The 54,829-nt window shown below is 69.2% G+C and carries 60 protein-coding genes (2 of these 60 running past the window's edge); 34 read left to right on the forward strand and 26 right to left on the reverse strand.

Annotation, left to right across the window (positions count from 1 at the left end; genetic code table 11):
• A protein-coding gene (locus J2853_RS10570; RefSeq protein WP_307556833.1) for a phosphatase PAP2 family protein crosses the window boundary here: on the reverse strand, positions 1–4 show its beginning. Its footprint begins 578 nt before the window's first position; 4 of the gene's 582 nt are visible here — the first part of the coding sequence; its start codon is at positions 2–4; its stop codon lies beyond the left edge, outside the window.
• A 182-nt stretch (positions 5–186) separates the two neighbouring features.
• On the opposite strand from J2853_RS10570, the gene J2853_RS10575 reads away from it, so the two are divergent.
• Positions 187–558: a nuclear transport factor 2 family protein gene (locus J2853_RS10575; protein ID WP_307556835.1), complete on the forward strand. Its 372-nt coding sequence runs from the start codon at positions 187–189 to the stop codon at positions 556–558.
• Between the two features lie 202 nt (positions 559–760).
• On the opposite strand, the gene J2853_RS10580 is transcribed toward J2853_RS10575, so the two are convergent.
• Positions 761–1,777 carry a TetR/AcrR family transcriptional regulator gene (locus J2853_RS10580; RefSeq protein WP_307556837.1) on the reverse strand — a complete coding sequence of 339 codons (1,017 nt, stop codon included), beginning with the start codon at positions 1,775–1,777 and terminating at the stop codon, positions 761–763.
• 59 nt (positions 1,778–1,836) lie between these two features.
• On the opposite strand from J2853_RS10580, the gene J2853_RS10585 reads away from it, so the two are divergent.
• The 3 genes from J2853_RS10585 to J2853_RS10595 are packed head-to-tail and all read left to right on the forward strand — an operon-like array spanning position 1,837 to position 4,144.
• Entirely contained in the window at positions 1,837–2,781 is a 945-nt protein-coding gene (locus tag J2853_RS10585) for an ATP-binding cassette domain-containing protein (RefSeq protein ID WP_307556838.1), read from the forward strand.
• Complete coding sequence (locus J2853_RS10590; protein WP_307556839.1) at positions 2,778–3,596, forward strand: ABC transporter permease; 819 nt, start codon at positions 2,778–2,780, stop codon at positions 3,594–3,596. Before J2853_RS10585 ends, J2853_RS10590 begins: the two co-directional genes overlap by 4 nt.
• Positions 3,593–4,144 carry a DUF1707 SHOCT-like domain-containing protein gene (locus tag J2853_RS10595; RefSeq protein ID WP_307556840.1) on the forward strand — a complete coding sequence of 184 codons (552 nt, stop codon included), beginning with the start codon at positions 3,593–3,595 and terminating at the stop codon, positions 4,142–4,144. The genes J2853_RS10590 and J2853_RS10595 overlap by 4 nt, the downstream gene beginning before the upstream one ends.
• Positions 4,145–4,499: 355 nt before the next feature.
• Here the strand turns inward: J2853_RS10595 and J2853_RS10600 are convergent, their stop codons facing one another.
• Entirely contained in the window at positions 4,500–5,258 is a 759-nt protein-coding gene (locus J2853_RS10600; RefSeq protein ID WP_307556841.1) for a CPBP family intramembrane glutamic endopeptidase, read from the reverse strand.
• An 88-nt stretch (positions 5,259–5,346) separates the two neighbouring features.
• Between J2853_RS10600 and J2853_RS10605 the strand changes: the two genes are divergently transcribed.
• Together J2853_RS10605 and J2853_RS10610 are read left to right on the forward strand one after the other, a co-directional pair.
• Entirely contained in the window at positions 5,347–5,955 is a 609-nt protein-coding gene (locus J2853_RS10605; RefSeq protein WP_307556842.1) for a TetR/AcrR family transcriptional regulator, read from the forward strand.
• An 11-nt stretch (positions 5,956–5,966) separates the two neighbouring features.
• Positions 5,967–6,176: a hypothetical protein gene (locus J2853_RS10610; protein ID WP_307556843.1), complete on the forward strand. Its 210-nt coding sequence runs from the start codon at positions 5,967–5,969 to the stop codon at positions 6,174–6,176.
• Here the strand turns inward: J2853_RS10610 and J2853_RS10615 are convergent.
• Positions 6,157–6,822, reverse strand: coding sequence for a DUF4097 family beta strand repeat-containing protein (locus J2853_RS10615; protein ID WP_307556845.1), 666 nt, complete (start codon positions 6,820–6,822; stop codon positions 6,157–6,159). The genes J2853_RS10610 and J2853_RS10615 overlap by 20 nt on opposite strands.
• A gap of 239 nt (positions 6,823–7,061) precedes the next feature.
• Between J2853_RS10615 and J2853_RS47800 the strand changes: the two genes are divergently transcribed.
• A complete protein-coding gene (locus J2853_RS47800) occupies positions 7,062–7,817 on the forward strand; it encodes a helix-turn-helix domain-containing protein (protein WP_370879220.1) in 756 nt (251 codons plus the stop codon).
• 180 nt (positions 7,818–7,997) lie between these two features.
• The gene (locus tag J2853_RS10630; RefSeq protein ID WP_307556847.1) at positions 7,998–8,612 is read left to right on the forward strand and encodes an MBL fold metallo-hydrolase; all 615 of its coding nucleotides are present in this window, start codon (positions 7,998–8,000) and stop codon (positions 8,610–8,612) included.
• Between the two features lie 181 nt (positions 8,613–8,793).
• On the opposite strand, the gene J2853_RS10635 is transcribed toward J2853_RS10630, so the two are convergent.
• A complete protein-coding gene (locus tag J2853_RS10635) occupies positions 8,794–9,708 on the reverse strand; it encodes an LLM class flavin-dependent oxidoreductase (protein WP_307556849.1) in 915 nt (304 codons plus the stop codon).
• 476 nt (positions 9,709–10,184) lie between these two features.
• A complete protein-coding gene (locus J2853_RS10640; protein WP_307556851.1) occupies positions 10,185–10,667 on the reverse strand; it encodes a MarR family winged helix-turn-helix transcriptional regulator in 483 nt (160 codons plus the stop codon).
• A 266-nt stretch (positions 10,668–10,933) separates the two neighbouring features.
• On the opposite strand from J2853_RS10640, the gene J2853_RS10645 reads away from it, so the two are divergent.
• Positions 10,934–11,689, forward strand: a complete 756-nt coding sequence (locus J2853_RS10645) for a GNAT family N-acetyltransferase (RefSeq protein ID WP_307556853.1) — start codon at positions 10,934–10,936, stop codon at positions 11,687–11,689.
• A gap of 181 nt (positions 11,690–11,870) precedes the next feature.
• Entirely contained in the window at positions 11,871–12,152 is a 282-nt protein-coding gene (locus tag J2853_RS10650) for a DUF8825 domain-containing protein (protein ID WP_307556855.1), read from the forward strand.
• A gap of 87 nt (positions 12,153–12,239) precedes the next feature.
• Here J2853_RS10650 and J2853_RS10655 read toward each other — a convergent pair whose 3' ends face one another.
• Complete coding sequence (locus tag J2853_RS10655; protein ID WP_307556857.1) at positions 12,240–13,391, reverse strand: epoxide hydrolase family protein; 1,152 nt, start codon at positions 13,389–13,391, stop codon at positions 12,240–12,242.
• Positions 13,392–13,520: 129 nt separating this feature from the next.
• On the opposite strand from J2853_RS10655, the gene J2853_RS10660 reads away from it, so the two are divergent.
• On the forward strand, positions 13,521–14,618 hold the full coding sequence (locus J2853_RS10660) for an IS630 family transposase (RefSeq protein ID WP_307554255.1): 1,098 nt from the start codon (positions 13,521–13,523) through the stop codon (positions 14,616–14,618).
• A 32-nt stretch (positions 14,619–14,650) separates the two neighbouring features.
• Entirely contained in the window at positions 14,651–15,601 is a 951-nt protein-coding gene (locus J2853_RS10665; RefSeq protein ID WP_307556858.1) for a helix-turn-helix transcriptional regulator, read from the forward strand.
• Positions 15,602–15,629: 28 nt separating this feature from the next.
• On the opposite strand, the gene J2853_RS10670 is transcribed toward J2853_RS10665, so the two are convergent.
• Genes J2853_RS10670 through J2853_RS10680 form a run of 3 tightly spaced genes read right to left on the reverse strand, consistent with a single transcriptional unit; the run spans position 15,630 to position 17,483 of the window.
• Complete coding sequence (locus tag J2853_RS10670) at positions 15,630–16,400, reverse strand: class I SAM-dependent methyltransferase (protein ID WP_307556860.1); 771 nt, start codon at positions 16,398–16,400, stop codon at positions 15,630–15,632.
• A 55-nt stretch (positions 16,401–16,455) separates the two neighbouring features.
• Complete coding sequence (locus J2853_RS10675) at positions 16,456–16,626, reverse strand: hypothetical protein (protein WP_307556862.1); 171 nt, start codon at positions 16,624–16,626, stop codon at positions 16,456–16,458.
• A gap of 2 nt (positions 16,627–16,628) precedes the next feature.
• Positions 16,629–17,483, reverse strand: coding sequence for an NmrA family NAD(P)-binding protein (locus J2853_RS10680; protein ID WP_307556864.1), 855 nt, complete (start codon positions 17,481–17,483; stop codon positions 16,629–16,631).
• Between the two features lie 111 nt (positions 17,484–17,594).
• Here J2853_RS10680 and J2853_RS10685 point away from each other — a divergent pair, with 111 nt between their 5' ends.
• Positions 17,595–18,533: an AraC family transcriptional regulator gene (locus tag J2853_RS10685; protein ID WP_307556865.1), complete on the forward strand. Its 939-nt coding sequence runs from the start codon at positions 17,595–17,597 to the stop codon at positions 18,531–18,533.
• 209 nt (positions 18,534–18,742) lie between these two features.
• Here the strand turns inward: J2853_RS10685 and J2853_RS10690 are convergent, their stop codons facing one another.
• Entirely contained in the window at positions 18,743–19,717 is a 975-nt protein-coding gene (locus J2853_RS10690) for a helix-turn-helix transcriptional regulator (protein WP_307556866.1), read from the reverse strand.
• A gap of 138 nt (positions 19,718–19,855) precedes the next feature.
• Here J2853_RS10690 and J2853_RS10695 point away from each other — a divergent pair, with 138 nt between their 5' ends.
• Positions 19,856–20,251, forward strand: a complete 396-nt coding sequence (locus J2853_RS10695; protein ID WP_307568644.1) for a RidA family protein — start codon at positions 19,856–19,858, stop codon at positions 20,249–20,251.
• Positions 20,252–20,842: 591 nt separating this feature from the next.
• Here J2853_RS10695 and J2853_RS10700 read toward each other — a convergent pair.
• Positions 20,843–21,205, reverse strand: coding sequence for an ArsR/SmtB family transcription factor (locus J2853_RS10700; RefSeq protein ID WP_307556868.1), 363 nt, complete (start codon positions 21,203–21,205; stop codon positions 20,843–20,845).
• A gap of 193 nt (positions 21,206–21,398) precedes the next feature.
• Here J2853_RS10700 and J2853_RS10705 point away from each other — a divergent pair, with 193 nt between their 5' ends.
• The 4 genes from J2853_RS10705 (at position 21,399) to J2853_RS10720 (ending at position 24,406) form a co-directional block, all read left to right on the forward strand.
• On the forward strand, positions 21,399–22,082 hold the full coding sequence (locus tag J2853_RS10705) for a DsbA family protein (protein ID WP_307556870.1): 684 nt from the start codon (positions 21,399–21,401) through the stop codon (positions 22,080–22,082).
• A 55-nt stretch (positions 22,083–22,137) separates the two neighbouring features.
• A complete protein-coding gene (locus J2853_RS10710) occupies positions 22,138–22,752 on the forward strand; it encodes a vitamin K epoxide reductase family protein (protein WP_307556871.1) in 615 nt (204 codons plus the stop codon).
• Positions 22,753–22,968: 216 nt separating this feature from the next.
• Entirely contained in the window at positions 22,969–23,097 is a 129-nt protein-coding gene (locus tag J2853_RS10715) for a hypothetical protein (protein WP_307556873.1), read from the forward strand.
• A gap of 1 nt (position 23,098) precedes the next feature.
• A complete protein-coding gene (locus J2853_RS10720) occupies positions 23,099–24,406 on the forward strand; it encodes a YibE/F family protein (protein WP_307556875.1) in 1,308 nt (435 codons plus the stop codon).
• A 127-nt stretch (positions 24,407–24,533) separates the two neighbouring features.
• Here J2853_RS10720 and J2853_RS10725 read toward each other — a convergent pair whose 3' ends face one another.
• The 3 genes from J2853_RS10725 to J2853_RS10735 are packed head-to-tail and all read right to left on the reverse strand — an operon-like array spanning position 24,534 to position 27,609.
• Positions 24,534–26,333: an FtsX-like permease family protein gene (locus tag J2853_RS10725; RefSeq protein WP_307556877.1), complete on the reverse strand. Its 1,800-nt coding sequence runs from the start codon at positions 26,331–26,333 to the stop codon at positions 24,534–24,536.
• A gap of 5 nt (positions 26,334–26,338) precedes the next feature.
• Positions 26,339–27,079, reverse strand: coding sequence for an ABC transporter ATP-binding protein (locus J2853_RS10730; protein WP_307556879.1), 741 nt, complete (start codon positions 27,077–27,079; stop codon positions 26,339–26,341).
• Positions 27,076–27,609, reverse strand: a complete 534-nt coding sequence (locus tag J2853_RS10735; RefSeq protein WP_307556881.1) for a PadR family transcriptional regulator — start codon at positions 27,607–27,609, stop codon at positions 27,076–27,078. Before J2853_RS10735 ends, J2853_RS10730 begins: the two co-directional genes overlap by 4 nt.
• Before the next feature lie 349 nt (positions 27,610–27,958).
• Between J2853_RS10735 and J2853_RS10740 the strand changes: the two genes are divergently transcribed.
• From J2853_RS10740 to J2853_RS10750, 3 genes are all read left to right on the forward strand, one after another.
• On the forward strand, positions 27,959–29,071 hold the full coding sequence (locus tag J2853_RS10740) for an ABC transporter substrate-binding protein (protein ID WP_307556882.1): 1,113 nt from the start codon (positions 27,959–27,961) through the stop codon (positions 29,069–29,071).
• A gap of 106 nt (positions 29,072–29,177) precedes the next feature.
• Positions 29,178–29,336 carry a hypothetical protein gene (locus J2853_RS10745; protein ID WP_307556884.1) on the forward strand — a complete coding sequence of 53 codons (159 nt, stop codon included), beginning with the start codon at positions 29,178–29,180 and terminating at the stop codon, positions 29,334–29,336.
• A 45-nt stretch (positions 29,337–29,381) separates the two neighbouring features.
• Positions 29,382–30,410, forward strand: a complete 1,029-nt coding sequence (locus J2853_RS10750; protein WP_307556886.1) for an iron-containing redox enzyme family protein — start codon at positions 29,382–29,384, stop codon at positions 30,408–30,410.
• Positions 30,411–30,599: 189 nt separating this feature from the next.
• Here J2853_RS10750 and J2853_RS10755 read toward each other — a convergent pair whose 3' ends face one another.
• From J2853_RS10755 to J2853_RS10765, 3 genes are all read right to left on the reverse strand, one after another.
• Entirely contained in the window at positions 30,600–32,897 is a 2,298-nt protein-coding gene (locus tag J2853_RS10755) for a catalase (protein ID WP_370879523.1), read from the reverse strand.
• Between the two features lie 413 nt (positions 32,898–33,310).
• On the reverse strand, positions 33,311–33,586 hold the full coding sequence (locus J2853_RS10760; RefSeq protein ID WP_307556890.1) for a DUF2795 domain-containing protein: 276 nt from the start codon (positions 33,584–33,586) through the stop codon (positions 33,311–33,313).
• Between the two features lie 420 nt (positions 33,587–34,006).
• Complete coding sequence (locus tag J2853_RS10765; RefSeq protein ID WP_307556891.1) at positions 34,007–34,876, reverse strand: helix-turn-helix domain-containing protein; 870 nt, start codon at positions 34,874–34,876, stop codon at positions 34,007–34,009.
• 104 nt (positions 34,877–34,980) lie between these two features.
• On the opposite strand from J2853_RS10765, the gene J2853_RS10770 reads away from it, so the two are divergent.
• The 7 genes from J2853_RS10770 to J2853_RS10800 all read left to right on the forward strand — a co-directional run bounded on the left by J2853_RS10770 (position 34,981) and on the right by J2853_RS10800 (position 42,462).
• On the forward strand, positions 34,981–35,871 hold the full coding sequence (locus tag J2853_RS10770; RefSeq protein ID WP_307556893.1) for an SDR family oxidoreductase: 891 nt from the start codon (positions 34,981–34,983) through the stop codon (positions 35,869–35,871).
• Positions 35,872–36,000: 129 nt separating this feature from the next.
• Complete coding sequence (locus tag J2853_RS10775) at positions 36,001–36,993, forward strand: LysR family transcriptional regulator (RefSeq protein ID WP_307556895.1); 993 nt, start codon at positions 36,001–36,003, stop codon at positions 36,991–36,993.
• Positions 36,994–37,317: 324 nt separating this feature from the next.
• Complete coding sequence (locus J2853_RS10780; RefSeq protein ID WP_307556897.1) at positions 37,318–38,256, forward strand: aminoglycoside phosphotransferase family protein; 939 nt, start codon at positions 37,318–37,320, stop codon at positions 38,254–38,256.
• A 214-nt stretch (positions 38,257–38,470) separates the two neighbouring features.
• Positions 38,471–39,181, forward strand: coding sequence for a VOC family protein (locus J2853_RS10785; protein ID WP_307568646.1), 711 nt, complete (start codon positions 38,471–38,473; stop codon positions 39,179–39,181).
• A gap of 155 nt (positions 39,182–39,336) precedes the next feature.
• The gene (locus J2853_RS10790; protein ID WP_307556899.1) at positions 39,337–39,771 is read left to right on the forward strand and encodes a hypothetical protein; all 435 of its coding nucleotides are present in this window, start codon (positions 39,337–39,339) and stop codon (positions 39,769–39,771) included.
• A gap of 532 nt (positions 39,772–40,303) precedes the next feature.
• On the forward strand, positions 40,304–41,128 hold the full coding sequence (locus J2853_RS10795; protein ID WP_307556901.1) for an enoyl-CoA hydratase/isomerase family protein: 825 nt from the start codon (positions 40,304–40,306) through the stop codon (positions 41,126–41,128).
• 2 nt (positions 41,129–41,130) lie between these two features.
• The gene (locus J2853_RS10800) at positions 41,131–42,462 is read left to right on the forward strand and encodes a CaiB/BaiF CoA transferase family protein (RefSeq protein ID WP_307556903.1); all 1,332 of its coding nucleotides are present in this window, start codon (positions 41,131–41,133) and stop codon (positions 42,460–42,462) included.
• A gap of 47 nt (positions 42,463–42,509) precedes the next feature.
• Here the strand turns inward: J2853_RS10800 and J2853_RS10805 are convergent, their stop codons facing one another.
• The 3 genes from J2853_RS10805 to J2853_RS10815 form a co-directional block, all read right to left on the reverse strand.
• Positions 42,510–43,370, reverse strand: coding sequence for a hypothetical protein (locus J2853_RS10805; RefSeq protein WP_307556905.1), 861 nt, complete (start codon positions 43,368–43,370; stop codon positions 42,510–42,512).
• A 343-nt stretch (positions 43,371–43,713) separates the two neighbouring features.
• Entirely contained in the window at positions 43,714–44,673 is a 960-nt protein-coding gene (locus J2853_RS10810; RefSeq protein ID WP_307556907.1) for an alpha/beta hydrolase, read from the reverse strand.
• Positions 44,674–44,779: 106 nt separating this feature from the next.
• Positions 44,780–45,763, reverse strand: a complete 984-nt coding sequence (locus tag J2853_RS10815; protein WP_307556909.1) for an NADP-dependent oxidoreductase — start codon at positions 45,761–45,763, stop codon at positions 44,780–44,782.
• A 56-nt stretch (positions 45,764–45,819) separates the two neighbouring features.
• Here J2853_RS10815 and J2853_RS10820 point away from each other — a divergent pair, with 56 nt between their 5' ends.
• A complete protein-coding gene (locus tag J2853_RS10820; protein ID WP_307556910.1) occupies positions 45,820–46,779 on the forward strand; it encodes an ArsR/SmtB family transcription factor in 960 nt (319 codons plus the stop codon).
• Between the two features lie 211 nt (positions 46,780–46,990).
• Here J2853_RS10820 and J2853_RS10825 read toward each other — a convergent pair whose 3' ends face one another.
• On the reverse strand, positions 46,991–47,365 hold the full coding sequence (locus J2853_RS10825; protein WP_307556912.1) for a MerR family transcriptional regulator: 375 nt from the start codon (positions 47,363–47,365) through the stop codon (positions 46,991–46,993).
• Between the two features lie 45 nt (positions 47,366–47,410).
• Between J2853_RS10825 and J2853_RS10830 the strand changes: the two genes are divergently transcribed.
• Positions 47,411–48,292 (forward strand): NAD(P)H-binding protein, encoded by an 882-nt coding sequence (locus J2853_RS10830; protein ID WP_307556913.1) that lies wholly within the window; start codon positions 47,411–47,413, stop codon positions 48,290–48,292.
• Positions 48,293–48,501: 209 nt separating this feature from the next.
• Here J2853_RS10830 and J2853_RS10835 read toward each other — a convergent pair whose 3' ends face one another.
• Both J2853_RS10835 and J2853_RS10840 read right to left on the reverse strand, forming a co-directional pair.
• Entirely contained in the window at positions 48,502–49,134 is a 633-nt protein-coding gene (locus J2853_RS10835) for a response regulator (RefSeq protein WP_307556915.1), read from the reverse strand.
• Positions 49,131–49,952 (reverse strand): sensor histidine kinase, encoded by an 822-nt coding sequence (locus J2853_RS10840; protein ID WP_307556917.1) that lies wholly within the window; start codon positions 49,950–49,952, stop codon positions 49,131–49,133. Before J2853_RS10840 ends, J2853_RS10835 begins: the two co-directional genes overlap by 4 nt.
• Positions 49,953–50,241: 289 nt before the next feature.
• Here J2853_RS10840 and J2853_RS10845 point away from each other — a divergent pair, with 289 nt between their 5' ends.
• The gene (locus J2853_RS10845; RefSeq protein ID WP_307556919.1) at positions 50,242–51,048 is read left to right on the forward strand and encodes an endonuclease/exonuclease/phosphatase family protein; all 807 of its coding nucleotides are present in this window, start codon (positions 50,242–50,244) and stop codon (positions 51,046–51,048) included.
• Positions 51,049–51,213: 165 nt separating this feature from the next.
• Here J2853_RS10845 and J2853_RS10850 read toward each other — a convergent pair whose 3' ends face one another.
• Positions 51,214–51,525, reverse strand: a complete 312-nt coding sequence (locus J2853_RS10850) for a putative quinol monooxygenase (protein WP_307556921.1) — start codon at positions 51,523–51,525, stop codon at positions 51,214–51,216.
• Between the two features lie 102 nt (positions 51,526–51,627).
• On the opposite strand from J2853_RS10850, the gene J2853_RS10855 reads away from it, so the two are divergent.
• Entirely contained in the window at positions 51,628–51,978 is a 351-nt protein-coding gene (locus tag J2853_RS10855; RefSeq protein ID WP_307556923.1) for an ArsR/SmtB family transcription factor, read from the forward strand.
• A 234-nt stretch (positions 51,979–52,212) separates the two neighbouring features.
• On the opposite strand, the gene J2853_RS10860 is transcribed toward J2853_RS10855, so the two are convergent.
• Positions 52,213–52,800: a maleylpyruvate isomerase family mycothiol-dependent enzyme gene (locus J2853_RS10860; protein WP_307556925.1), complete on the reverse strand. Its 588-nt coding sequence runs from the start codon at positions 52,798–52,800 to the stop codon at positions 52,213–52,215.
• A gap of 17 nt (positions 52,801–52,817) precedes the next feature.
• Between J2853_RS10860 and J2853_RS10865 the strand changes: the two genes are divergently transcribed.
• Together J2853_RS10865 and J2853_RS10870 are read left to right on the forward strand one after the other, a co-directional pair.
• Entirely contained in the window at positions 52,818–53,519 is a 702-nt protein-coding gene (locus J2853_RS10865) for a 2-phosphosulfolactate phosphatase (RefSeq protein ID WP_307556927.1), read from the forward strand.
• A 236-nt stretch (positions 53,520–53,755) separates the two neighbouring features.
• Positions 53,756–54,829, forward strand: partial view of an alpha/beta fold hydrolase gene (locus J2853_RS10870; protein ID WP_307556928.1) — the 5' portion only. The gene runs 372 nt beyond the window's last position; 1,074 of the gene's 1,446 nt are visible here — the first part of the coding sequence; its start codon is at positions 53,756–53,758; its stop codon lies off the right edge, out of view.

Below are 54,829 nucleotides of genomic sequence, written 5' to 3' on the forward strand. Positions count from 1 at the left end.
TCATCCACTTTCCCGTTCCGCTCATACGACCTGGTGCGGCCATGATGGCAGGAATCGCCCCGCACATGATCATCATTGATGAAACCGGCCCTGGCGAGGGCGAGGGTCGACGAATCCGACCGTTGGTGATCAGTCCGGGCTGGATATTCACTGGGCCCAACCGGTGCGTGTTCGTAGGATCGGCGCATGACGGACGAGAATGAGTGGGCAGGGGCAGTACAGGCGGCTATCGATGGCGAATTGCGGCTCCTCGATCCTGAGGTGCGTGCTTCTCCGGCCCTTGTCCGGGAGCTTCTGGATCCGGAGTTCACAGAGATCGGAGCGTCTGGACGCTGGTGGGACGTGGAGTCGATCATCACGATGATGAGCGCGGAAACCGTGGCTTCGAAGTCACCGGTCAAGGTCAGCGAGATGTCCGGGGTCGAGTTGGCGCGGGGGATCGTTCACCTGACCTACTTTTCCGACTGGCAGGGGCGCCGGGCACGGCGGAGCTCCTTGTGGCGACTGACGGAGACGGGCTGGCGCGTGTACTTCCATCAGGGCACTCTGGCCGACTGAGTGCCGGGCACTCAAGGGCGTCATAATGGAGCCGAGTCGCCGTCGCTGCGGCGGACGCCGAGCCGGGCGGATTCGACCCGGCCGCCGCCGGTGTGACAGGTGGTTGAAGTTCCGTGTCACATCACCTCAGACCCGCGGCAACCACGAACGGTAACCGCCGTCGCGCAAAGCTGCTTCGGGAGAACGCGGCCTTCCCTGTTGATCATCCTGAGGATCCAGCCCTTTTTCGAGTGCGGTAAGCGATCTGCTGGCATGCCCGTGAGCAGTATCGGCGGGGCCGTCCGGTGACGGTTTCGGGGGTGGCGTCGCCGCACACGGCGCACCTGGGGGCCGGGGTGAGATCGTCCGTAGTTTCGTCACAGGCGGGCGTCTCGCTGGTCGCCGTGGCGGGTGTTTCGTCACAAGGGGCGCTGGGCGGGCCGGGCTGCGCGAGCGGGGGCCGGTCGCGCCGGATGGCCTCTGCCGGAGGCTCGACCGGCCGCGGGAGGGCCGCGGCGATGAAGGCGAGGACGCGCTCCAGCCCGTACCGGAACTGGTCGTCGCGGCTCAGGCGCGGCTGGCGCGACTCCATCACGATCTTGGTGAAGATCGGGTACTCCCCGCTGTCCACCAGCTGGTGGACGCGCGGGGAGCTCCGTGCCATCCACTCCGACTCGCTGAGCCCGCTGCGGCGGGCCTCCTCGGCCCAGCTGATCTCCTCGCGGACGGCGCTTTCGACGTAGTTGTTCAGCATCGCCATGAGGCCGAGGTTCTGATCGATGGAGACGTGGGCGTCGAGCGTTCCCATCCCTCGTTCGATCAACCGCAGCTGGTTGGGGCCGAAGCTGGGGATCGACCGCTGCACGGTGGCGATCCACGGGTGCCGCAGCCACATGGCCCGCAGCCCGTGGGCGTAGCGCGTCAGGTCCGCGCGCCAGTCGCCGGAGGGCATGCCCTCGACGTCGATCTCGCCCATCAGGCGGTCGGCCACGAGTTCGATGAGGTCGTCGCGGCTGGGGACGTACCGATAGAGCGACATCGCGCCCGCGCCGATCTCGGCGGCGATCCGCCGCATTGTGGCGGCCTCCAGCCCCTCGGCGTCGGCGATCCGGATCGCCGCCTCGGTGATCTGTGCGCTGCTGTAGGCCGGCTTCGGCCCGTAGGCCGGGCGCTCGGGCCGCATCCAGATGTTCACGTACTCGGTGTCGGCCACCGGTTTCACCTCCTCGGTTGCGTACATGGTACCCAGTCATTTAGTCTGCCGTCACAATCGCGTACAAGGTACCCAATGGAGGGATCATGGCGGATCCGATCGTGGTCGCCGAGGGGCTGCACAAGTCCTTCGGCGACACCCGTGCACTACGCGGCCTGGACCTGAGCGTCCTGGCGGGAACGGTCTGCGGCGTGCTGGGGCCGAACGGCGCGGGAAAGACGACCGCGGTGCGCATCCTGGCGACCCTGTCCGAGCCCGATGCCGGGCACGCCCGAATCGCCGGATACGACGTCGTCCGCGAGGCCGCCCAGGTGCGGGCCAGGATCGGGCTCGCGGGTCAGTACGCCGCCGTGGACGAAAAGCTGACCGGCCGCGGCAACCTGCGCATGTTCGGGCGCCTCTACCACCTGTCCCGGCGCGAGGCGCACCGGCGGGCCGACGAACTGCTCGAACGCTTCGGCCTGACGGACGCCGCCGACCGCCAGGTCACCGGCTACTCCGGCGGCATGCGGCGTCGCCTCGACCTGATCACCTGCCTCATCCTGCGCCCCGAGGTGCTCTTCCTGGATGAGCCGACCACCGGCCTGGATCCGCGCAGCCGGGGCGAGATCTGGGACGGCATCCGCGAGCTGGTGGCCGACGGCACCACGGTGCTGCTCACCACGCAGTACCTGGACGAGGCCGACCACCTGGCCGACGACATCGCCGTCATCGACCACGGGCAGGTGATCGCCACGGGCACTCCCGACGAGCTGAAGGCCACGGTCGGAAACCGCCTCGACGTCACCCTCGAAGACCCCGCCGCGCTGCGCCCGGCGGCGGTCGTCCTGACCACCCTGGCCGGCGCCGATCCCACGGCGACCGACGCCAACCGGCTCACCGTCGCCCTGCCCGCCGCCGGCCTCCGGCTCGCCGACATCGTGCGCGAACTCGACCGTGCCGGGGTCGCCGCCGCCGACGTGAGCCTGCGCCGCCCCACCCTCGACGAGGTGTTCCTGCGCCTCACCGACCGGAAGGAGAACGTCCGATGACCGCCCTCACCTCGCCACTGGGCCGCCTGCGCTGGACGCTCACCGACGGGCTGACCCTGGTCGGTCGCGAGCTGGGACGGCTGCGGCAAGAGCCCGGGCAGATTGTCGCAGCGCTGGTCTTCCCGGTCATCATGGTGGTGCTGTTCGGGTACGTCCTCGGCAGTGCGATCGTCGTGCCGGGCGGCGGCGACTACCGCGAGTACCTCATGCCCGGCCTGTTCGCGATGGTGATCTTCACGGCCGTGCAGGGGGTCATGGGACGGATGGCCGCCGACGCCTCCCGCGGCGTGATGGATCGCTTCCGCTCCATGCCGATGGCGCGGCTGGCGGTGCCGTTCGGGCAGACCGGCGCCGACTCCCTGGTCGGCGTGCCGCTGCTGACCGCCATGGTCGCCACAGGCCTGCTGGTGGGCTGGCAGCCGCACCGCGGCCTGATCCCCACAGCGGGGGCGTTCCTGCTGATAATGCTGCTGCGGTACGCGCTGAGCTGGGTGGGCGTCTACCTGGGCCTGGTGGTGAAGGACGAGCAGAGCGCCGCCCAGTTGGTGCCGTTGTTCCTGCCGATCACGATGCTGTCCAACGCGTTCGTCCCGACCGGCGGCATGCCCGGCTGGCTGCGGTTCATCGCCGACTGGAACCCGATCAGCGCGCTCACCGCCGCCTCCCGGCAACTGTTCGGCAACCCGGGAGCCCCGTCCGGAGACGCGGCCTGGCCGCTCGCGCACCCGGTTGCCGCCGTCCTGCTCTGGTCAGCCGCACTGCTGGTCGTGTTCGTCCCGCTGTCGCTGCGCGCCAACATGCGCAGGGGACGGTGAACACCCGGGCCGGCGGGCCTGAAAACCCGCCGCCCCGGGTCAACGAACGCGACCGCGACACGGCCGTGACGCGCCTGCAGGAGGCATACGCCGAAGGGCGCATCTCACATCAGGTGATGGACCGACGCCTCCACCAGGTGCTCACCGCCACGACGCACAGCGAACTCGTACAGGCTCTGGCCTCCCTCCCGGGCGAGAACGCGGACACCATCTCGACGATCGCCGCCGTCAGCGGACGGATCCGGCGCCGCGGCGCCTGGCGGGTCCCGCGGATCCTCAAGGTCGAATCCGCACTCGGGCGGGTGCACCTGGACCTATCCCGGGCGGTCATCGAGCACCCGGTCATCGACATCGAGATGCGACTCGGCACCGGCCGGGCCAGTATCACGGTTCCTCGCGACGCGATCGTCGACATCGAGCATCTGCACACCGGGTGGAAGGACACGTTCTACAAGCCCCGGCGGCGCTCCCACCCCGGCGGCCCGACGATCCGCATCTCCGGGACCATGGGAATGGGACGGTTGAGGATCCGCCACGCGTGGCGTTGAGACCCCGGTGGCGAGTCCCGCCTCATCGGGCGATCCGCGCTCGATGAGGCAGGGGCGACGCGCACGAGCGCAGCCTCAGCCAGAACCTGGCCGAAGCCACACCACCCGGGGCTCGCCCCTGCGAAGGCGGAGCCGGGCGGATCGGCCGGGGATGTCGGTGTCGTTTGCGGGCTACCGGGGTTGGCCGGCGTGGTGGACCCCTGCGCCGGGCGCGACGCGAAGGAGAGAAGTCGCCGACACCGAAATCCGAGCGAAGGAACAAGCGAAGAGAGGTCCCCGCTTCCGGGTGAACTCCGGGCCGCGACGGAGTTCGGCTCACCGGAGGTGTTCCCGTGTGAGGAACCTGAGTGGAGAATCAAGCCAGACCGCAGGCCAGCAGGAAGATCGCGGTCCCGTGGGCGAGGGCCGCGGCGATGACCCCGTGGCGTAGCCTCAGGAAGGCGCAGATCAATCCCTCGAACAGGGTGAAGACCAGCAGCGGCCAGCCGACACCGGTCACCGTGGAGGCCAGGAAGACGTGACAGGTGGCGAACAGCACCGCCGACAACAGTGCCGCCCGCCGGGGGCCGTTGTGCTCTTCCAGACGGCCCTGCAGGAAACCGCGAAACAGTACCTCTTCGGCCAGGTTGCCGGCCAGGCAGAAGAACAGCAGCACCGGCAGTAGACCGAGGGCGACCGCTCCGCCGCGCTCGGGCAGTGGCGTGAACTGCGACAGCAGCAGCACCGGGGCGGCAGCCAGCACGCCGCCGCCGACGCCGAGCCCCACCGTGGCGATTCCGAAGCGGCCCCAGCGCACCAGCGCACGAAGGCCGCGATCCAGGCGCAGCACGAGCGCGGTCAGCGCTACCGTGCTCACGCCGAACACCAGCAAGATCCCCGAATGGTCGGTGAAGCGCAGCCACGGCACCATGCCGGCGGCCCCGAAGCGCCAGAAGCCCAGGGGTGTCATCGCGTCGCGGATCAGCACGAACCCGAAGACGAGCACCATGATCCGCAGCAGGGGGTCGCCTTCGGTGCGCGTTAAGGCGAAACAGGCTCCGATCAGCAGGAGGCCGGGCAGGACCCGGCCGGCGTAGGTCAGGAGTTCGGGCAGCACGAAGAGGTCTCCGTTCAAGGGGGGGAGAGGGGAGGGGACACGAACCGGCGCCTGTCGTTCCATAATGCGAGTTGTTCTCAGTTTTTGGTACTCGCATTGGAGGCCCGTGCTCACACCCCGTAAACACCCCCGTCAGCAGCGCTCACGCGAGACCGTGGAGGCGATCCTGCAAGCGGCTGCTCAGCTTTTCCAGCGGTACGGTTACGCCGACACCACCACCAACAAGATCGCCGAACGGGCAGGGGTGTCCATCGGCTCCCTCTATCAGTACTTTCCCAACAAGGACGCGCTGCTGGTCGCGCTGGCCGAGCATCACCTGAGCCAGGCCGCCGAGCAGGTCGCCCTGGTCTTCACCCGCGCCGCCGACGACCACCCGACGCTGCACCAGTTGCTGACCGACCTGGTGCGGTGCGTGGCAGCCCTGCACACCGATCGGCCCGGCCTGCACCGGCTGCTGTTCGATCTGGCACCTCGCACCCCCGATCTGGTCGCCCGCTTCCGCCACGCCGAACAGCAGATCGCTCACGCCCTCGCCCGCGAGTTGCACCGGCTCGACGCCGGCGCTCCCGACCCGGAGACGACCGCGCTGCTGGCCGTCCAAGGTATCGAGGCCCACATCCACGGCGCCCTGCTCGACCCCCCGGCGGAAAGCGGCGCCACCGACCGCATCCAGGCGGTCATCCACCTGTGGCATCGGGCCCTGGCCCGGCGGTAGTCCCGGAGGGGGTGATCGTCCTCAACGACCTGCTCCAGCGCGGCGTCGCCGTCACGGTGCCGGAGGGCATCGCGGCCGGCGAGCGCGCCGAGCGTTCCCCGATCCTGGATCTGACTCTCGCCCTGTCGGAGGACCGGCGCCGCGACATCGTCCGCAAGACCAAGAACGGCCTGGACGCCGCCCGCCGCCGAGGCCACCGTTTCAGAGGCTGCGGGCGGTGATGTCGCCGCTGGAGGCGGTGGCGCGGATGTCCAGGACGGCGGTGCCGTCGTTCTTCAGGGCGTTGGTGATCCGGCCGTAGGAGGTGCCGGCGTCCAGGGAGGCCGAGACCCCGGCGGCGGCGCCGACCGAGATGTCACCGGACTGGGTGCGCAGCACCACCGTGCCGCCCATGGCCTCGGTGATGCGGATGTCGCCCCGTGCGGTGCTGATGTCCGCGGGGCCGCCCAGCCGGCCGACCTCGACGTCGCCGTCGAACGCGGTGAGGCGGAGGGCGGCGGCCTCGTCGATTTTGATCTGGCGGTAGGCGCCGTCGAAGGTGACGTCGCCGAGGCGGCCGACGCCGCGCAGTTCGGAGCCGGCGGTGGTGGCCTTGATGTGGGAGCCGGTGGGCAGTTTGACGGTGACCTCGATGGATCCGGAGGGGCCGAAGAGCTGGTGGCCGGACTGGGGGGTGTGGATGTGCAGGACGCCGTCGGTGTAGACGACCGTGGTCTGTTCGGCGGCCTTGACGTCGCGGTTCTTGGTGGGGTTGGTGGGCCGGATCTCGACGGTGGTGTCGGCCCGGTCGGCGGCGATGAGCTGGATGCGTCCGGCGGGGATGTCCAGGACGGTGGTGATCGGGGCGGGGGTGGTGAAGGTCTGCATGGGGTGCTCCTTGCGCTGTGCCGTGTTGTTTCTGACATCGCAAACGCTACGTTGCTTTTCCTGGTGAGACAACAGGTTCGTTGCGCTTAACTGGCATAAATGCAGGTAGAGTCGAGAAAATCGTTGCGGAGACTGTGAAAATTAATGCAATAATGATCACTCATTCGTTGCGTTGTGTTGTAGGTGAACGCTAGGCTGGAACCGTCAGGGACCACCCAGAGGGCAGCAAGGAGACCATGATGGCCGGAGGCAGGCTCACCCAGCAGGACCGCCAGCAGATCGCGCTGGGACTGGCCGACGGCCTCCCCTACGCCGAGATCGCCCGGCGTCTCGACCGCCCCACCTCCACGATCACCCGTGAGGTGATGCGCAACGGCGGCCCCACCGCCTACCGCGCCGAGTTGGCCCACCGTGCCACCGAACGCCGCGCCCACCGGCGCAGGTCCGCCTCCTCCCGGGGGCCGGAGTCGGTCCCCCAGCCTCACGGACGCGACGCCGAGGCCGTGGCCGAGTACGAGGAGACGCTCACCACCGTCTTCATGGCCTCGGGCACGCCCAAGATGATGTCCCGGGTGCTGTCCTGCCTGTGCACCACCGACACGGGCAGCCTCACCGCGTCCGAACTCGCCCAGCGCCTCCAGGTCAGCCCGGCGACCATCTCCAAAGCGATCACGTTCCTCGAAAGCCAGGGCCTCATCCGCCGCGAACGCGACGAACGCCGCCGCGAGCGCTACGTCGTCGACGACGACGTCTGGTACCAATCAATGATGGCCAGCGTCCGCGGCACCGCCCAGGTCGCCGAGACCGCACGGCAGGGCGTCGGCATCCTCGGCTCCGGCACCCCGGCCGCCACCCGCCTCGAAAACATCGCCCGCTTCCTCGACTTCGTCTCCGAGAGCCTGGCCCGCGCCGCGGACCAGGCCCGCGAAGTCCTCCATACGAAGGTCGAAGCGACTCCGGGCGGCACTGCCCGGCCAGGTTCGGATCGCGGATAGACAGCCGCCTCGACGGTCACAGCCATGAGACGAAGCCGGCCGTGTCCTTTCCGGACGGCACTGCCCGGCCACGTTCGGATCGCGGATAACAGCCGTCTTGATGGTCACAGCCATGATCTGGCCGAACGGCCGCTTCCCTGAGGGAAGCGGCCGTTCGAGGTCGGTCGATAAGGTGATCCAGTGATATTGACGAATTTCGGGCACGCCTGTGTGCGCGTGCAGGACGGCGATCGGATGCTGGTGATCGATCCGGGCACCTTCTCCGAGGCGGAGGCCGCGCTGTCCGGCGCCACGGCCGTGCTCGTCTCGCACGAGCACGCCGACCACATCGACGTCGAGGCGCTCAAGGCGGCCCTGGCGGGCAACCCCACGCTGACCGTCCACACCCATGCGGCGTTGGCCGCGGAACTCGGCGAGGGAGCGGTCGCGGTCGCCGCGGGCGAGACCTTCACCGCCGCCGGCTTCACCGTGAAGGCCGTCGGTGGCGAACACGCCGAGGTCATCGACGGCCTGCCCGGCTGCCCGAATCTCGGGTTCCTCGTGGATGGCCTCTACCATCCGGGGGATTCCTTCTTCGTGCCCTCCGAAGAGGTCGACACCCTGCTGGTTCCGGCGTCCGGGCCTTGGGTGAAGATCGGTGAGGCCATCACTTTCGTCCGAGGCGTCCGGCCTGCGCGGGCGTTCCCGATCCACGACGTCCAGCTCAGCAAGATTGGTCTGGAGTACTTCGACGCGTGGCTCGAAGAGGAGACCGACTACGCCCGAATCCCGGCAGGCGCATCCGTCGATCTTTAGGCTGCCCGTTCCAGGTGGTCGGCCGGCGCACGGGTCACGGTGGCCGGGCGTTCGAGTTGACCAGGTGAGACACGACGCCGACGATGACAAGATCGCTAGCACGCGGCGTGTGGTCGGCTGCTCAGCCGGTGGAATGCCATTCGCGTACGGTGCGGCGGTATGGCGTGAGCCGGAGTGCGGCTCAGCCGTTTTCCTTCGCGATCACTTCGCGTACGGCCGGGGCGATTTCTCTGGCCCAGCGGCCGAGGGAGACGTCGTCGTGCGCGGCGTGGCCGGGCGGGAAGAGGATGAAGCCCGACGCGCCGTGCTCCAGCACGGCCGCGGTCAATTCCTCGGCCCACTGGCCGACGGAGCCACCGATCCAGCGACCGTCGCGGTCACGCGTGGCGGGTAGCGGCCGGTCGGTGACGCGTCCGGGGAAGTTGAAGACCGTACGGATCTCGCGCGGATCGCGGCCCAGGGCCGCCGCCGCTTCGTCGATGACCGGCCGCGACTTCCGGTATCGCTCGCTGAGCCAATCCGCCGCGTGGCCGGGAATCCAGCCGTCGGCCACCCGGCCGGTGGCGGCCAGGGATTTCGGGCCGACCGATCCGGTCCACACGGAAGGCGCGGCCACCGGAGCCGGCTCGATCTGTTCCACCCGGTAGTGGCGGCCCTGGTAGCTGACCGGTGGACCGCCACCCGACAGCATCTTGACCAGGACGATCGCCTCCTCGAAGGCGTCCACGGCATCACCCGGTGACAGCCGCGGCACTCCCATGTCGGAGATCCGATCCCACAGCCCGCCCGCACCCATGCCGAGCACGATGCGACCGCCAGACAGCGCCGACAGCGACGTCACCGTTCGCGCCAGCATGGGAGCGGGCCGGGTCGGCAGGTTGGTGACGTTGGCGAAGCCGGAGATGTGCTGCGTACGTCCGAGGATGAATCCGATGGAGGCGTAGGCGTCCAGGCGCCCGCCGATGTAGGGGTGGTCCGACAACGAGAAGATGTCAAGCCCGTCACGGTCAGCCTGCTGAGCCATGCGCAGCAGCTCCGGCACCTCGTCGATGCCGGTATGCACGCCGAACCCGAAGACGACTCCTTGTGCAGACAATGTTCTGCCTTTCATTCGAGAGGCTACTTCACCATTTGGCCAACTGTGGGCTATATGTCCACGAAGGCGTGGCGGCACGGCGACTTCGGCGACAACCCGGCGTGATCACCGGTGCGCTGACGTTCGGCGCTGGGGCGTGATCACCGGGCGTACGCTTCGGGCGCAGGCCCGGCCCCGTTCGGGGCGGGCGGCGGGAACGGCTCGTCCAGCTTGGCCGGCGTGCCGTCGTCGAGCGTGACGGACAGCGCGAGGCGATCCCGTCGAGTTGACGAACGCGTCCTGGGGATCGATGAGGATGACGCCGGCCTCGGCGTCCGGTGCCCTGGCAACAGTCGAACCCCCGTAATCCTCACCGATGACCGCAACTGTACGACTCATGATTCACGCCCCACGGACAAAGAGTTGAGTTCGTACTACGAACTATATTGGTTCGTGATGCGAACTGCAATCTTGTCTTCGGGTGCGACAGGGCGGTCTTAGCGTTTGTGGTCGGCGGGGGCTCCTTCGTCGGGTTCCAGGAAGACCACGGGAACCTCGTTGTCCAGCACGACGCGGCCGAGCAGGCCGGCGAGCGTGTCGTGTTCGGCGGCGGCGAGTCCCGCGGTCAGCTTCTCGATCCGCCGGCACGTCTCGGCATAGAACTCTCCCGCGAGCCTGCCGCCCTGCCGGGTGAGCGCGACCCGCACCGCACGCATGTCCTGTGGGTCAGGTTCGCGCCGGACCATGCCGTTGCGCTCGGTGCGGTCCACCAGGCCGGTAAGGCTCGACTTGGCCAGCCCCAACATCGCGCCCAATTCGCTCATGCCGTACGGCTGGACCATCAGGACGCACAGCAACTGTCCCTGCTGCGAGGTGAGGCCGTACTCCCGGGCGGACTCGGCGTACACGGCATTCACCAAGAACGTGGACCGGACCAGCGCGGCCACAACCCCGATCTGGCCATCGTCTTTTTTACCCACTCGGCCAGGGTAACATTTCAAGAGCCTTGCAATTCGTAGGACGAACTACCTGTCGTTCTGCACAATGCGCGCCTCCGGCATCGCGGTCACCCTGGTCGTCCACGAACCAAACGGCTCAGCCGAGGCCTCGTCCCGGCCGAGCTCGCCGAACAGCCCCGCGCCTACGACATCGGCCTGGCATTCCTCACCGGCATGGCGCTTCGGGTGAGACCGACGATGGCCAGGACGCCGTCGGGACGCACCGGCCGCCTCAATAGGGTTGTTCTATGACCGCTGAACCAGCACACGTCGTCCCCGCCACGTGCGTGACCTCGCTTCGCCTGGCCACTCGGAATGCCGCCGCTTTCTGGACCGCTCTCGCGGAGACCCGCGGGCACGGACTGTTCCGTCGCCCCGGGTTCGTCGGCGTGGACGGAAGCGAGCGCAGCGGCCTGCGGATCCTGCTCCTCACCCCGGAGCCGAACGCGGACGATCTTGCCGAGCTGACGGAACTGGCCCGGCGCCGACCGGACGGCAAGGTGGCCATCGAGGACCCGTTCAGCTCGGTCGACGTGAGCGATCTGGACCTGACCCCCCGGCGGCTCCCCGTCATGATCCGCAATCCCGGTCCGGCCCCCGCGGCGTCCACCGTGCAGGTCGATCGCGTGGAACTGGGCGATCAGCTGGAGATCGTGGAACGGATCGTGGTCCACGGATTCCCCCTGCCGAGCTTCCAGCCCTACCACCCGGGTGAGGTGTTCCCCAAGGGCCTGCTGGAACGCCAGGGAGTCGACCTGTTCCTCGCCACACGAGACGGAGCACACGCCGGGGCCTGTATGACGGTCACCGACGATGCGGTCAGCGGGGTCTACTGGTTGACCACCCTGCCCGAACACCGGTCGCGGGGGATCGGACGGGCACTCATGCACGCGGTACTGGGACATCTGAAGGGCCCCGTCACCCTGACCTCCGCGACAGCCGGCAAGCCGCTCTACGACTCCCTCGGATTCGACACCGTCACCCGCGCGACCTGGTGGGGATGACCATCGCCTGTACGACCTGGGGTCGAAGGACAATGACTCGTGGCCGTGGGCCGGTCCGCGCCGCCGTCCGGGAGCCGATGACGGGCACGTGATTAGAGCGGCAGTTCGCGGGCACATGCAGGGCACCGGCCGACCACGGAGGCCCCTCCGGGCGACAGGCCGGAAATCATTGGATTCACACATGTCTGCATACGAATTTCCAGATGGCCTGATAGAGATTCAGCGCGACTACGAGAAAGCCAACGCCCACGTCGAGAAACTGGTCGCCGCCCTCCCGTCGGCACTGGACATCATGACCGGCAAACCGAAGACCACCGACAAGCAGAATGACGAATTACAGAAGGCCCGCGAGGCGCGACTGCAAGCGCAGGAGAAGCGCGACCAGCACCCGTGGCTGCTGGGCGTGGACGACCAGTACGCCGCCAGGATGCAACTGTGGAAGGCCGCGCGCTCCAGCGAGTGAAACCTCCCGCGCCTGGCCTCTCTTCTCGCCGCCGCGCCGGCCAGACCGCGACCGGGCCATGGCGCGTCCCTCCGCGCAGGACCGTGGTCAGCGCAGGTCGCGGAAGAACTCCCGGATGTCGGCCGTCAACAGGGCGGGTTCCTCCAGCGCGGCGAAGTGGCCGCCCCGGTCGACGTCGACCCACCGGGTGATGGTGTTGGCCGCCTCGTCGTAACGACGGATGGCGACGTCGTGCGCGAAGACGATCGACGCGGTGGGCACGCCGGAGTTCGGGTACGTCACGCCCCAGCCGGAGGCTTGCGCGTAGCCGACGTACGCCGCCGAGCCGGCCGTGCCGCTGAGCCAGTAGATCATCACGTTGGTCAGCAGCCGATCCCGGTCGATGATCTTGTCAGGCGGTACGGACCGCGGGTGCGTCCATTCCCGGAACTTGTCCATGATCCAGGCGAGCTGCCCGACCGGAGAGTCGGTCAGGCCGTAGGCCAGAGTCTGTGGCCGGGTCGCCTGGATCGCGATGTATCCGAATTCCTCCTGCTGGAATGCCTCGATTCGGCGGAGCCGGTCGTGTTCGAGCTCCGACAGAGCGGCGAGCTCCTCATCGGGCAGTGGCAGCGGCGGTAGCGTGGCACCGCCGTTGACATGCACGCCCGTGACCCGGTCCGGGGCCACCCGGCCCAGTTGCGGGCCGATCGAGGCGCCGAGGTCGCCACCCTGTGCCCCGTACCGCTCGTAGCCCAGCCGGTCCATCAGCTCGGCCCAGGTACGGGCGATGCGATCGGTGTCCCAGCCGCCGTCGGCGGTCGGCCCGGAGAAGCCGAACCCGGGTAGCGACGGGATGACGACGTGGAACGCGTCGGCCGGGTCGCCGCCGTGTGCCCCCGGGTCGGTCAGCGGCCCGATGAGGTCGAGGAACTCTGCCACCGAGCCGGGCCAGCCGTGTGTCAGTACCAGCGGGAACGCGGTCGGCTCCGGCGAGCGGACGTGCAGGAAGTGGATTCGCTGGTCGTCGATGACGGTGGTGAACTGCGGGAACGCGTTCAGGTGTGTCTCGGCGGCCCGCCAGTCGTAGTCGGTGCGCCAGTAGTCGACCAGCTCGCGCAGCCAGGTCGTCGGGACGCCGGTGTCCCAGTCGTCGCCCGGCAGCGCGACGGGCCAGCGGGTACGGCCGAGCCGTTCGCGCAGGTCGTCGAGTTGTTCTTGCGGGATATCGATGCGGAACGGGGTGATGTCCTCACTCATGGGGCCGACTGTAGGGATCGGAGCGGACAGCTCCTGTCCTAGTGGCCCGTCACGCAACCTTGGACGGGTAATTGATCTCCTGGGGTGAACCCGTCAGGCTGGCTGCTTCCGCAAGATAGGGAGGTGGTCATGGCGCGCCGACCAGAGGTGTTCGTCCGGCCGTTGTCGATGGAGGAAGGCCGCAGACTGCAGCGGATCACGAGGACCGCGAAGGATCCGATCAAGTTGCGGCGGGCGATCGTGGTGATGATGTCCGGCCAGGGCCAGTCGGTGCCGGACATCACCTCGTTGATGCAGGTCGGTGACGACTACGTCCGTGATGTCATCCACGCCTTCAACGAGCGGGGGTTTGACGCGCTGGACCCAAAATGGAGCGGGGGCCGTCCCCCGGCGATCAGTGAGCGGGTGCGTGAGCGCATCTGCCTGATCGCCAAGACGGTCCCCGCTGAGTGGGGCATCGCCGGCATGTCGACCTGGAGCCTGCGCACGCTGGCCGAGCACCTCATCGCCCGAGGGGTGGTGGCGGCGATCAGCCGCGAGCATCTGCGGCGGATCCTGCGCAAGGGCGGGGTGAGCTGGCAGACCACCACGACGTGGAAGGCATCCACCGACCCGCACTTCATCGCCAAGATGCGACGCGTGCTGAAGCTGTATGACAGCCCGCCCGCTGATGGGCGGGTGATCTGCGTCGATGAGCTCGGGCCGCTGAATCTGCTGCCGCGTAAGGGCAAACGGTGGCGACCTCAGGGTTCACCGGCCCGGCTGCGGGCCACCTACCATCGCTACGACGGCGTCATGCAGATGATCGCGGCCCTGGATCTGGCCACCGGCAAGCTGTTTTACCGCATCCGCAAACGCAAACGCTGGCGGGAGTTCTTGTCCTTCCTCAAGACGCTCCGGGCGCGCTGGCCTGGCGAAAAACTGCATGTGATCATGGATAACTACTCGCCGCACAAGCACCGCGAGGTCCGCGCCTGGGCGGCTGCCAACGATGTCGAGCTGGTGTTCCTGCCGACCTATGGCTCGTGGTTGAACTGGATCGAGTCCGAATTCGCCGCCTTGCGCTACTACGCCCTCAATGGCACTGATCACCGCAGCCATGCCGAGCAGAACGCGGCGATCGGCGCCTATGTGCGCTGGCGCAACGCCCAAGCCCGGCCCAAGACGAACTTCGCCGCCAGCTCACCCATCAGAAGCTGGACCAGTTACCCGGCCAAGGTTGCGTGACGGGCCACTAGCTCACCGGCAGGCTTGAGCACATGCTGGAAACCTCGGCGCGGTTGCTGCGCCTGCTGTCCCTGCTGCAGACACCCCGCGACTGGACCGGGGCCGACCTGGCCGAGCGCCTCGAGGTCGACGTGCGGACCGTCCGCCGGGACGTCGACAAGCTGCGGACTCTCGGTTACCCGGTTCACGCCACTCCGGGCGTGCCCGGCTACCGGCTGGGCGCCGGTGCGAAACTTCCGCCGCTGCTCCTGGACGACGACGAGGCGATCGCCGTCGCCATCGGGCTCGGCATCGCCGCGACCGGCACGGTGGCCGGCATCGAGGAGGCATCCGTACGCGCGCTCACCAAGCTCGAGCAGGTCCTTCCGTCGCGGCTGCGCCACCGGGTCACCCTATTGCACTCGGTGACCGTGACCGTCCCCGCCGCCGGTCCGACCGTCGAACCCGAGGTCCTGACCGCCGTCGCCGTGGCCTGCCGTGACCACCAACGGCTCCGCTTCGACTACCGCGGCCACGACGGTAGGGCGTCGGTCCGTACGGCGGAGCCCCACCGCCTCGTGCACACCGGCCGCCGGTGGTACCTGATCGCCTGGGACCTCGAGCGCGCCGGCTGGCGCACGTACCGGGTGGACCGGCTGGCGCCCCGCATCCCGACGGGTCCCCGTTTCACCCCGCGCGAGGCACCCGACATCGACCTCGCCGCGTATCTGTCACACGGCGTCTCGACCGCGGCCTACCGCTACCGGGCGCGCGTCACCGTACACGTCGCGGCCGAGGTGGCGGCTGAGCGGATCCCTCCGACCGTCGGCGTCATCGAGTCCGTCGACCCGCACACCTGCCTCCTGCACACCGGGTCGAACTCCCTCGACGAACTCACGCTCTACCTCGGCCTGTTCGACCTCCCCTTCACCGTTCACGAACCACCCGAACTGATCGCGCACATCCGCGACCTCGCCACCCGCCTCACCGACGCCGTCCGGTGACCCGTCCAGTCAGGAGGTCGTGGCGGATTCAGGCGATCAGCAGGCGAAGACCGAGCTCCGCCTCGTCGAGATCGACGAGGTCCCGGTTGCGTTCGGCCCACCGACCGGACGCGAGGTCGTCTCGGAGGCTGTCCACCGCGCGCTGCTCGGCGTCCGGCCCGACTCTGGCCCAGACCGACACACCGCGGCGGACACTCTCCTCCAGGTAAGCCTCGGGCCGACGCCAGTAGGCCTCGAAGAGGCCGTCGGTGCAGTCCCACGGGATGGGCACCGGTTCCATCCGGGCTCCGATCGCGCCGGCCTGCTCGGTCACCGAAGGCCGGCCGGCAAGGAGGTTCGCGACCTCAGGCAGGTAGTCGCGAGTAAGCCAGAACCGATGACGCCATCCGGCGTCACCGGTGTCGTGCGTGAACACCACCACGCGGCGAGCGACCCGCCGCATCTCACGCAGGCCGGCGATCGGGTCCTGCCAGTGATGAACGGAGGAAACAGCCATCGCGGCATCGAAGGACCGGTCATCGAACGGCAGGCTCTCGGCAGATCCAACCAGGCACGGCGCCGCGTTCGGAAGGCGCTGCGAACGCATGAGCGCCGACGGTTCCACCGCGAGGACGTGACGGTCGGGGGGCTCGTAGGACCCGGTGCCCGCCCCGACGTTCAGTACGGTCCGGGCATCGCCGAGCGCAGCCCAGATCCGCGCGGCGATGCGCGGTTCAGTGCGCCGTGTCACGGTGTAGGTGGCTCCGATGGTGTCGTACAACTGCGCGCCGGACATTGACACTGCCTTTCTGGCTGTCATCCATCGTCCCCGCACAGTGCTCTATGGCCTGGGTAACGTGTCACTACACGGGATGTCACTTGATCGCTATTTCACCATGTTGATTGTCATGTACGACGCCAACGTGAGGCCATCCCACTGCGTTGAAGACCGCGAGCTTCCCGTCGGCGACCCCCTGCAGCTCCTTTTCGATGATCCGGAAGAACGGGTCCAGCGCGGCGAAGTCGGCGATGTCGTCCGTGGTCATGCTCACCCCTCCGCCGGGGCGTTCCAGGCGTGGACGTTGCGCTGGGCGAAGTCGCGGAAGGTGGTCGGCGGCCTGCCGATGACCTTCTCGATGTCGTCGTTGGGGGTGGAGCCGTTGCCGGAGACGATGGCGCCGGTGAGCCACCGCAGCATCACCGCGTAGTCGGCGGGGACGACGCCGGCGGCGACCGCGCCGTTGATCCACGTGTCGCGGTCGATGTCGTGATGCGAGACGGGTCGACCGGACACGGAGGCGATGATGTCGGCGACTTCGCTGACGGTGAGAGCCTGGGGGCCGGTGGGCGCGTACTGTGCGCCGGCGTGGGCGTCGGGATGGAGCAGCGTCTCGACCGCGACCGCCGCGATGTCGGCTGCGTCGACGAAGGTCTCTGTGCCGCCGCCGGTCGGTACCGTGATCGCTCCGTCGATGACCGGTAGGTGTTCGTCGCTGAAGTTCTGCATCACCCACGCGGGGCGCAGGATGGAATGCGTGATCGCCTGCCGGTGGGCGAGGCCGGTCTCGACTGCGGCGATGTCGACCTCCTGCGGCGCCTTGTCGCCGTTATATGTGCTCAGGTAGGTGACGTGACGGACTCCGGTGGCTTCGGCGAGGTCCAGGAAGGCGGCTACCTGGTCGGCGTAGGTGACTCGCATGATCGGTGTCACCAGGTAGACGCGGTCGACGCCGGCGAGCGCGTCGGCGTGGGTGGTCGTATCGTCCCAGTCGAACAGCACATCGCTGCCGTGGCGCGATGCGGTGCGGGCACTGAGTCCTCGTTCGGTGAGCATCTTCGCCACGAGTGAGCCGGTTCTCCCGGTGCCTCCGAGGATGAGCGCGGTCTGCGGTTCATTGAACATGTTTCAATGCTCGGAGAGTCCGGCGAGAGAATCAATGTGCCTCACGCTCATTTGTTTGCGTGAAACGCTTGTCACCTTGACTAGGACGATAGTCTCGCGCAGTCTCGTCTCGTGGACCTGTTGCATGATCATCTCGTGCGAGCGCGTGCCGGCGGCGCCGTTTTCGCCCGGACGGTGGCCGAGCCGCCGTGGGGGCTACGCCTGGCCGGCTCGATCCAGCTCGCCGTACACGCGGTCGTCCGGGGCAGGGGATGGCTGTGGCTCGACGCGCCCGAGAGCGCTGTGGAACTCACACCGGGGAACGTGACGCTCGTTCGTGGTGGGCCTGACCACTACATAGGGCACGAGCCAGGCGCCGACTGCCTCGAACCGGAAGAATTCCGCGCCCGCCACGCGCACGAAGGGCGCGCCGACGCCCCACGGGCGACGGTGTTTCTGTGTGGCGCCTACCAGTTCTCCGGCGACGTCGGCAGCGGGCTGCTCGACGCACTGCCCCAGGTTCTGACTCTCTCGTCGGCGATCGACGATCCCATCCGGGACGTGGTCACGTTACTGTCACGTGAGCTGGCCGAATCGGAACCAGGCCAGCCGACCGTGCTGGACCGGCTGCTCGACGTGCTTCTTGTACTGGCCATCCGCAGCGACTTCCGCCGGAGCCCGACCGCACCGCGCTGGTACCGGGCCTCGGTCGACCCGCGGCTGCACGCCGCGCTGCAGGCCATGCACGAGGACACCGCCCATCCCTGGACCGTCCCCGAGCTCGCCGCGATCAGCGGCCTCTCACGGGCCGCCTTCGCACGGGCCTTCCGGGATGCACTCGGCCAGGCTCCCATGCAGTATCTGACCGACTGGCGGATGACCCTGGCCCGGGATCATCTGCGCGCCGACAAGCTCAGCCTCGCACGTATCGCCGGCGCCGTCGGCTACAGCTCGCCCTACGCGTTCGCGGCGGCTTTCCGCCGCCACCACGGGCAACCGCCGGGCGTCTGGCGCCAACGAGAGGCAATCCGCGCAGACCCGGCCTCCGGCACCGGCCACCTCACCGCCTGACCATCGCCCGGCACGGCTCTTGCCGGCCGTCACCGAACCGGCGAGGAGATCAATTTCCTACCGCTGATTTCTGCACTCAGCCTCCTCGAAGGCCAACCGAGCCGACTCCACCGAACTCGAGGTACGTCAAGAGCTCCACAAAGCCCAGCGCGGTTCGGTATGGAGCGGCCCGAATCGCGTCAGCGGCGACCCGCGGAAGGCGGCACCTCTCAGGATGACACTCCGTAGCGGGCGGCGACCGCGGCGGCGCGGTCGCGCAGGGAGGTGCGCAACCACTGCGGGGCCAGGGCTTCCGCGTTCGTGCTGAGCTGCCACAGCGCCCATTCGGCGTGTCTCGGATCTTGGAAGGTCACCTCCAGCCGCAGCCGGCCCTCCGCGTCGGTTTCTTCGGTGAGGACGGCCAGCGCGGTGCCCACCAGGTCCTCCCGCCGCGCCGGGTCCATCCGTACCAGCACGGGGACCTGGTCGCCGCCGGTCCGGAACCGCGTGCTGCGTTCCTGCCAGGCCCGGTCCAGATCGACCCGGTCCGGTCGCTGTGCGGGTTCGGCGAGTTCCTCGGCGGCCAAGACCCGGGACAGCCGGTAGGTGCGGTCCGCGCCAGACCTCGTGGCCAGCAGGTAGCCGCAGTCGCGTACGGTGACCAGGCCGATCGGGTCCACCGTGCGCCACTTCGGGGTCTGGTCCACGGCCGCGTAGTGGATGCGCAGCTTGTGTCCGGCGAACACCGCGCGCAGGACCTCGGCGACGATGGCGTCAGGCACCTCCTCGGCGACCAGCCGGCGCGAGAGGAGGTCGGTCTTCGGGTCGATGAGCAATCGCCCGGCCGCGCCGGCCGCGGTGTCCCGATAGCTTTCGGGCAGCGCGTCGACCACCTTGAGCATCGCCGAAGCGAGCGCCGAGCCGAGGCCGAATACCTGCGCGCCGCGCCGCGATCCGGCGACCAGCAGGGCAAGGGCCTCGTCGGGGTTCAGTCCGGTGAGCTCGCTCCGGAAACCGGGCAACAACGCGAAACCGCCGTGCCGGCCGCGTTCGGCGTAGACGGGGACACCGGCTGTGGACAGCGCCTCGATGTCGCGCAGCACGGTGCGGGTGGACACCTCCAGCTCGCGGGCCAGCGCCGCCGCCGACAGCCGACCGTGCTGCCGCAGCAGCAGTACCAGCGAGACCAACCGGTCGGCGCGCATCCAAAAACTTTACAGCGAATACACGACACAGGATGTCGTGTATTCGCTGGGAGGCTCATCACCACGACGTCGAGGACGGCGGCTACCGAGCCGATGGACGTACGTGATGCCGACGAATCGAATGGAGCTGGTGTGACGATGGAACGAACGGCGGTCAACCCGTGGGCGTGGTCGGTGGAGATGGGCTACAACCAGGGTGAGCTCGTCTCCGGGCACACCCGGACCCTGTACTGCGCCGGGCAGACCGCGATGAGCGGCGACGGCAAGCTCCAGCATGCCGATGACATGGCGGCGCAGCTGGCGCTGAGCCTCGACAACCTGGAGGCCGTGCTCGGCGAGGCCGGCATGTCCCTCGCGAACCTCGTCCGGCTCAACGTCTACACCACCGACGTCGATCGGCTTTTCCAGGACTACGGCGTGCTGGCGTCACGGTTGGGCGCCGCCGGGGTGGCGCCGTCCACCACGATGCTCGGGGTGACACGGCTGGCGATCCCCGACCTGATGGTCGAGCTTGAGGGGACCGCCGTCGCCTGATGCGACCTCGCCGCCTCCGGCAGGGCCGCCGGAGGCGGCACGAGCAGCGGGCAGGCGGGTGATTTCCGGCGCTCGGGGTGGTGACGATCGGCGTCTGTGGCTTCGGCGGTGAGTCCTTCCCGCAACGACCGCGGCACGTGGACGCCCGCCTGCCGCTCGACGTACGCCGGCGCCGCGGTGTCCGCGGGCCCGAGTACGCCTGGGCGAACTCACGCCGGCTGCGGGCGACCCGGTGGGGTTGAGCGTCCCGTTGCCGAAGCGGCGGATGGTGTGGGGCAGGGGAGTGGAAGGTGATCCGGTGAGGATCCACGTCGCCGAGCCGGCATCGCCTGCGGATCCGCGGGCCCTTGTTGCGGATGGCAAGAGCGCAAGCGGGTTCCCTGCGGATGCGGCTGAACACGATCAGCTTATTAATCTACATTGTAAAGTCGCTCGATTGAATTCAAGATCATTAACAACGGACTGAAGGCCCTCCGGCAGAAACGGAGGGGGCCTGCTGTGGATCTTCGGTGTGAGCTGGTCAAGGCCGGGGTTGGCCAGGTGATGGCCGGGTGGTTGCCGGTGTGGTCGACGTGCGTCAGCGGCGCCTGATCATCTGTGCCCGGCGGTTTCGGTGCCGGCCAGGAGCATTTCCAGCAAGGCGTTCGCGGGGGAGGCGAGCTGGTACATGACCAGCTTGCCGTCCCGCCGCGAGGTCGCCAGGCCGGCGTTGCGCAGGACGCGCAGATGGTGGGAGACGAGGTTCTGGTTGAAGCCGCAGACCCAGGCCAGGTCGCAGACGCACATCTCGCCTCCGGTGGACAGGGCCAGCGTGACGCGCAGCCGGGAGGGGTCGGCGAGGGCTTTGGCGCGTTCGGCCGCCGAGGCCAGGTTCGGCTCGGCGGTCAGACGGACGCGGACCTGTTCGGCGTGGGGAAAGTCGAGGCAGAGAAGGTCGCATTGCTCGTCACTCACCCGGTCACGCTAACAGCCGGCCTTCGGATCGGGGCTCACCGGGTGTGGTGGGGTCGAGCGGCGGATTCGACCCAGATACATATCAACATCCATTAGATTGATCCGGTGTCGGCGGCATCCCCCTGATGTGAGGAGTGTGAGAGTGTCGAAGACACCAGCCCGGGCTCAGGCTCGGCGCGAGAAGCTTGAGGCCATGCGCGCCGAGGAACGGCGCGAGAGCATGCGCAGGAAGAACATCACGATCTCGCTGGCGGTGATCGGCGTGTTCGTGGTCGTGCTGGGCGCGGTGTTCGCGATCAATCGGTTCGGGTCCGGGTCTGATACCGCGGTCGCGGCGGCCGACGGGTCCCGGCTGGTCCGGGCCGACAGCCACCGCGTGCAAACGGCCGCTGACGGCAAGGTGACCTTGGTGGAATTCCTCGACTTCGAATGCGAGGCCTGCCGGGCCGCCTTCCCCATCGTGGAAGAGCTGCGCAAGGAGTACGCCGGGAAGGTGACCTTCGTGGTGCGTTATTTCCCTCTTCCCAGCCACTTCAACGCCGAGCGCGCCGCGCGCGCTGTCGAGGCCGCTGCCGGGCAGGGTAAGTTCGAGGCGATGTATCAGCGGATGTATCAGACCCAGACGGAGTGGGGGGAGAAGCAGGTTCCCGCCGACGACCTCTTCCGGAAGTTCGCTGGGGATCTGGGCCTGGACATGGCCGCCTGGGACAAGGCCTACAGCGACCCGGCCACCCTGACCCGGATCAAGAAGGACGTCGCCGACGGCGAGGCCTTGGGCGTGCAGGGGACACCGACGTTCTTCCTCAACGGCGAGAAGCTCGAACCCGAATCCTCGGATGACATCAAGGCGGCCATCGATGCAGCACTCGCCGGCTGAGGCCGCGGTAGAACCTGCCGGTAGCCGATCCTCCGCGTCGCACGATCTTCCCGGCGTGGCCGAATACTCCGGCGCCGAAGACGGGCCGTTTCGCCGGTCGCTGCCCTGGCTTCTTCTGGTGGGCGGGGCGATCGGGCTGGGTGCGGCGTTCACACTCGCCGTTGAGAAGATCGCGTTGTTGAAGGACCCGTCCTATGTGCCCAGCTGCAGCATCAATCCGGTGCTGTCGTGCGGTTCGGTGATGACCACGCCGCAAGCGGAGGTGTTCGGCTTCCCCAACCCGCTGCTGGGCATCGCGGCCTTCGCCCTCGTCTCCACCGTCGGCGCCGCCCTGCTGGCCGGGGCCCGTCTTGGCCGCTGGTTCTGGCTCGGCCTGCAAGCCGGCGTCACCTTCGGGGTGGTGTTCGTGCATTGGCTGGTCTTCCAAAGCCTGTACGTGATCGGTGCGCTGTGCCCGTACTGCATGCTGGTGTGGACGGTCACCATCCCGATCTTCTTCTACGTCACCTTGCACAACCTGCATCGGCGGCACCTGCCTCTGCCCGCCGGTGGGCGCCGCGTCGCCGAGGTGCTGGTGGGCTATCACACGGTGGTCGTCACGGTCTGGTTCCTGAGCATCGTCGCCGTGATCGGGGTGCGGTTCTGGTCCTACTGGAGCACCCTGCTGTGATGCGCTGACGCCCTGATGCGCGCCTTGCCGGGTTGAGGGGCCGGTGCTCGTCACCGCCACGACCGCGGCGATTCCCGCCTCGCCGCCTCTCGATCGCCAGGGGCGGATCGCCACGCGGGTGCCTCAGGCGCGATCATGTACAACGACCTGCTGGATGCTGTCATGAAGGTGAGCGATGAGAAGTGAACCCGGGCCGGACTCGCGACGGGAGGCGTCGTGAGCGCTGATCCGGCGGCCATCGTCGCGGAAACCGTCCGCGACAGCTCCGGCTGGGTTGTGCTCACGGCCGGGGTCGGCCGGGACCTGTTCGGCGTGATGGCCGCATGCCGAAGGAGAGCGTGCTGACATGGGCGCCAACCATTCGCATGGCCACTCAGGCGGCTCGGCCGTGCCCAGTTCGCGGGCGACGGTGTGGGCGACGCTGGCCGTGATCGTTCCTTTGGCGCTGGTCACGCTGACGGCGCTGGTCTGGATGTGGCCGGGTCCGCCGGCGTCCACTGCCGAACGGCCGGTCAACCTGCAGCGGGTGAGCGGGACGATCACCGCCGTCACCCTCACCCGGTGCCCCGAGGAGCCTCTCGCCGATGGGCAACCCCGTGGCGGGCCGAAGGCTGACCCGGCCACCTGTGGTGACGCCAGGGTCATGCTCACCAGCGGGCCCGATACCGGTCATGTCATCACCGGTGCGCTGCCCAGCGGGCCCGGCTCGCAGACGTTCGCCGCGGGCGACAATGTGATCTTGATATATATGCCCGACAGCGGCAGCGGGCTGGACGTGCCGCCGTACCAGATCTCCGATCATGACCGGTCTTCGTCCCTGTGGCTGGCCGGCGTGGCGTTCGTACTGGCGGTGATCGCTTTTGGGCGCTGGCGTGGGGTGATGGCGCTGATCGGATTGGTCATCACGTTCGTGCTGCTGCTGACGTTCGTCATCCCGGCGATCCTGGCCGGGCAGTCGCCGTTGCTGGTCGCCATCGTCGGCGCCGGGGCGATCATGCTCATGGTGTTGTACCTCACCCACGGGGTGAGCATCCCCACCTCGATGGCGGTGGTCGGCACGCTGGTCAGTCTCAGCCTGACCGGCCTGCTGTCGTATGCGGCCATCGGTATCGTCCAGCTGAACGGGATCACCGACGAAAGCTCGTTCTATCTGGACACCAGCTATCAGATCAACACTCAGGGCCTGTTGCTGGCCAGCATCATCATCGGCTCGCTCGGTGTGCTGGACGACGTCACCGTCACCCAGTCCGTCACCGTCACCGAGCTCGCGCACGCCAACCCGGGCTACACCTTCGCTCAGCTGTATCGGGCCGCTGCCCGGGTGGGCCGCGCCCACATCGCCTCGGTGATCAACACGATCATCCTCGCGTACGCCGGTGCCTCCCTGCCGCTGCTTTTGCTCATCAGCGTCGGCGAGCAGCCCATCGGCGAGGTGGTGACCAATCCGGTCATCGCCACTGAGATCGTCCGTAGCGTGATGGGCACCCTGGGGCTGATCGCGGCCGTTCCGATCACCACCGCGCTGGCCGCGTTGGCCAGTACCCGGCGGGCAGCTTCCGGTCACGACCACGTCGACCATTCGCCGCTGCCGGCGGCGCGTCACCGACGGCGGCCGGATGCCCTTCCTGATCCCCTGATGCGCTCGTCCTCCTGAGGATCAGGAGAGCAGGTGGGCCGTCCGTGCCATCCGCGGTTGTTCGATACAGCGGGTGCCGCGGGTCGTGGTGCGGGACTCGGTCCACCGGGCGCGGCTGCTGCCGATGCCTGCCGAGCCGGGCCGATCAGCCCGCTTCAGCGCTGAGGGTCTGTGCCACGGGCCGTCGGGCCGCCAGGCGTGCGGGTACGGCGGTGAGTGCTGTCGTCGCCAGGAGGATCACGAGCGCGGCGGCGGCGATCAAGGAGAAGGGGAACGTGGTCATCTGCCCGGACAAGAGGATGCCCAGGGGAACGCCGATCACGGCGCCGGGCAGGGCGGGCAGAAGCTGGGCGACGGACAGCCCCGCGGAGATCTGCCCGGGGGTGGCGCCGAGGGTGCGCGCGATGGCCATGTTCGCCCGGGCCTCCATCGCCGTGGTCCAGGTGAGCGTGACGGTGTTCACGGTGGCGAGGGCGATCAGGGCGATGGAGACCGCCAGCAGCAGCCGGCTGTCATGCGCGACTCGCAGGTTGGGTATGCCGGAAAGGCCCGCTTCCCAGCCGTCGCGATGCTGGGCGAAGCCCCAGCGGGGCTGGGCCTGGTAGGTCAGCAGGGCGGTGACGGCGATCAGTGTGACGGCGGTGGAGCACGCGTGCAGTACCGCGCGGCCCGGACGGCGGGCGGTCAGCCGCAGCCCGAGCAGAAGCGGGGTGGGCAGCAGCGCTGACAGCGCGGTCAGCCGGGGACGGTGGCGAGGCCGGTGAGCGGTGACGGCCAGCGCGCTGACGGTCGCGGTGCGCACCGCCCGCAGGGTGGGACGCAGCGCGGACAGCGCCGCCACCGCCACGGCGAGGGCGGTGGTCGCGGCGATGACGGTGCCGGTCGGTCCGCTGACATCGCCGATCCGGCTGGCGGTGGGACTGACGATGGCGGGCTCGGCCAGGCGGGCGAGTGTCAGCCCCAGCGCGTCGCCCAGCAGCGCCAGGATCAGATATTCCGTGAGCAAAAGGGCCGCGATCAGGCCGGGGGTGGCGCCGACGGCCTTGAGCAACCCCGCCCGGCGGGTCTGCTCGGCGGCGCGGCCGGCGGCCAGCGCGGCCACTCCGCTGATGGCCAGAAAGCTGAGCAGCCAGCTACCGACCACCAGGATCGGCTGGGTGTCATTGAGTATGACGGTGTCCTGCCTGGCGGTGAACTGCCAGCTGGAGAAGCTCACCTTGGCGGTGGAGTCGTGGACGAAGCCCCGATGGGCGTCGATGAAGGCCTCGGTGGCCTCGGGGTCGCGCAGCTTGAGGTCCATGGCCATGGTCACGGGGAGGTCCTTGGCCGCCAGCGCCCGGGCGTCCGACTCCGGCAGCCAGACCAGACCGCTCCCGTCACTCGGGCCGCCGTACGGGCCGCCGTACGACGACCACGGGAAGATGGAGGTGGCCGCGGTCACGGCGATCCCGACGACGGGGTACGGCCGGCCGGAGATGGTGACGCGGTCACCGACGCGGGCGCCCAGCGCGGTGGCGAAGCCCCGTTCGAGGACCGCGCCGCCGGAGCGCACCCAGCGGCCCGAGGTCACCAGCGGACGGTTGACCGCGCCGGGTGTCTTGGCGACACCGTGCACCACCACGAGGGAGGCGGTGCCGCGCGCGGTGAGGGTGGCGTAGACGACACGGTAGGGGCCGTTGTGGGCGACGACCTCGGGGAAGCGCGTCAGTGAGGTCAGGACCGGCGTCACAGGGGTGCCCAGCTCGGGGGCGTGCGCGACGATGTCCGGCCCGGCGGTGGCCGCCCGGGTCTGCTCGTACAACGTCTGGGACGCCCCGCCCAGGGACAGGCCCAGGGCCATGGTGGCGGTGGCCGCGGTCACCGCGAGCAGGAGCATCACGGCCTGGGTCATGTGCCGGCGGAGGTCGGCCAGGACGAGGCGGAGGATGAGCAGGGTGCGGCCCATGTGGTTCAGCCCTCCATCTCGATCAGGCCGCCGAGCCACCCGGTGCCGGTGCCGGCCAGCCAGGTGTCGTCGACGAACATCCCGTCGCGCATCGAGACCAACCGGTCCGCGGTGGCCGCGACCCGCTCGTCGTGCGTGACGATCACGAGGGTCTGCCCTGCCGAACGCAGGTCTTCGAAAATCCTCAGCACGTCGAGCGTCGCCGCGGTGTCGAGGTTGCCGGTCGGCTCGTCGGCCAGAACGATCAGCGGCTCGTTGACCAGCGCGCGGGCGATGGCGACCCGCTGACGCTGCCCACCCGACAGCTGAGAAGGCAGATGCCGGGCCCGGTCCAAAAGCCCGACCCGCTCCAGCAGGAAGCCCGCCCGCCGCCTGGCCTCACGCCGTGAGCGCCCGGCCAGCAGCGCGGGAAGCTCCACGTTCTCGGCCGCCGACAATTCCTCCATCAGGTGGAAGGCCTGGAAGACGAATCCCACCGACCGGCGCCGCAGCCGCGCCAGAGCCCGCTCGCTCAGGGTGTCGACGCGTCGCCCGGCCAGCCACACCTCCCCGGCGGAGGGCCGCTCCAGGCCACCCATCAGGTGCAGCAGGGTGGATTTCCCGCAACCGCTGGGCCCCATCACCGCCAGCATCTGCCCCTCGGGCACCTCCAGATCGACCTCGTCGACCGCGTGGACCCGGCCCTGCCCCCGGCCATGATTTTTCACCAGGCCGCGAACCCGGACCGCCGCATTCACCACGTTCATGCATCCTCAGCTTTGTCATCGATCTTGGACCAGGATCGCTCGCAGGCTTCCAGCCAGCGCAGGTCCGCCTGCAGCCGCAACACGACCCCTTCCAGCAGCAGGACGGCGGCCGACCCCTCGGGCTCGGCCAGAGCCGCGTGCTGCACGTCACGCAAGCGGCGCAGCAACTCGCGGCGCTGCGCCGCCACCAGCTCCACCGGGTCGGCGAGCCGGGCCGCGGACGCCACGACGAGCTTGAGATGAAACTCCGGCAGGTCCGGTTTCGGCCAGCCCACCTCGGTCAGCCAGGCGGCCACCCGCTGCTGCCCGGCGGGCGTCAGCGCGTAGACCTTGCGATCCGGCCGCTCGGGAAGACCGTCCGCCCGCTCACAGACAACGAGCCCGGCTTTTTCCAGCCGGGCCAACGTCACGTAGACCTGACCGGGGTTCATCGACTCGCCCAGCGGGCCAAGGCTCTGCCGCAGCCGAGCACGTAAGTGGTACCCATGCGACGGCTCTTTGGCGAGCATCGCCAGCACTGCGTCCTGCACCCCAACCCCCTAACGGTTAGCCAATAGATAGCGGTTATCTGTTAGGGGTGTCAAAACGCCGTGTACGAGATGAAATCGATGGGTCGATCCTGAGGGCGACGGCGTCGTCGCCGCGGAAGAGAGCCGCACTCTGGACGGAGTGCTCGGCCGAAGAGGTAGGTTTCTTGAGGCTTGGCAGCTCAGCGAACAGATGATCGAGCGCCTGCCGGCGACGATGGTGGATGCGATGTCCGGCATGGTCACCCAGGTGCGCCCGCCACGGCGAGATGAGACGAACGCGTACTACCGGGCTTGCCACTGTGCGGTCCGGGAAACCGCGGCCGAATCGTCACACGGGAGACGCCGGCGCATGAACACGCCCCCCTCGCCACCTGGAGCGGAGCGGACCGACGGATCATCCGTCCAGATCGGCGCTCTCGTTCCGCTGACCCGGCCCGGCTGGGTCGATGCGGGCCGACACCTGCTCGCCGGACTCGAGCTGGCCGTTCGCGACGTCAATGACGCCGGCGGGATCGCCGGAAGGCCACTCGAGCTGGTCGTCCGAGACACCGCGGCTGACCCGCAGAGGGCCGCGGCGGCCGTGGACGAATTGGCTCGCCTGGGCGTGGCCGCCGTGGCGGGGGAGTATCACAGCGTCGTCGCTCGCACCGCCGCCGCCAGGGCCGACGCCCTCGGCCTGCCGTTCCTCTGCTCGTCGGCGGTTCTCGACGAGCTCACCGAACAGCCGACGCGATGGGTCGCGCGCCTCGCCCCGGCGCAGTCCCACGGCTGGCAGATCTACGCGGACTTCCTCCTCGGCGCGGGGCACAGCCGAATCGCGGTAGCAGCCGATTCGAGTGTCTACTGGGCATCCGGGACCCGCATTCTGCGGGACCACCTCGCTCCACGCGGCGGCACCGTCATCGAACTCGACATGCGCGCGCTCACCCCCGCGGCGGTGTGCGACGAACTCGTCGGCAATCGCGCGACGGCCCTCCTTCTTCTGGTCGGCCACCCGGAGCCGGCGGTGTCGATCGTCACGTCCGTCCGCCGCGACCGGCGCCTCGCCGAGATCACGATCGGTGCTCCGGCCGGGCAACCGGAGTCCGCCGAATGGGCGAGGTCGCTGGGCGACGACGGCGCCGCGATCCCGTTCCTGCGCTACCTGCCCGAGCGCCTCGGCCCCCTCGGCGCACGAGTCGAGACGGCCCTCCGCGAGCGGCTGGCCGAAGAGCCCTCCTTCGTCGCCTTCGAGGGCTACGACACGATCACCGTTCTCGCCGACGTGCTGCGGTCTCACGGCGTGGACCGGGCGCGCATCGCCGAATCCTGGCCGCACGTCGCCGTCGAAGGCACCCGCGGGCGGATCCGGTTCTCCCGCACGCCAGGCATCAGCGTTTGGCAATGGGCTTGGCCGCCGATCCACGTCGCGGATCGAGATCCGGCGCAACCCGATCGCTTTCGGATCCTTCACGCCGGCTGAGAGAGCACAGCGGTCCGACTGCCCGGAACCGGCCGGCGTTTCCTTGCCCGCCGTACGGGCAGGTCCGCCGTCAAGGGGATACGGGGACGGGGGTTTCATGGCGCAGGTGTTCGACGCATCCGTCTACGGCCGCGCCATCGCCGACGTGGACGACGGCCTCGATGAGGTGACCACGATCGACGCTTCCACCACCGAGTGGGCCGACGGGCGCGGAATCCCGTTCACCGGCGCCGGTCGGGCGCACGTGCCGGCCCACCGTCCCTAAGCCCCCACCAGGCTTTACCGAGCCTTTCTCATCTGGGAGATCGTGATGCAGCTGCCCGTGCCTCGAGGCCCTCTTACCGCCCTGCTCTTCGAAAGGCTGACCTGCCCGCCTCACGAGTTCGGCCGGTTGTCAGTGCCCGCCGGAAAACCGGTCCTGGAGGATGACGATCTCCAACTGGCGCTGTTCGTCTGCTATGAGCTGCACTACCAGGGCTTCGACGAGGTAGACGATCAGTGGGAGTGGAACCCGTCGTTGCTGGCGGCCAGGCAGGTGCTGGAGCGGCGACTGGAGGACGGCCTCGCGCAGACCGTGGCGCGCCCGTTCCCGGTGCCGGCCGAGCGTCCGCTCCTCACGCTGCCCACGCGCATGCGCCGCGCCCTGGTCGATCTGGTGGCCGCCGCCGCCGACGGCCCGTGCCTGTCGACTTTTATGGAAAGGAAAGCCGACCTGGAGCAGTTCCGGGAATTCGCTGCGCATCGGTCGATCTACCACCTGAAGGAAGGCGATCCGCACACCTGGGCGATTCCCCGGTTGCGCGGCCGTGCCAAAGCCGCCCTGGTGGAGATCCAGATCGATGAGTACGGCGGCGGCCGGCTGGAGCGAACGCACTCGGAGCTGTTTCGCGCCACCATGCGCGCTCTGGAGCTCGACGATGACTACGGCGCCTACCTCGACCGGGTGCCGGCGATCACGCTGGCGCTCTCCAACGTCATGTCGCTGTTCGGGCTCCACCGGCGCCACCGCGGCGCCCTGCTGGGCCATCTGGCGGCACTCGAGATGACCTCCTCGATCCCCAACCGCCGCTGTTCCAGAGGGCTGCGGCGGCTGGGTGGGGACGCGACGGCCCGCCGCTTCTACGACGAGCACGTGCGGGCCGACGCCGTCCACGAGCAGATCGCCGCCCACGACATGTGCGGCGGGTTCGCGCAGCAGTACCCCTCGCAGGCCGGTGACGTCCTCTACGGCGCCGCCTGCGCTCTGACCCTCGATCGGCTTTTCACCGAGCACGTCCTGCGGCGCTGGACCCGCGGGATCACCTCGCTACGCCAGGCGGACCTGGTGGGCAGTCGATGATCGTCGTTCCCTTCGACGGTTCTACGGCCACCTGTCTTTTTCAGGCCTTCCCCTGGTCACCGGAGGCGACCGGCGTCGAATGAACGAGGTGAAAGGAGAGGGCCCCAGGCCCTTTTGCCGGGAGCCGGCAAGCCGTGGATCCCGGCCTCCGCGCTCCTTCAGGAGGCCGGGATCCACGTTGGAAACGGGTCAGACGAGGTCGGCCGCGGTGGGGAAACGTTCCCAGACCCGGTGCTGTCCCAGCAGCCGGACGACCTCCTCCAGCACCGCCTCGCCGCTGCCCGCGACGAGCACGCCGGGCGCCGCCGTGTCGATCCCCGCGGCGGTGAGCGCCTGATCGGCGTCCGCCCAGCCACCGAGCGGCTTGGCGTGGCGGAACGCCTCGCTGAGCATCAGCGGCACTCGCGGGTCGATGAGCGCTCCGGCGGGCGCGCCGTTGCCGGCCTTGGCGTCCCGGGCGCCGTAGGCGTCCTTGCCCGGCGCGGGTGCGCCGGCCAGCAGCAGGGCGTCGAACTCGACGGATCGTGCCGTGGCGAACGTGCGCTGCACGGTGACGGGGTCACCGCTGCCGGCTCCGAGCGTGCCGCCCGCCGGTGCGATGACCAGCGGCACCATGCCGCCGTCCAGGATCGCCTGGCGGACGGCGCGGACCGTCTCCAGGTCGCTGCGCTCGTCGGCGACGATGCCGATGATCCGCCCCGTGGTGGGCCAGGTCCGCCCGAGTTGGGAGAGTGCGGGGCTGGGCTCGACCGCCGGCAGCGGCCCCGCCGGCTTGGGGGCCGGCAGGCCCAGGCCCTGGGCCACCTGCTCGCACAGATAGGGGTCGACCTCGGCGAGCACCCTCAGGGTGCGCTCCTTGATCGCCTGTTCGTAGACCTTGCCGAGTTCGAAGGTGTACGCGGCGATGACGTGTTCGCGTTCCACCGGGGTCAGGCTCAGCCAGAACTGGCGGGGCTGGCTGAAATGGTCGGCGAACGACGCCGGAGCCTCACGGACCTTCCCCGCGGCGGGCACCCGCACGGGCGTCTCCCGGTACCCGCCTTCCTGCTGCCCGGCGAAGAAGGGGCAGCCGCCGTCCAGCGAGTTGGGCTTGTAGGGCGCGACGCCGGAATGCACCGCCGTCTGGTGGAAGCCGTCACGCAGCATGTCGTTGACCGGGGCGTGGGTGCGGTTGATCGGGATCTGCGCGAAGTTGGGACCGCCCAGACGGGTGATCTGGGTGTCCAGATAGGAGAACAGGCGCCCCGCCAGCAACGGGTCGTCGGTGACGTCGATGCCGGGCACCAGGTGACCCGGGTGGAAGGCGACCTGTTCGGTCTCGGCGAAGTAGTTGACCGGGTTGGCGTTGAGGGTGAGCAGGCCGATCGGCTGGACCGGCGCCAGCTCCTCAGGCACGATCTTCGTCGGGTCCAGCAGGTCGATGCCCTCGAAGGTCTGCTCGGGAGTGTCGGGAAAGACCTGGATGCCCAGCTCCCACTGCGGATAGGCGCCGGCTTCGATCGCGTCGGCGAGGTCACGCCGGTGGAAGTCCGGGTCCACGCCGTTGATCAACTGGGCCTCCTCCCACAGCAGCGAGTGCACCCCGGCCTTGGGCTTCCAGTGGAACTTCACCAGCGACGTCGCCCCCGCGGCGTCGACGAGCCGGAAGGTGTGGACCCCGAAGCCCTCCATCGTCCGATAGGAGCGGGGAATGCCGCGATCGGACATGTTCCACAAGGTGTGGTGGGTGGCCTCGGTGTGCAGGGAGACGAAGTCCCAGAACGTGTCGTGGGCGCTTTGGGCCTGGGGAATCTCCCGGTCCGGGTGTGGTTTGCCCGCGTGGATGACGTCGGGGAACTTGATCGCGTCCTGGATGAAGAACACCGGCATGTTGTTGCCCACCAGGTCGAAGACGCCCTCGGCGGTGTAGAACTTCGTCGCGAAGCCCCGCGTGTCGCGCACCGTGTCGGCCGACCCTCGCGATCCCAGCACCGGCGAGAAACGCAGGAAGATCGGGGTTTCGGCGTCCTTGGCGAGGAATGCCGCCTTGGTCACCGTCGCGGCCGTGCCGTACGCGCGAAAGACGCCGTGCGCGGCGGCTCCGCGGGCGTGCACGACGCGCTCGGGGATGCGCTCGTGGTCGAAATGCATGATCTTCTCGCGCAGGTGATGGTCCTGCAGCAGCACCGGTCCCCGGGGACCGGCCTTGAGCGAGTGATCGGTGTCCGCCAGTCGCAGGCCCTGGGCCGTCGTGAGGTACGGACCCGCCTGCGCCCGCGCCGTCGGCGGCGCGTCCACGGCCCGCCCCGTGGCGGTGAACGCCTCCGGACCGCTCTGATCGGGCTTGGGAGCCGGAGGCTCCCGGGGCTCGGTCGGCTCGTCCAGCGACGGCGATTCGCTGCCCGGTCGGCCGGGGATCGTGCCGGACGGTCCACCGCCTGATACGGCGTCGACCACCGTGTCGACGACCTTCTCGACCGTTTCCTTCATCGAGCGAGACTCTTCCATCGTTTCCCCCTTGAGCTGTGGCGACAGCAGATCGTCACCGTTGTCGAGATCGAGTTCGGTCCTCAGCACGCCGGGGTGCCGGGAGCGCAAGGTCGAACCATCGGAAACCGGCGGTGGCGCCGCGCCGTACCCTGTTTCGGCACGTGGCCGCGGGCCCGGCGCCCGCCGGAGGACGGAGGAGAGGCCGGTTTCGCTCGCGGACGACGGCCAGGACGTCGTCCGCGACCGAGGCGGCCGAGGCACGTCCGTCTCGCGCCCGCTACGCGCCCGGACAGCGCGACGGTCGCGCTCCTCGTACGATCAGTCGGTCTTCCCGGTCAGGACACGATCGGGAGTCCGGCCGAAGGTGTATCCGTCCCGACGGCGGGCACGGCCTGCGCACGCGGCGAAGCCACGCTCGCCACCCGCCGGCCTCAGCCCCGCCCCTTCTTCTCCGTGCCGTATCCGAACGTCTCCGCCACGTCCGCCATATCGATGAAGGTCCGCTCCGGCAGGGACCGGAGCGCGCCGATCACCGAATCGGGTGCGTCCCGCTCCTCGGCACGGGCCGGCAGGGTGGCGCGGCCGGCAGGGAGGACACCGGCGCCGCTGATCCATCTGGCCAGATCACTGCGAGCCTCCGTGCCCTGCGCGCTGATGCCCTGCGGCGTACCCGGTTCGTGGACGGGCGTACGCGATGTGGATGCCATATCGTCCTTCTTCAATGTGATCATGGGTGTGGGATCCCGTCGCCTCACATACCTGGAATCTTCGTTCCGGTGGGTCCATGAGACGCGTGCGGGCGCTACGTGCCCAGTCGCGCCGTGTCTGGCACTTTCCAGCCTCTACGATCGGCGCTCCTTTCCGTGTGCCGCCCGGCCCGTACCCGCCTTATCGTGGGGAAACATCACATCGACGCCGGTTAGCGCTTTACCGATCGGTGATGAACAGGCAGGTCGGCCAAGCTCGGCGCCGTGGTCCGCCAGGCCCTGCGTTTCGAGGAGAATGATCGTGAGAATCAGCGCCACTTATCGATCACGGGCTTTGTCGTGAATGCCCCCCGGGGAGCCGCGCTGATCGCTGTCCGTACAGGCGGCGCGACCGGGGAACGCGCGCCGACGCTCTGGCGGTCAGCGAGCGGGACGCGTGTGGCTTCGAGGCGCGCTTCGATCCGCCGTGCGGGAACGGCGAGGAGTGGATTCCTGCGGCAGCGACCCCAGCAGGGCGAGGGCGTCGGCGCTCGGCGAGCCCGGCTCGGCGCGGTAGACGACGAGCAGTTGCCCGTCGGCGCCGGTCACGGCGAACTTCTCGTAGCGCAGTTCGATGTCGCCGACGATCGGGTTGTGCAGGTGGTGCACACCACCGCCCGGATGCGGCTTGGCGTCGTGGCGCGACCAGAGCCGGCGGAACAGGTCGCTCTTCACCGACAGCTCGCCGACCAGGTCGGTCAAGCGCGGGTCGTCGACGTCCGGACCGGCCATCGCCCGCAGGGCGGCGACCAGGCTGCCCACCCGGTTCTGCCAGCCGGGCAGAGACTCCTGCGCGGCGGGGTCGAGCAGCACCGAGCGAAGAACGTTGCCGCCCGGGGTGAAGACCGGCGACAACGCCACGGCGAGACGGTTGGCCGCCAGAACGTCCTGGAACGGCCCTTGGACGTAGGCGGGAGTGTTGTGCCAGGCATCAAGCAGAGCTTGCACACCTGGTCGGACCCGCGCCGGTCGCCGCCGAGGCCCCTGCGGGGTGCCGAGCGCGCGCAGGTGCGCGGTGGCGTCCTCGTCGAGGCCGAGCGCGCGGGCGATCGCATCGAGCACCTGGGGTGAGGGGCGCCGGTCGCGGCCCTGTTCGAGCCGGGTGTAGTACTCGGTGCTGACCCCGGCGAGCATGGCCAGTTCGTCCCGCCGCAGCCCCGGCACCCGCCGATGGCCGTTGTCGGGCAGCCCGACATCCTCGGGCCGGATCAGCTCGCGCCGGGCCCGCAGGTATTCGCCGATCAGGTTCACACTCTCGACCATAAGCGAGGCGGGGTCCCTTCTGGGTAGCCCTGGCAGCACCCCTCTCACCAGGGGAATGGCTGATATGCCGGACCTTGGCGCACGCTTCCGGTATGACTTCACGAACCTGGCTCATCACCGGCGCGAACAGCGGTTTCGGCCGGCACCTCAGCGAGCGGCTCCTGTCTCGCGGCGACCGCGTCATCGGCACCTTCCGCGCTGACGGCAGCGTCGAGGATCTGTCGGCCCGCTGGCCGGACGCCTTCCGCGCGGCCCACCTCGACGTCACCGACCCGGCCGAGATCACCGCGGTGGTCGACGCGGCCTGGGCCGCCCTGACCCGGATCGACGTCGTGGTCAGCAATGCCGGGTACGGCCTGATGGGCGCGGCAGAGGAGTTGACCGACGAGCAGATGACGCACCAGATCGCGACCAACCTGACCGGTTCGATCCGGCTGATCCGGGCCGCGTTGCCGCACCTGAGACGGCAGGGCGGCGGCCGGATCCTGCAACTGTCCTCGGTGGGCGGCCAGGTGGCGTGGCCGGGCGGGTCCCTCTACCACGCCACGAAGTGGGGCGTCGAAGGTTTCGCCGATGCGCTGGCGGGCGAGGTGGCCCCGTTCGGCATCGGCGTCACCATCGTCGAGCCGGGCGGCGCCCGCACCAACTTCCGCTACGGCGGTTCGGTGCTGGCCGACCGCATCGAGGCCTACAACGCCACGCCCGTCGCGGGAATCCGCCGCATCCTCACCGAACGCACGACCCAGGGCATAGGCGACCCGGCCCTGATGGCGGCTGCGATGATCGCCAGTGTCGACCAGGACCCGGCACCCCGCCGCCTGGTCCTGGGCAGCGACGCCTACCAGGCCATCGAAGGCGCGCTGAAGGCCCGGCTGGCCGATGTCCGCGGCCAGCGCGAGTCGGCGGAGGAGACGGACGCCCCGCTGGAGGGCGTGACCACAGGCGGCCCGGCCGGCCTGGACGCCGGGAAACGCGACCGATAGGTGCGGGCCGTGCGACCAGACACCCGGGGCACCTGATACCGGCCACAGCCATCCGGCGTGGTCACTTATACTCCTGGCGGTTGTTGGAAAGCGTCTGGGTCCGCACATGGAATCGGACCCTGCGAAATGATGTCCAACAGCCGACACAACGCGGATAACAACCAGGAGTTGTTCATGGAGCTGGACCTCGGTGCCATCAGGACGTTCCTCGCCGTGGTCGACGACGGGCATTTCACCGAGGCCGCCGCGCGCGTGGGCATGTCCCAGCAGGCCGTGTCCAAGCGCATCGCCAAACTGGAAGGCGACCTGGGAGTGCCTCTGCTGATCCGGTCCCGCACCGGGGTCAGGCCGACCACGGACGGCGAGGCGTTCCTCCCGCACGCCCGGGCGCTGATCAGCCTGGCCGACCAGGCCGCCGCGATGCTCCGAGCACGCCGCCGCCCTCTGCGCGTCGACGTGCTCGGGCGCGATTCGGCCTCGATCGACATGGTCCGGGCTTTCTACGAAGACAGCGACGTCGACGTCGACATCGTCGTCTCCCGGGGCGCCGTCCCACGGGTGTCGGCGCTCACCGGCGGCTCGGTCGACGCGGCGTTCGGCCGCACCACGGGGGCCCTGCCGCCAGGAATCGCGCGCGTTCCGGCCTGCCTGGAACCGATCCCCATCCTGGTCGGCCGCCGGCACCGGCTCGCCAGGCGCAAGCGCGTACGGATGGAGGAGCTATCGGGCCTGACGGCGTGGATGCCGGGCAACGCCGGCGACAGCGAGTGGGCGGACTACTACCGCCTCCTCAGCGCCGAGTTCGGCGTCCAGATCGACAGTTCCGGCCCGTTCTTCGGTCGTGACCACATCATGGAGAGAGTCGCGGCCTCGCCGGATCTCATCACGTTCGGCAACAAGAGGCAGTACCCGGTCTCGCCCGACGTCGTCGAGATCACGATCACCGACCCCATGCCGGTGTATCCCTGGTTTTTGATGTGGCACGAGGCGAACCGCCACCCGTCGCTGCCGCTGCTCATCGCTCACATCAAGGACCGCTACCGGCCGTTCGCCGGCCCCGGTCGCTGGCTGCCCGACCCTGATCGCTCCCTCTTCCCGGCCGATCCCGAACCAGCCCTCTAGCGCTGTCATCACCTGCGGGCGGCACTGCCCCACATGCGCCGCCGCCGTGGACACCTGATGGCCGTCACCTCCATGGGCGGGCTCATGACCGTGCCCGGCATGTCCGCCTACTGCGGCAGCCCGCTCCGCCCCGGCGAGCGCGGTTCGCTCGGAATCGCCCGTCTCCGCGGACGCGGAAGGCGACAAGCGCCACGCTCCGGAGCCGAACATGATCGTGTTCGGCTAGGGTGGAGGTATGTTTTGACGCCTGCCCGGAAGTCGGGCACCCCCGTGACCTCCTTCGTACCCCGAACAGACCCGGAACCCACGAAGGAGACACCCGACATGAACACGTCGATCCCTGTCGCCGTCCCCGACGCGTTCGCCGCGTCGTACGGCGAGGACAACGTGTCCGGCCGTGCCTGGCTCGCCGAGTTGCCCCATCTGGCCGCGGGCTTCCTGGACCGCTGGACACTGCGGCCGGACGGCCCCGCAGGACATGGCATGGCCTCGCTCGTGCTGCCGGTGATCCGCACGGACGGTACGCCCGCGGTGCTGAAGTTCCAGCAGATCAGCGAAGACAACGCCGCCGCCGCGCTCGGCCTGCGGGCATGGAACGGCAACGGTGTGGTGCGCCTGCTCGACCACGACCCCGACACCGGCACCATGTTGCTGGAACGACTGGACGAGGCCCGGCCGCTGTCATCGGTGACCGACGACGGTGCCGCCATGCAGATCCTCGCCGAGCTGATGGCGCGCCTGGTCGCGGTACCGGCCCCACCCGGACTGCGGCAGCTGGCCGACATCGCCGCCGCCATGCTCGACCAGGTGCCGCGCGCCGTACCGGCGCTGCGCGACCCGGCCGAGCAACGGCTGGTGCGCACCTGCGCGTCCGCCGTGGCCGAACTGATCGGCGAACCCGGCGACCGTCTGCTGCACTGGGACCTGCACTACGACAACGTCCTCGCCGGGCAACGGGAACCATGGCTGGCCATCGACCCCGAACCGCTGGCCGGCGACCCCGGGTTCGACCTGTGGCCGGCGCTGGACAGCCGATGGGAGGAGGCGGTGGTGGCGACCGGTGACGTGACCCGCACGGTGCTTCGCCGCTTCGACCTCCTGACCGAGGTGCTCGGCCTGGACCGGCAGCGGGCGACCGGCTGGACACTCGGCCGCATCCTGCAGAACGCGCTGTGGGACATCGAGGACGGCAAGACCACGCTGGAACCGGCCCAGGTCGTCCTCGGCACAACTCTGCTACGCCGCCAGGCGCCTACTCCGTAGCCGCCTGGTCACCGGTCATGCCGGGTTCGTTGCGCCATACCCCTGTTCCGTCCGCCATCGGTGAGGTCTCCGCGTGCCATGGCGATGGCCTACCAGGATCGGAGACTCTCCGACCTGCCCGGTACCGCCGGTTGAGCCGAAGGTCCGCGTTTCTCGGGTTCATTCGCGTGGGCCTAGGATCGGCGGCATGGCGATGCGGCTTGTGCAGATTGCGATGAATGCTCGGGATGATTCCGTAGTCGGAGGGTTCTGGGCGGAGGTACTCGGCTGGAGTACCGACATCGAGGAACCCGGCGTGACCAACCTCGAACCCGTGGGCTTCGCCTATCCCGACCCCGCCGCGATATGCATCGACGTCCTTGCCGTCCCGGAACCCAAGACGGTGAAGAACCGCGTGCACCTCGATCTCGCCACCACCTCCGCGGCCCATCAGGCCGAGGTGGTCGCGCGCCTGAAGGAACTCGGTGCGACGCCCGCCGACGTGGGCCAGGGCGAGGTCCCGTGGACGGTCCTGGCCGACCCGGAGGGCAACGAGTTCTGCGTGCTGGAGCCTCGGGAGATCTACCGGGACACCGGGCCGATCGCCGCGGTGGTCGTCGACTGCGCCGACCCGCGGGCCATGGCCCGGTTCTGGGGCGAGGCGATGGACTGGACCCTGCACGAGGTGACCGACGATCATGCGGTGCTGCGCTCCGCCAAGGGGGTCGGGCCGTATCTCGAGTTCCTGCGCACACCCGACGTGAAGACCGTGAAGAATCGCATCCATCTCGACCTCCGGCCGTACCCCGGTGACGATCAAGCGGCGGAAGTGGCCCGGGTGCGGGCTCTCGGCGCCACCGACGTCGACCTCGGCCAGGGTGACGTGTCGTGGACGGTCCTCGCCGATCCGGAGGGCAACGAGTTCTGCGTCCTCGCCCCGCGCTGACGCGGAGCCCCTCCACCCGCGGTACGACAACCTCTACCACGCGATTCACGGATGTAGTACCTGGAGCCTTATAGGTTCCCAAGATCCCAGCCAAGCGGTGATCGTTGCCTAGGTTCCGCACGACAACAGTCCCGCTGGTCAAAGGAGATCGATAAGTGACACGGATGCGCCGACAGCTGCGCCTGGTTCTGGCCCTCGCTCTGGGAGCGGCCGTCACGACATCGGTGGTGGCACCCGCGCAGGCCGCCTCCGCCGGTGTCCTTGACGGGGACGTCACCAACCGGCTTTCCTCGACCTACACCGTCAAGGTCGCGACATTCTCAGGGTCCAACCTGACGGAGAAGTGCCCGGCCACCAACGGCACCACCTACTCCTGTCGCACGTACTGGCTGCCGAACGGCCGGGCCGACGATCAGATCAATGGGAGAAACTGGGACACCGACGCCCTGATGGTCGAATCGCCCTACCGGGTTTACAGCTGGACCGGGACCTACCAGAACGTGCCGGCCTTCCGCTGGTACAAGATTTCGGATGGGGACAACCGGACCTGTGAACTGACGTCGAACACCCCGGCCTGCTTCGCCTACTGAGGTACCGGGGCCGCGGTGACCGCAGCGTCCGGGTCGATCCTCGCGGCGGGTTTTGATCTCTCCTCGCGAGGGTCACCGCGTGACCCATCCCGTCTGCCCGGGCTCCGCTCTGTCGCGGTCTTAGGAGCAACGAAACAGCCGGTATCAGTGAGATTGATCTTGAATGGCGAGAGGACCCCGGCGATATCGCCGGGGTCCTTTCGGGCAGGGCGCACCCGCGCGCACCTTTCGGTCGGTTGCCAAGGTTTTAACCCCTTCTGCCCATAACTGGATTGCGATAAGCAAGTCTGGTGCATACGGTCTGTCATACATCTAACTATCAAACTGCAAGTTAGAGACTCGTTCGCCGCTCCACAAGGCGCGAGCGAAGAGCACGGTGGCGACGCCCGCAGCAGGTCGACGCCCGGGCCCGCCCGTAACGGCACTGAGCCCGGGTGCCCGAACCGCCGGCGTCTGGCCGAAGGGCTCCGTCCGCGTCATCGATCGTCGCCGCCAGGACGGCGACGGCCCGGCCGGGAAGGAACAGACAGCCATGCCAGACCAGATAACCGAAGCAGGCCGAACCCTCTCACCGGACGCCGGGGAGTCGCCGGTCGGCCGCCGACTCGATGGTTCGGTCGCGGTGCTGACGCTCCAGCGCCGGCCGTACAACCTGCTGGATGTCGTCTTCTGCCGGCAGATCGTCGAGGCGCTCCACTGGGCGTGGACCGGGGGCGCCCGGGCGGTGGTCGTCGAGAGCGGGCTACGCCATTTCTCCGCGGGCGCCGATCCCGACGCGATGCTGGCCGCCGCGACGGACGGGGACGGCGTGCTCGACTGGCACCTGACCGACGTGCTGCGCGCCTTCGACGAGCTGCCGCTGCCGATCGTGGCGAGCGTGCACGGAATCTGCGTCGGAGGCGGGCTGGAGGTCGCGCTCGCGTGTGACCTCATCGTCGCGAGTGAATCCGCCAAGCTGGGCTTGGTGGAGGCGACCGTCGGCCTGCATCCCCTGATGGGCGGGATCCAGCGGATCACGCAACGGGCCGGCGCGGCACGGGCGAAGGAGATGGTCATGCTCGGCCGCCGCTACGACGCGCGCACGACGGAACGCTGGGGGATCGTCAACCGGGTCGTCGCGGACGAGCATCTGGGCGCGGCGACGATGACGCTGGCCCGAGAGCTGGCGGCGGGGCCGACGGTGGCGCACGCGGCGACGAAAAAGCTGGTGTCCATCGCCGTCGATCGGGGCGTCCGCGCGGCCGACGAGGCCATGGCCGAGCTCCAGGAGCCGATCTTCCGCTCCGCGGACTTCCGCGCCGGGATGGACTCGTTGCAGCAAAACGGTCCCGGCATGGCACGCTTCAGGGGGTTTTGACCATGTCCGCACCGCTGACCGGCATCCGGGTCGTCGATTTCTCCCGTGTGCTCGCCGGACCGCTCTGCGCGCAGACGCTGCTGGAGCTCGGAGCCGAGGTCATCAAGGTGGAACCGCCCGGCGGTGACCTGTCCCGGCGGGCCTTCCCCCGCGAGGCCGAGATCTCCGGCTACTACGCCCAGCAGAACGCCGGCAAGCGTAACGTCTCCATCGATCTCAACGCGCCGGGCGCGCGGGAGGTCGCGCTGCGCCTGTGCGACCACGCGGATGTGATCGTGGAAAACTTCCGGCCGGGCACGCTGCCCTCGTTCGGACTGGACTACGACACCGTCGCCGCACGCAACCCGCGTGTCGTCTACGTCTCCATCAGCGGCTACGGTCAGCACGGCGCGTGGCGTTCCCGGTCGGCCTACGCCCCGACCATCCAGGCCGAGACCGGGATCACCGCGATCACCATGGATCAGTTCGGCGCTCCCGGGGGACGGCCGCGCACCGACTCGCTGTCACACGCCGACGTCTACTCCGGACTGCACGCCGCCGTCGCCGTCCTGGCCGCACTGAACCACCGGGACCGCACCGGTGAGGGACAGTACATCGACGTGGCCATGGCCGCGGTCATGCTGTCGGTCAACGAGCGCCTTCACGTGGATCTGTCGGGACAGGACCTCGGGGCGGAGACCCCGATCCTGGGCGCCACGGACTGCCCGTTCTTCGTCAGTCCGGAGGGAACGACCTTCGTCAGTCCGATGAGCCTGGTGGGCAGCGCGTCGTTCCCCTTCTACCTCGCGGCCATGCGGCGCGCCGACCTCGCCGACGACCCGCGATTCCGGACGCCCGAAGCACGACGGGAGCATCTGACCGAGCTGCACACCATCGTCCAGGAATGGATCTGGACCTTCGACGACATGGCCTCCCTTGAGGTGCAGTTCGACGAGGCGAAAATCCCCACCGGGCAGGTGAGCACCGTCGGCGAGTTCGCCGACAGCCAGTGGGCACGTCAGTGGACGGCCGTCCGCTCGGTCCCCGACCGCAACGGGGGCCGGATCACGGTGCCCGGGCCGCCCTGGCACTTCAGTGCCGCAGGCGAACCCGGCTCATCGGAGAGGGTGCCCGCCCGGCAGGGCGAGCACAACGACGACGTCCTGCGCGAGCTGGGATTCGACGAAGGCGAGATCGGTTCGCTGCGGAGCCTGGGCGCGCTCACCGAACCCAGCCGGAGCGACGACAACGGGAGCGACCGGGCGAACGACCCGGGACGAGCCCCCACGGAGGAAAAGAACCCTGAACAGGCAGTCGGTGGTATGTCCCTGGTCTCGTGGAGGCTGAGTGTATGACGTCGCCGGCGAGGTGAAGCGGACGGCGGGCACGCTCGCCGGGGCCGTCAGCGCCTGTTCGCCCTCCGTACCACCGGCAGCCCCGTGCCAGAGTCGAGTACGAGGCGGTCGCCGAGCGGTCGCGCGAGCGTGACGGTGATCGTGGCTGTCTTGAGGATCGCAAGGCACGCCCCGCTGGAGCCTTCCTCGTCCACGTCGACCACCACGAGCTGGTCGGTTTCGTAAGCGCGTGCCCCGTGAACGCTGTCGCAGGCGCCGTAGCCGTAGCGGAGAAGCAGCTCGTCCGGCTTGCCGGCGACGAGGTCGAAGGCCATCACCTCTTCGATGTCACCCTGCGCCCGCTCAGGGCGGGCGGTGACAGCCGAAGGGTCGACCGCCACGTGGACCTTCTTCTGCTCGACTCCCTCGACGGTGAACAGCCAGGCGGGCACCCGGACCGTGCCGCGGCTGGTCTCCAGTGGCACCTCACCCAGCTCGGCACCGCTCACCCGGAGCGGGCGACATCCCCTGGCCGGGCACTCCTCCTCGATGAAGCCGGCCGACTTGCCGAACTCCGCGTACGCGCTCGCCGCCGTGATGAGCGGCACCTGCGACACCTTGCCGTCGGGCCATCGTAGGTCGGCGCGGGCCGGGGAGTCCGCGGGCAGCTCGGAGGCCGGCCGCCACGCGCCGTTGTGCGCGCTTCTGTTCACCCAGGCCGGAACGGAGCCCACGCGGGCCCATCCCTGCGGATTCATCACCTCCAACGGCACGAACCCTTCGCGCCAGGCGCGGTCGTCGGCCGACCCCTGCCAGCGCGCCGCCACTTCCCGGGCACGATCCTCGAATCCGCGGGGCGAGACGCGATGGAACGAGCTGCAGGAGGACAGGAGCACCATCAAGGACAGACACGTGATCGTCTTTCGCACGAGACCTCCTCCGCCCCTGTGATCGGCGAAGGCGCCGATGACGTCGAGCGCACCAGGGAGAGTGGACGGAGCCGGGCGCGCGGTGTGGTCCGGGGACGTGGTCACGTCGGCTCCGTAACGATGCGTCAAAGGGGAAGATCTTCACCGTACGCGTGGCCGCCGCCCTTTTCATCGTATTTCCACAGACCCGCAGTGATCACCGTGACCTTCGGAGCGCGAAGGTCCGCTGAGCTGCGCGTACTCAATCACGTGTCCCTGGTGACAGTACGGAGCTGACGCCCTGGCCGCTGTCGTGCTCAACGGGCCGCTTCCGGCCCTTCGCCGGGAACCACCCGTCTTCCGGTCACCGGTGCAGGGAACGCAGCAGCATGGGCAGGGAGCGGTGCAGTTCCCGCTCCCAGTAGCGAGGGGTGTGGGTGCCCCGGTAGAAGTAGGTGGTCAACGGTGTGCCCGCCGCGGTGAGGCGGGCGGCCAGCGAGCGGTTCATGTCGTGGAGCATGTTCTCCTGGTCGTCGTACGGCTCGCCGGGCGGGTCCAGCGGGCCAGGGTGGCCGTCGCCGCAGGAGAGGTGGACGGGAGTCGACCGCAGCCTCTCCGCCAGCGCGTACGGGTCGTGGGCCCGCCAGATCTCCCGCTGGTGCACGGGATGCCCCCACAGCACGAGGACGGCGTCGCCGACCTCCGCGTAGGCGTCCTCGAAGATTTTCACGTAACGCGGGTGCGACAGGTGGACGTGGCCGCTGTACGCCGCGGCGGCGCGGAACATTCCGGGCCGCCTGGCCGCGTAGGACACCGCTCCGAAGCCGCCCATCGACAGGCCCGCGACCGCTCGATCGGTGCCCGCGCCGTAGCCGCGCTCCAGGAGCCGCCGCACTTCGTCGAGGTGGAAGGTCTCCCATGCGGGCGGCCCGCCCGCGCCGAGGTTCCACCAGTTGGTGTAGTAACCGCTGGCACCGCCGTCGGGCATGACGACGAGCACGTCGCGCAGTTGGGGCAGTTCCGACACGTCGGAGTCCCGCGTCCAGCTCGTATGGTCGTCGCCCATACCGTGCAGCGGGTAGAGCACCGGCCACCGCCGCCCGGTCCCGGGCCGCCAGCCGCCGGGCGTGAGCAGGCGCACCTTGGCGGTACCCGCGAGTGCCGGTGACCGTATCGTGAGGTCCACCAGCCGAGGGCCGGCGCGCTCCTCGGCGATGACGCGGGCGCCGCCGGACGCCCGGGCCGCCGGGGCCGCCGATCCGGTCCACGCGGCGAGGGCCAGCCCTGACACGGTCAGGAAACGGCGGCGGGTGACATCGGACATGAAAGGCTCTCCTCCTCGGCTGGGACACTCACTCACCATCGAACCGAGTCCGCGCGCCCCCGTCAGTCCACGCGCTCCCGCCGAGCGCCGGACAGAGCCGGACGCCTCACGGCGCGACCTTGACGATCATCTTTCCGGTGTTGCCGCCGCGGAGCATGCTCAGGAAGGCGTCGACCACGTTGGGCAACCCGACGACGACGGTCTCGTCCGGCACGACGTGGCCGCTGCGGATGTGGGGGAGGAGGAAGTCCTCCAGCTCGGACTGGAGGTGGACGTGGTCGCGGACCAGGAAGCCCTCCAGCCGCAGGCTCTTGCCCACGATGTCGAAGAGATTGCGCGGCGCGGGCGGCGGCGTGAGGGTGTTGTACTGCGCCACCGCCCCACACCACGCGATCCTGCCCCGGTCGCGCATCGCGCCGATGGCGGCCTCGAGGTGGTCACCGCCGACGTTGTCGAGACAGACGTCCACGCCCTCCGGGGCCGCGGCGGCGAGCTGGGCGGCCAGGTCGCCGGTCCGGTAGTCCAGGGCCGCGTCGAAGCCCAGATTCTTGAGCAGGTGCTCGGCCTTGGCCGCCGAGCCGGTGCTGCCGATCACCCTGCCTGCGCCGAGCAGCCTGGCGATCTGGCCGGCGGCGCTGCCGACACCGCCCGCGGCGGCCGAGATGAACACGGTCTCGCCCGGCTGCAGGCGGGCCACACGGGTCAGCCCGACGTAGGCGGACAGGCCGGTGCCGCCGAGCAGGCTCAGATAGGCGGAGAGGGGCACTCCCTGTGACTCCCGCAGGACGCGTACGTCGCCGGACGCCACCACCGCGTGACTGCGCCAGCCCTGCCGGTGGAACACCAGCTCGCCCACGGGGAGGGCGGGGTCACGGGACTCGACCACGCGCCCGATCGACCTGCCCTCCATCGGCGTGCCCAGCGCACGCTCGTCCATCTCCTCGCGCATGTAGGGGTCGACGGACAGATAGACGTTCTCCACGAGCGCCTCACCGGGCCCCGGCTCCGGAGTCGTGACCTCGACGTAGGAAAACTGGTCGGCGGCAGGCCACCCGTTGGGGCGCGCCACCTGATGCACAAGAACAGCCATGGGCCAAGCCAACCGCCCTCAGCCGGTCACAGGACAATGATTTAGTATCTGGCTTAATGGTCAGCTACCGCCTGGAGGTCGACGACCTCGCTGACATGCGCTTCGCCTGCTCGCCACTGCTTGAAGCGGTCACGAGCCTCTGGGCGTTGCGCTGGCCGGAACGGCACACGCTGCACCTGCCGTGGATCAGGCGGACCCGCACGATGATCGCCGCGTCGCCCACGGCCGATGCCGCTCTGCTGGACGCCCTGATCGGCGCGGAGCGCGGCTGGCTGCCCGACTTCGTCACGCCCCGGCCGGACACGCCGCTGCCCGGCATCGACGAGGAGTTGCGCCGGGTGGGCGAAACCGATCCGGCCAAGGCGACGGCCGACATCCGGCACGTCTACGGGCGCCACCCGATCCCAGCCGTGCTGCGCCAGGGGCCCGAAGCGGTCGCCGAGGCGCTCGGGTGGTACTGGCACCTGGCGATCGAGCCCCACTGGCCCCGGATGCGAGCCGTACTCGAAGCCGACATGCTCTACCGGGCCCGGCGGCTGGCCCGCGACGGGGCGGCCGCGATGATGACCGAACTGGATCGGCGGGCGCGCTGGGGCGGCGGCGAGCTGCGCGTCTTCGCCGGGCAGAGCCTCGAGTACGACGTGGCCGTCGCCGGACGCGGCCTCTGGCTGATCCCCGCGCTGTTCGTGCCGCAGACCGTCAGCCCGGTCGGTCCGGAGGAACCGCCGACCGTGATCTACCGGGCCCGCGGCATCGGCACTCTCTGGGAGCGGGGGGAGGCCCGGGCACCCGAAGCGCTCGCCGAGCTGATCGGCCGATCCCGGGCGAACCTGCTCGCGACCCTGGACGGGCCGATGTCGACCACGGAACTCGCCGGACGGCTCGGCGTGACCCCGAGCGCGGTGTCCCAGCACCTCAAGGTGCTGCTCAGGTCGGGTCTGCTGACCCGCTCCCGCGCCGGCCGGGTCGTGCTCTACGCCCGAACGGAGGTCGCGGACCTGCTGACGGGTCCATGACCGGTGGCACCGATCACCGAGGGCACCGTGAACAGCCGGTCAGGTGGCCGCCTCGGACGACCTCGCCGCCGCCGGAAATCCGTTCGGGGCCGACGCGCGCCGAACGCCAGAACGGAACACCGGGGCGGAGCCTGCTCGCCCGACTGGGGGAGGCGCCGTAGGGGGCGAGGACCCGGGCCGCTCGCGCGGCGGGTTCGCCAGTATGCACGTTTCAGGCTTCGCGTACGAAAGTAGCGCATTCCGGGCAATCGTCGAGATACCGATGCCGACACTCGACGGTGTGCTGCAGGAATGTCATCGCCTGCTGTCTGTGGGCGATTTCACTTTCAAGCACAGCGATCTTTGCCCTCACGACCGCCTGTGCCGCTGCCTTCCGCGGCGAGATGGCGGCGATGACCTCGGGCAACGAGAGCCCGACCCGCCGCAGTTTCCGTACGGTGCGTGCCTGCTCCAGGGTCTTGTCGTCGTAGACGCGGTAACCGTTGCCGTCGCGACGTACGGTGAGTGCCCCGACCTGCTCCCAGTGCCGTAGTACGTGAGCTTCGATCCCGAGTTCTGCGGCGGCTTGCCCGACCGTCTTCACCATGCGCGCCTTGCCTTCATGTCGACCTGAACCTTTAGCGTCTCCATCATGTCTAATCCCACTCGCCCCGCGAGCGCTCGTCATGGTTCATCGATCCTGGTCACCGGCGCGACGGGCAACCTCGGCCGCGAAGTAGTCGACCGCCTCCAAGCGCGCGGCTCGCGCGTGCGATGCCTGGCCCGCCGTCAGATGGATCCGCGCCCCGGAGTCGAGTCGGTGGCCGGCGATCTCACCGACCCGGCCCTGGTCCGCTCGGCACTCGTAGGCGTCGACGCCGTCTTTCTCATCTGGCCGCTGCTCGATTCCGCCCCTGCCCATGACCTGGTCGCGGAGCTCACCGCCACGGCACCCCGTGTCGTCTATCTGTCCTCGACGGCCATCGACGACGAGGCCGCCCGTCAGAGCGACCCCATCGTTCAGGTGCACGCGGACATGGAAGCCCTGCTCCACGACGCCGGACTGCGACCGGTGGTGCTGCGCAGCGACACGTTGGCCTCCAATGCCCGGGGCTGGGCAGCGCAGGTGAGGGCAGGCGACGTGGTGACCGGTCCGGATATCGCGCGCACCGCCGTCGTGGACGAACGCGATGTCGCTGACGCGGCCGTCACCGTGTTGCGCGCACACCATGACCACCCGGATCACGGCCCGTACGTGTTGACAGGCCCCGAACTGCTCAGTCGCGCCGACCAGGTCGGTCGCCTCGGTGCCGCACTCCAGCGTCCGCTTCGCTTCGAAGCGGTCGCCGCCGACCTCGCGCGATCACGAATGCTCGCGGACGGTCGTCCCGAGCGGCTGGTGGAAGCGCTGATCGCTGCTTCGGTGTGCCGGCCGGAGTCGAACCGCGTCACCGATCACGTCGAGCGCCTGACCGGTCGAGCGGCCGGCACCTTCGCGAGGTGGGCCGTCGACCACGCGGCCGAGTTCGGCTGACGGGGGAGCCGCGGCCCGCCAGACCGTCACGGAAGCATCGCGGGTGAACCGGGACCTCAACGTGCCGGCCGCCGGGTCGCCCGGTCTGCGCCCGCACCCGGCCGTCGCCGCGGTCCGAGGTGCCCACCGAACCGTGATCTCGGCCGGAGGCGCCGGCCCGCATCCGCACGGCTGCGCGGCCGGCTCACCGCCGATCCCGGCTGAAGCGGCTAACCGCCCAGCCGGATGATGCCGCGGGAAGCGGCGACCGTCACCGCGGCGGTGCGGTCGTCCACGCCGAGCTTGGCGAAGATGTGCAGCAGGTGGGTCTTGACCGTGGCCTCGCTGATGCACAGATGGGCGGCGATGGCCTTGTTGCTCATCCCCTGGGCGACCGCGCCGAGGACCTCGACCTCCCGGCCGCTGAGGGCATCGGGGGCATCGGCCCGCGCCCACGACAGCACTCGGGTCGCGATCGCCGGCGACAGGGCGCTCTCCCCTCGCGCCGCCGCCCGGATCGCGTCGAACAGCCGCTCACGGCCGGTGTCCTTGAGCAGGTAGCCGATGGCTCCCGCGTCGATGGCGCGTGAGATGTCGCCATCGGTGTCGTAGGTGGTCAAGACGATCACCTTGGCGCCCGGGTCGTGTTCGCGGATCCGGCTGATCGCCGTCGCGCCGTCGATCTCGGGCAGCTGCAGGTCCATCAGGGTGACGTCGGGCCGCAGGTCGCGCGCCAGCCGCACCGCGTCCGCGCCGGAGACCGCTTCGCCGACCACCTCCAGATCGTCCTGGGTGCCCAGCATCGCCCGGATGCCGTCGCGGACCACCGGGTGGTCGTCGGCGATCAGGACCCGGACGGTCATCGCGCCCCGCTCAGCGCCACCACCGGAAGGCTGGCAGCCACTGTGGTGCCCGCACCCGGGGCACTTTCCACGAGCAGCGCGCCGCCGAGCTGCTCCATCCTCTCCCGCATGATCGAAAGGCCGTGTCCGAAGACGGCCCGCCCGGGATCGAAACCGTCGCCGTCGTCGTGGACATCGAGCACGACCAGGTCCTCCATGTACGACAGGGTCAGCGTGACCTGCTCGGCGCGGGCATGGCGGCGAACGTTGGCGACCGCCTCCTGCGCCACGCGCAGCAGCTCCGCCTGAACCTGGGCTTCGAGCGGCCGGAGCTTGCCGGTGATCACGGTTTGCGCGTGGATGACGGTCTCATCCGACAGCCGGCCGGACAGCCACTGCAGGGCCTCCGGCAGGCCGCACTCGTCGAGTCGGCCGGGGCGCAGCGCTCTCACCACCCGGCGGCTTTCGGCCAGATTCTCCCGTGCCGCCCGCAGCGCCTGCGTCAGGTGCTTGTTGTCCGGCAGGGTCGCCTGGGCCGCCTCCAGCAACATCGCCACGCTGGCGAACCCCTGGGTCAGGCTGTCGTGGATGTCGCGGGCCAGCCGCTGCCGCTCGGCCGCCACGCCCGCCTGCCGTTCGGCCGCCGCCCGTGCCTCCTGCTCGACCTGCAGCCGGTCGAGGAGCCGCTTGCGCTCGGCGCTCTGCCGGGACACCGAGCCGAAGTACCCGACCGCGGTGGCCGTGCTGATCGCGATCAACGCGGCGATGGCGATCTCGGCCCAGGTGATCGACCCGGTCGCGTGGAAACGGTGCCACAGCCAGTTCACGGCCGCGGTCACATACCTCATCGCCACGCGAAAGGTCGCTCCGGCGGATCGGCCAGGCGACGGGCTTCCCCACGGACGCGCGTAACGGGACGAGGTCGATCGGCACGGCAACGGCGACGCACCATGTCCTGAGGCGGCGGATGTCCGGCCGCGCCACCTTCGATTGAGTTACGTTCGATCCAGGCACCGGCCACGCTCCATAGCGTGATCGCCGAGAGAGGGCCAGAGCCCGGCAACCTGTCACTCGACACCTGGAGGATGGGATCTTCGCCGCAGGCTGGAACCGGGTGGAAGGAGCCGGATGACCTACGACATCGCCGAACCTTATGGGCCGCTCGTCACCACGACGTTCCGGCTCATCACCTGGAACGTGTGGGGCAGGTACGGCCCGTGGGAGCATCGCGAGGCCGCCATCCGCGCCACTCTGGAGCGGCACGACCCCGACGTGGTGGGGCTGGTGGAGGCGTGGGACGAGCAGGGCGCACGGCTCGGCCTGCCGTACCACGTGTTCGAGGGCGACTCCGAGGTCAACGGTGCGCGCTCCGGCCTGGCCGTCCTGTCGCGCTGGCCGATCGGCGCGCACGAGTCCCGCACGCTCACGGGCGGGAAAGACACCGGCGGCCGGGTGCTGTACGCCAGGATCGACGGCCCGCGCGGCGTCATCCAGGTCTACGTGGTGGCGCTGACCTGGCGGCTGGAGCACAGCGGCGAGCGCCAGCGGCAGGTGCGCGAGGTGGCCGCCTTCATCGCCGAGACGCAGCAACGCCGGCACCCGACGGTACTGTGCGGCGACTTCAACGCCGACCCCGACAGCGACGAACTGCGCATGCTGACCGGTAAGTCCATCCCGGCCGCGCCCGGCCTGGTGTTCTATGACGCCTGGACGGCCGTCGGAAACGGCGCGGACGGCGGGCACACCTGGGTCGGGGCCAACCCGTGGGCGGCACCGGCGCTGTGGCCGGACCGCAGGATCGACCACGTGCTGTCCGCCTGGCCGCGCCGGGGCGGCGCGGGCCATCCGGTGCGCTGCGAGGTGATCGGCGACGAGCCCGTCGGTGGGGTGGTGGCGTCCGACCACTACGGCGTTCTGGCGGACCTGCGCTACTGACACAGGCACCGGCCGCTTTCGCCGGCCCTGGGCGCGGGCAGACCTGCCGATCCGGACCCACCGGATCGGCTACCGCTCAACCTGGAACGGCCTCCGGACCAGGTGCGCCTGGGGAAAGGCGCGGTCCGGCGTCCGGTGGGTCCTTGTATCGCCGTCAGCGAGGTGTCAGGTCGTGGCGCGCGGATAGGGACTGAGCATCGTGACGAAGTGGATCTCGAGGTCGCGCTCCAGATAGTCCATTCGACTCTCCCAGAAGGCTTTCATGTGCGGCAGGGCCAGATGCCTGTCAAGATCCTCCTTCGACCGCCAGACCTCGTAGAACGCGAAGGCGTCCGGGCCGTCCTGGTGGAAGTGGTATTCCAGGCAGCCCTCCTCCTGGCGGGTCGGTTCGACGAAGGACGTCAGGATCTCCTTGAGGTCGGTGGCGCGTCCGGGCTTGGGGTAGGCGAAGCCGATGACCGAGTACAGCTCATGCATGGGACTCTCCGTAGGTAAGAAGAATTTCTTACCTACGGACGATAGGGCTGCGTCAAGGTACGATGCAACTCGTACCTATTGGTCGATGGGGAGGTTGCGCCGGTGCCGGACTCAGAGGGACATCCGGTCTTTGAGGAGTTGGAGCTCGGGCGGGTGCTGGCCGCCCTCGCGGATCCATTGCGCCGTCAAGTGGTCCTCGGACTGCTGGCCGAGCCCGAGGGGACTGCGCGAACCTGCAGTTCCTTCGGTCTTCCCGTCACCAAGGCCACCTTGACGTATCACTTCCGGCAGTTGAGAGAGGCAGGGCTGATCCGTCAGGTCGACCGGGGCAACAGCCGCATGGCGGCGTTGAGACAGACGGAGATCGAGAGGCGGTTTCCCGGTCTGCTGGGAGTGCTTCAGGCGGAGATGAAGCGAGAACATGCGACCCAGGGCCTCGACAAGCCCTCTTGACCACGTCGCGGTCATGCGGTTTCACGGGTCGAACATCGTCAGGAGCCGGCGATGGTCACGGGCCTGGCGTGACAGCCGATCACGACCGCGGCGGTTCTCCGGCTGTCCGATGCGGAGATTCGGGGGGCTTGACCGGTACTGGTTCTGCGGGCCGGCGCGGGGCCGGCGGTTCGCCGCCTGCGATGTCGTCACTGGCCGGCAGGCATGCGGCTGGCCGCCCACGGACCGCCGCGGTCACGCCTGCGCAGCGACGAAGCGATCGCGCGGTTCGCCGCGGAGGTGTCCCGGGGGGAGTCGTCGGCCGTATGCGAGCAGGAGGAGATCCTGTGCGGCGCCGGACAGAGGTGTTCCGGTACCGAAGGACCAGTCGAGGTCGTCGGCGCGGAGTTCGATGCCGCCCAGGTCGGCTCCGAAGAACTTGAGGGTCTTGGCGTTGACGCCCTCGAGGAGTATGCGCAGGCGGTCTTCGGGAACCCGGCGGCCGAGGCCCAGGGCGACCGTGATGTCCAGTCCGTGGATCACATCGTGGCCCAGGGCCGCCTCGATCCCGCCGACCGGCGGCCTCCAGGGGTGATCCGCGTTGTCACGGAGCAACGCGGCGAGCTCCCTCGTCGAATAGGCGGCCGCGTCGTTGTGAGCGCATCGATCGGTCATCCGGTGGAGGTTGCCTCGCGATCTGGCGAGTTCCACCGCCATCTTGGAGAGCGAGTACCGAAACCCCATCGTCATGTGGGCCGCGACCTCCCGTACCCGCCACCCCCCGCACAAGGTCGGAGCGTCCCACTCCTCGGCCGACAAGCCGTCCAGCTTCGAGTCGGGCATGCGCGATCATAAACGGAATGGACACTCGTTTCCTTGGTATCGCTGAGCTGGTCGAAGCCCCGTCCGTGGCGGTCGTAGTCGACGTCATGCGTGCTTTCACCGTGGCTGCCTGGGCCTTTGCCCAGGGGGCGGAAAAGATCGTTCTTGCTGAGTCGCTGGACGAAGCCCTGGCGCTCAAGGCCCGCCACCCGAATTGGGTGGCGCTCAAAGACGGTCCGCCCGCGCCCGGGTTCGACACCGTCAACTCGCCGGGCCTGTTGCGGTCCATGGACCTTGGCGGACGGACCGTTGTGCAGAAAACCACGGCAGGGACGGTCGGCGCTCTTGCGGTCAAGGAGGCGCCGCTGGTGCTGTGCGCCGGCTTCGTGGTGGCGGAGGCAACGGCTCGGCTCTTGCGGACGCGCAAGAGTGACAGTGTCACGTTCGTGGTCACCGGCGAAGATGGCCAGGCCGATGAAGATCTGGCGTGTGCTCAGTACATCGCCCGGAGGGTTACCGAGGCCGGGACGGACGCTGCTGAGTTCCTCCGCCGCGCCGGCGAGTCGCGCGCCGCCGCCGAACTGGCGGAGGGGGTGCGTCAAGGAGTCCATCCCGATGACGTTGCGCTCTGTCTTGAGGTCGACCGGTTCCCCTTTGCCATGGTGGCGACCTTGGAAGGCTCGCTCATGGTCCTGCGTCCACTCGCGGTGCCTTCGCCGGCTGACGAGGACCCGGTCTGATCACTGGTGAGGTCTACGTGCGGGCTCCACCGTGAAGCACCACGTGACCAGCCTGTTCGCCAGGACGACCGGGCACAAGCCGTGATCATCGCCTACGAGGCCGGGCTCGTCATCCCTGGGGGCCGCTGACCCGGGACCCTGCTCCCCGACGGGCGTTCGGCCGGTACCCCGGTCCCAGGCACGAAAGCCTCCCCGCGGACGAGGAAAAGCGCCTGCCGGCGGGCGAGCCTGGACGTATGAACATGATCTTCCAGGGAAGAAGAGGAAAAGCACTCGCCGCGGGGCTGGTGGCGGCCGGACTGGTGACATCGCCGGTTCCGACGGCCTTCGCCGGGCAAGGTGCCGCGCCGCTTACGTGGGAGGCGTGCGCGGGGGAGAAGGTCCCGGCGGGCATGGAGTGCGCCACGATCCAGGTGCCGATCGATTGGTCGCGCCCCGGCGAAAACAAGATCACACTGGATCTGGCCCGGCTGCCGGTCACCGATCCCGCCCACCGCATCGGCAGCGTGTTCACCATCCCCGGCGGGCCGGGCGAGGACGGGATCGCGAGCATGAAGCAGTTCGCGGACCGATACACGGCGTTGCGCCGGCGGTTCGACGTGGTCACCTCCGCCCCTCGCAGCAGCACGCCGAAGGAGGCGTTGCCGGCGTCGTGCCTGAAGCCGGGGCCGGGGGTGTCGGAGCCGGGCGATCGCAGGGAATACGAGGCCCAGTCCAAGGTCCTGGCCCGGGCGGTGGACACCTGCCGGAAGGAGGACCGCAGCGGGCTGTTCACTCGCCTGGACGGGCTCTCGATGGCCAGGGATGTGGAGGCCATCCGCGTGGCGTTGGGGGAAGAACGGCTGAGTTTCATGGCGTGGTCGGCCGGGGGGTCGCCGGCGACCGCCTACGCCCGGCTGTTTCCGCACCGCATCCGCGCGATGTATCTCGACGGGGTGTACAACCAGCCCGGTGGAAAGCTGCTGTGGGATCGGATGTCACGCCGAAGCTTCGAGAAGCGGTTCCGCGGGTTCGTCGGCTGGTGCGCGCGCACGTCCACGTGCGCGCTGCACGGGGAGGACGCGGGAAAGGTCTGGCGCAAGCTGCTCAGGGACGCCGACCGCTCACCGATCCCGGTCACGTCGGCGCGGTTCGGCGAGGGGAAGCTGACCGGTTTCCACCTGCAGGTCGCAGTCGGCCTCTCAGCGGCGGACCCCGGCGCTTTCGCCACAGCCGTGGACAAGGCCCGCCACGGGGACGGCTCGGCGTTCGCCGACAACGTCCTGGGTCTGCTGGCGGTCTACACCCAGCCGATCGTGCTGGCGCTGCGG

This window comes from Streptosporangium lutulentum (assembly GCF_030811455.1).
GTDB lineage: Bacteria > Actinomycetota > Actinomycetes > Streptosporangiales > Streptosporangiaceae > Streptosporangium > Streptosporangium lutulentum.

Coding starts and splice junctions, on each gene's coding strand:
- J2853_RS10775 (WP_307556895.1), top strand. CDS start 36,001: ATGTCCAACAGCCGACACAACGCGGATAACAACCAGGAGTTGTTCATG.
- J2853_RS10690 (WP_307556866.1), bottom strand. CDS start 19,717: ATGCGCGCCGACCGGTTGGTCTCGCTGGTACTGCTGCTGCGGCAGCAC.
- J2853_RS10695 (WP_307568644.1), top strand. CDS start 19,856: ATGGAACGAACGGCGGTCAACCCGTGGGCGTGGTCGGTGGAGATGGGC.
- J2853_RS10650 (WP_307556855.1), top strand. CDS start 11,871: ATGTCTGCATACGAATTTCCAGATGGCCTGATAGAGATTCAGCGCGAC.
- J2853_RS10585 (WP_307556838.1), top strand. CDS start 1,837: ATGGCGGATCCGATCGTGGTCGCCGAGGGGCTGCACAAGTCCTTCGGC.
- J2853_RS10845 (WP_307556919.1), top strand. CDS start 50,242: ATGACCTACGACATCGCCGAACCTTATGGGCCGCTCGTCACCACGACG.
- J2853_RS10720 (WP_307556875.1), top strand. CDS start 23,099: ATGGGCGCCAACCATTCGCATGGCCACTCAGGCGGCTCGGCCGTGCCC.
- J2853_RS10590 (WP_307556839.1), top strand. CDS start 2,778: ATGACCGCCCTCACCTCGCCACTGGGCCGCCTGCGCTGGACGCTCACC.
- J2853_RS10760 (WP_307556890.1), bottom strand. CDS start 33,586: ATGGCATCCACATCGCGTACGCCCGTCCACGAACCGGGTACGCCGCAG.
- J2853_RS10860 (WP_307556925.1), bottom strand. CDS start 52,800: ATGCCCGACTCGAAGCTGGACGGCTTGTCGGCCGAGGAGTGGGACGCT.
- J2853_RS10740 (WP_307556882.1), top strand. CDS start 27,959: ATGAACACGCCCCCCTCGCCACCTGGAGCGGAGCGGACCGACGGATCA.
- J2853_RS10800 (WP_307556903.1), top strand. CDS start 41,131: ATGTCCGCACCGCTGACCGGCATCCGGGTCGTCGATTTCTCCCGTGTG.
- J2853_RS10730 (WP_307556879.1), bottom strand. CDS start 27,079: ATGAACGTGGTGAATGCGGCGGTCCGGGTTCGCGGCCTGGTGAAAAAT.
- J2853_RS10755 (WP_370879523.1), bottom strand. CDS start 32,897: ATGGAAGAGTCTCGCTCGATGAAGGAAACGGTCGAGAAGGTCGTCGAC.
- J2853_RS10675 (WP_307556862.1), bottom strand. CDS start 16,626: ATGACCACGGACGACATCGCCGACTTCGCCGCGCTGGACCCGTTCTTC.
- J2853_RS10780 (WP_307556897.1), top strand. CDS start 37,318: ATGAACACGTCGATCCCTGTCGCCGTCCCCGACGCGTTCGCCGCGTCG.
- J2853_RS10680 (WP_307556864.1), bottom strand. CDS start 17,483: ATGTTCAATGAACCGCAGACCGCGCTCATCCTCGGAGGCACCGGGAGA.
- J2853_RS10580 (WP_307556837.1), bottom strand. CDS start 1,777: ATGTACGCAACCGAGGAGGTGAAACCGGTGGCCGACACCGAGTACGTG.
- J2853_RS10655 (WP_307556857.1), bottom strand. CDS start 13,391: ATGAGTGAGGACATCACCCCGTTCCGCATCGATATCCCGCAAGAACAA.
- J2853_RS10725 (WP_307556877.1), bottom strand. CDS start 26,333: ATGGGCCGCACCCTGCTCATCCTCCGCCTCGTCCTGGCCGACCTCCGC.
- J2853_RS10820 (WP_307556910.1), top strand. CDS start 45,820: ATGGTCAGCTACCGCCTGGAGGTCGACGACCTCGCTGACATGCGCTTC.
- J2853_RS10815 (WP_307556909.1), bottom strand. CDS start 45,763: ATGGCTGTTCTTGTGCATCAGGTGGCGCGCCCCAACGGGTGGCCTGCC.
- J2853_RS10850 (WP_307556921.1), bottom strand. CDS start 51,525: ATGCATGAGCTGTACTCGGTCATCGGCTTCGCCTACCCCAAGCCCGGA.
- J2853_RS10705 (WP_307556870.1), top strand. CDS start 21,399: ATGCGCGCCGAGGAACGGCGCGAGAGCATGCGCAGGAAGAACATCACG.
- J2853_RS10645 (WP_307556853.1), top strand. CDS start 10,934: ATGACCGCTGAACCAGCACACGTCGTCCCCGCCACGTGCGTGACCTCG.
- J2853_RS10865 (WP_307556927.1), top strand. CDS start 52,818: ATGGACACTCGTTTCCTTGGTATCGCTGAGCTGGTCGAAGCCCCGTCC.
- J2853_RS10810 (WP_307556907.1), bottom strand. CDS start 44,673: ATGTCCGATGTCACCCGCCGCCGTTTCCTGACCGTGTCAGGGCTGGCC.
- J2853_RS10795 (WP_307556901.1), top strand. CDS start 40,304: ATGCCAGACCAGATAACCGAAGCAGGCCGAACCCTCTCACCGGACGCC.
- J2853_RS10750 (WP_307556886.1), top strand. CDS start 29,382: ATGCAGCTGCCCGTGCCTCGAGGCCCTCTTACCGCCCTGCTCTTCGAA.
- J2853_RS10575 (WP_307556835.1), top strand. CDS start 187: ATGACGGACGAGAATGAGTGGGCAGGGGCAGTACAGGCGGCTATCGAT.
- J2853_RS10785 (WP_307568646.1), top strand. CDS start 38,471: ATGAATGCTCGGGATGATTCCGTAGTCGGAGGGTTCTGGGCGGAGGTA.
- J2853_RS10770 (WP_307556893.1), top strand. CDS start 34,981: ATGACTTCACGAACCTGGCTCATCACCGGCGCGAACAGCGGTTTCGGC.
- J2853_RS47800 (WP_370879220.1), top strand. CDS start 7,062: ATGGCCGGAGGCAGGCTCACCCAGCAGGACCGCCAGCAGATCGCGCTG.
- J2853_RS10835 (WP_307556915.1), bottom strand. CDS start 49,134: ATGACCGTCCGGGTCCTGATCGCCGACGACCACCCGGTGGTCCGCGAC.
- J2853_RS10825 (WP_307556912.1), bottom strand. CDS start 47,365: ATGGTGAAGACGGTCGGGCAAGCCGCCGCAGAACTCGGGATCGAAGCT.
- J2853_RS10665 (WP_307556858.1), top strand. CDS start 14,651: ATGCTGGAAACCTCGGCGCGGTTGCTGCGCCTGCTGTCCCTGCTGCAG.
- J2853_RS10660 (WP_307554255.1), top strand. CDS start 13,521: ATGGCGCGCCGACCAGAGGTGTTCGTCCGGCCGTTGTCGATGGAGGAA.
- J2853_RS10670 (WP_307556860.1), bottom strand. CDS start 16,400: ATGACAGCCAGAAAGGCAGTGTCAATGTCCGGCGCGCAGTTGTACGAC.
- J2853_RS10615 (WP_307556845.1), bottom strand. CDS start 6,822: ATGCAGACCTTCACCACCCCCGCCCCGATCACCACCGTCCTGGACATC.
- J2853_RS10830 (WP_307556913.1), top strand. CDS start 47,411: ATGTCTAATCCCACTCGCCCCGCGAGCGCTCGTCATGGTTCATCGATC.